34 protein-coding genes (1 of these 34 running past the window's edge) are annotated in these 57,671 nt (G+C 63.7%); 25 read left to right on the top strand and 9 right to left on the bottom strand.

Features of this window, described 5'->3' with window-relative positions; translation table 11 throughout:
• Nucleotides 1-377 precede the first annotated feature (377 nt).
• A complete protein-coding gene (locus F2P46_RS23790; RefSeq protein WP_166894862.1) occupies nucleotides 378-839 on the bottom strand; it encodes a cache domain-containing protein in 462 nt (153 codons plus the stop codon).
• A 353-nt stretch (nucleotides 840-1,192) separates the two neighbouring features.
• On the opposite strand from F2P46_RS23790, the gene F2P46_RS23795 reads away from it, so the two are divergent.
• Nucleotides 1,193-4,084 (top strand): TonB-dependent receptor, encoded by a 2,892-nt coding sequence (locus F2P46_RS23795; RefSeq protein ID WP_166894864.1) that lies wholly within the window; start codon nucleotides 1,193-1,195, stop codon nucleotides 4,082-4,084.
• A 331-nt stretch (nucleotides 4,085-4,415) separates the two neighbouring features.
• Here the strand turns inward: F2P46_RS23795 and F2P46_RS23800 are convergent, their stop codons facing one another.
• Nucleotides 4,416-4,592 (bottom strand): hypothetical protein, encoded by a 177-nt coding sequence (locus F2P46_RS23800; protein ID WP_208296750.1) that lies wholly within the window; start codon nucleotides 4,590-4,592, stop codon nucleotides 4,416-4,418.
• A 265-nt stretch (nucleotides 4,593-4,857) separates the two neighbouring features.
• On the opposite strand from F2P46_RS23800, the gene F2P46_RS23805 reads away from it, so the two are divergent.
• The 3 genes from F2P46_RS23805 (at nucleotide 4,858) to F2P46_RS23815 (ending at nucleotide 9,146) form a co-directional block, all read left to right on the top strand.
• A complete protein-coding gene (locus tag F2P46_RS23805; protein WP_166894866.1) occupies nucleotides 4,858-7,191 on the top strand; it encodes a TonB-dependent receptor in 2,334 nt (777 codons plus the stop codon).
• Between the two features lie 171 nt (nucleotides 7,192-7,362).
• Entirely contained in the window at nucleotides 7,363-8,346 is a 984-nt protein-coding gene (locus F2P46_RS23810; protein ID WP_166894868.1) for a fatty acid desaturase, read from the top strand.
• Nucleotides 8,347-8,366: 20 nt separating this feature from the next.
• On the top strand, nucleotides 8,367-9,146 hold the full coding sequence (locus tag F2P46_RS23815; protein ID WP_166894870.1) for a phosphate/phosphite/phosphonate ABC transporter substrate-binding protein: 780 nt from the start codon (nucleotides 8,367-8,369) through the stop codon (nucleotides 9,144-9,146).
• A gap of 7 nt (nucleotides 9,147-9,153) precedes the next feature.
• On the opposite strand, the gene glnE is transcribed toward F2P46_RS23815, so the two are convergent.
• Complete coding sequence (glnE, locus tag F2P46_RS23820) at nucleotides 9,154-11,904, bottom strand: bifunctional [glutamate--ammonia ligase]-adenylyl-L-tyrosine phosphorylase/[glutamate--ammonia-ligase] adenylyltransferase (protein WP_166894872.1); 2,751 nt, start codon at nucleotides 11,902-11,904, stop codon at nucleotides 9,154-9,156.
• Nucleotides 11,905-12,085: 181 nt separating this feature from the next.
• Between glnE and F2P46_RS23825 the strand changes: the two genes are divergently transcribed.
• From F2P46_RS23825 to tldD, 3 genes are all read left to right on the top strand, one after another.
• Complete coding sequence (locus F2P46_RS23825) at nucleotides 12,086-16,285, top strand: YhdP family protein (RefSeq protein WP_166894874.1); 4,200 nt, start codon at nucleotides 12,086-12,088, stop codon at nucleotides 16,283-16,285.
• Nucleotides 16,286-16,329: 44 nt separating this feature from the next.
• Nucleotides 16,330-17,127: a carbon-nitrogen hydrolase family protein gene (locus tag F2P46_RS23830; RefSeq protein WP_166894876.1), complete on the top strand. Its 798-nt coding sequence runs from the start codon at nucleotides 16,330-16,332 to the stop codon at nucleotides 17,125-17,127.
• 82 nt (nucleotides 17,128-17,209) lie between these two features.
• Nucleotides 17,210-18,670, top strand: a complete 1,461-nt coding sequence (gene tldD, locus F2P46_RS23835; protein WP_166894878.1) for a metalloprotease TldD — start codon at nucleotides 17,210-17,212, stop codon at nucleotides 18,668-18,670.
• Nucleotides 18,671-18,797: 127 nt separating this feature from the next.
• Here tldD and F2P46_RS23840 read toward each other — a convergent pair whose 3' ends face one another.
• Nucleotides 18,798-21,464 (bottom strand): TonB-dependent receptor, encoded by a 2,667-nt coding sequence (locus F2P46_RS23840; protein WP_166894880.1) that lies wholly within the window; start codon nucleotides 21,462-21,464, stop codon nucleotides 18,798-18,800.
• 39 nt (nucleotides 21,465-21,503) lie between these two features.
• A complete protein-coding gene (locus F2P46_RS23845) occupies nucleotides 21,504-24,353 on the bottom strand; it encodes a TonB-dependent receptor (RefSeq protein ID WP_166894882.1) in 2,850 nt (949 codons plus the stop codon).
• Between the two features lie 485 nt (nucleotides 24,354-24,838).
• Between F2P46_RS23845 and aroG the strand changes: the two genes are divergently transcribed.
• From aroG to F2P46_RS23875, 6 genes are all read left to right on the top strand, one after another.
• On the top strand, nucleotides 24,839-25,900 hold the full coding sequence (aroG, locus tag F2P46_RS23850) for a 3-deoxy-7-phosphoheptulonate synthase AroG (RefSeq protein WP_166894884.1): 1,062 nt from the start codon (nucleotides 24,839-24,841) through the stop codon (nucleotides 25,898-25,900).
• A gap of 624 nt (nucleotides 25,901-26,524) precedes the next feature.
• A complete protein-coding gene (locus tag F2P46_RS23855) occupies nucleotides 26,525-29,416 on the top strand; it encodes a TonB-dependent receptor (protein ID WP_166894886.1) in 2,892 nt (963 codons plus the stop codon).
• Between the two features lie 215 nt (nucleotides 29,417-29,631).
• On the top strand, nucleotides 29,632-30,585 hold the full coding sequence (gene ispH / locus F2P46_RS23860) for a 4-hydroxy-3-methylbut-2-enyl diphosphate reductase (RefSeq protein ID WP_166894888.1): 954 nt from the start codon (nucleotides 29,632-29,634) through the stop codon (nucleotides 30,583-30,585).
• 25 nt (nucleotides 30,586-30,610) lie between these two features.
• Nucleotides 30,611-30,979 (top strand): hypothetical protein, encoded by a 369-nt coding sequence (locus F2P46_RS23865; protein WP_166894890.1) that lies wholly within the window; start codon nucleotides 30,611-30,613, stop codon nucleotides 30,977-30,979.
• Between the two features lie 68 nt (nucleotides 30,980-31,047).
• Entirely contained in the window at nucleotides 31,048-31,737 is a 690-nt protein-coding gene (locus tag F2P46_RS23870; RefSeq protein ID WP_166894892.1) for a hypothetical protein, read from the top strand.
• Entirely contained in the window at nucleotides 31,730-32,773 is a 1,044-nt protein-coding gene (locus F2P46_RS23875) for a polyprenyl synthetase family protein (RefSeq protein ID WP_208296751.1), read from the top strand. The genes F2P46_RS23870 and F2P46_RS23875 overlap by 8 nt, the downstream gene beginning before the upstream one ends.
• Here the strand turns inward: F2P46_RS23875 and F2P46_RS23880 are convergent.
• Together F2P46_RS23880 and F2P46_RS23885 are read right to left on the bottom strand one after the other, a co-directional pair.
• Nucleotides 32,749-34,272 carry a geranylgeranyl reductase family protein gene (locus tag F2P46_RS23880; protein WP_166894896.1) on the bottom strand — a complete coding sequence of 508 codons (1,524 nt, stop codon included), beginning with the start codon at nucleotides 34,270-34,272 and terminating at the stop codon, nucleotides 32,749-32,751. The two genes, F2P46_RS23875 and F2P46_RS23880, sit on opposite strands and share 25 nt — an antisense overlap.
• A gap of 374 nt (nucleotides 34,273-34,646) precedes the next feature.
• Entirely contained in the window at nucleotides 34,647-34,970 is a 324-nt protein-coding gene (locus tag F2P46_RS23885; RefSeq protein ID WP_166894898.1) for an NTF2 fold immunity protein, read from the bottom strand.
• A 296-nt stretch (nucleotides 34,971-35,266) separates the two neighbouring features.
• Between F2P46_RS23885 and F2P46_RS23890 the strand changes: the two genes are divergently transcribed.
• Both F2P46_RS23890 and F2P46_RS23895 read left to right on the top strand, forming a co-directional pair.
• Entirely contained in the window at nucleotides 35,267-35,641 is a 375-nt protein-coding gene (locus F2P46_RS23890; protein ID WP_166894900.1) for a helix-turn-helix transcriptional regulator, read from the top strand.
• On the top strand, nucleotides 35,641-36,867 hold the full coding sequence (locus F2P46_RS23895) for a type II toxin-antitoxin system HipA family toxin (protein ID WP_166894902.1): 1,227 nt from the start codon (nucleotides 35,641-35,643) through the stop codon (nucleotides 36,865-36,867). Before F2P46_RS23890 ends, F2P46_RS23895 begins: the two co-directional genes overlap by 1 nt.
• Before the next feature lie 100 nt (nucleotides 36,868-36,967).
• On the opposite strand, the gene F2P46_RS23900 is transcribed toward F2P46_RS23895, so the two are convergent.
• Together F2P46_RS23900 and F2P46_RS23905 are read right to left on the bottom strand one after the other, a co-directional pair.
• Nucleotides 36,968-39,586: a TonB-dependent receptor gene (locus F2P46_RS23900; protein ID WP_166894904.1), complete on the bottom strand. Its 2,619-nt coding sequence runs from the start codon at nucleotides 39,584-39,586 to the stop codon at nucleotides 36,968-36,970.
• 283 nt (nucleotides 39,587-39,869) lie between these two features.
• Nucleotides 39,870-42,662 carry a TonB-dependent receptor gene (locus F2P46_RS23905; protein WP_208296752.1) on the bottom strand — a complete coding sequence of 931 codons (2,793 nt, stop codon included), beginning with the start codon at nucleotides 42,660-42,662 and terminating at the stop codon, nucleotides 39,870-39,872.
• A 411-nt stretch (nucleotides 42,663-43,073) separates the two neighbouring features.
• Here F2P46_RS23905 and F2P46_RS23910 point away from each other — a divergent pair, with 411 nt between their 5' ends.
• The 10 genes from F2P46_RS23910 to infB all read left to right on the top strand — a co-directional run.
• Nucleotides 43,074-44,012, top strand: a complete 939-nt coding sequence (locus F2P46_RS23910; RefSeq protein ID WP_166894905.1) for an ABC transporter permease — start codon at nucleotides 43,074-43,076, stop codon at nucleotides 44,010-44,012.
• Nucleotides 44,013-44,047: 35 nt separating this feature from the next.
• The gene (locus F2P46_RS23915; protein ID WP_368737952.1) at nucleotides 44,048-45,019 is read left to right on the top strand and encodes an ABC transporter permease; all 972 of its coding nucleotides are present in this window, start codon (nucleotides 44,048-44,050) and stop codon (nucleotides 45,017-45,019) included.
• A gap of 8 nt (nucleotides 45,020-45,027) precedes the next feature.
• Entirely contained in the window at nucleotides 45,028-46,704 is a 1,677-nt protein-coding gene (locus tag F2P46_RS23920; RefSeq protein WP_166894909.1) for an ABC transporter ATP-binding protein, read from the top strand.
• Nucleotides 46,705-46,819: 115 nt separating this feature from the next.
• Nucleotides 46,820-47,767, top strand: a complete 948-nt coding sequence (locus F2P46_RS23925; RefSeq protein WP_166894911.1) for a VTT domain-containing protein — start codon at nucleotides 46,820-46,822, stop codon at nucleotides 47,765-47,767.
• A 176-nt stretch (nucleotides 47,768-47,943) separates the two neighbouring features.
• The gene (locus tag F2P46_RS23930; RefSeq protein ID WP_166894913.1) at nucleotides 47,944-48,969 is read left to right on the top strand and encodes a glucokinase; all 1,026 of its coding nucleotides are present in this window, start codon (nucleotides 47,944-47,946) and stop codon (nucleotides 48,967-48,969) included.
• A gap of 759 nt (nucleotides 48,970-49,728) precedes the next feature.
• Nucleotides 49,729-50,532 (top strand): SMC-Scp complex subunit ScpB, encoded by an 804-nt coding sequence (scpB, locus tag F2P46_RS23935; RefSeq protein WP_166894915.1) that lies wholly within the window; start codon nucleotides 49,729-49,731, stop codon nucleotides 50,530-50,532.
• On the top strand, nucleotides 50,519-52,624 hold the full coding sequence (rluB, locus tag F2P46_RS23940; RefSeq protein ID WP_166894917.1) for a 23S rRNA pseudouridine(2605) synthase RluB: 2,106 nt from the start codon (nucleotides 50,519-50,521) through the stop codon (nucleotides 52,622-52,624). The genes scpB and rluB overlap by 14 nt, the downstream gene beginning before the upstream one ends.
• Nucleotides 52,625-52,965: 341 nt before the next feature.
• Complete coding sequence (gene rimP / locus F2P46_RS23945; RefSeq protein WP_166894919.1) at nucleotides 52,966-53,454, top strand: ribosome maturation factor RimP; 489 nt, start codon at nucleotides 52,966-52,968, stop codon at nucleotides 53,452-53,454.
• Entirely contained in the window at nucleotides 53,451-55,016 is a 1,566-nt protein-coding gene (nusA, locus tag F2P46_RS23950) for a transcription termination factor NusA (RefSeq protein WP_166894921.1), read from the top strand. Before rimP ends, nusA begins: the two co-directional genes overlap by 4 nt.
• A 47-nt stretch (nucleotides 55,017-55,063) precedes the next feature.
• Nucleotides 55,064-57,671 carry the 5' portion of a translation initiation factor IF-2 gene (gene infB, locus F2P46_RS23955; RefSeq protein ID WP_166894923.1) on the top strand. 230 nt of this gene lie beyond the right edge of the window, so only the first 2,608 of its 2,838 coding nucleotides appear in the window; it begins with the start codon at nucleotides 55,064-55,066; the stop codon falls past the right edge of the window.

A 57,671-nucleotide genomic window follows, 5' to 3' on the forward strand; every position in this document is an offset into this window, starting at 1 on the left:
TCTCTTCGCAGTTTGGTCGCTACGAAGTAAAGGGGTAACACAGCCATGCATGCACCGTTTTTGGGATTGAAAGTTAACACCATCCTAATTCGTTTACAAGCAAAATTTGAGGGGAAGGGTCAGGGTCTGACCTCTGATTCGTAATTTTTTCCTTGAATCGCGGGACGATGGTCGTGCCGGAGGCAGGCGCGCCCCTGCGTGCCGGCCACCGCCAGGCGAATCCACCGCTTTTCGATGCGGCTTAGTAAAAATTTCTAATCAGAGGTCAGACCCCGGTTGTGGGCTCCGGTAACAATTTCTGATTAAAGCTCTGACCCCGGTTGTAAGGGGGTGCCGCGGGGAGCGTTAGGACGATTCATTCGGCGTGCGGCGGCCGCTTATTTGTAGACGCCCGATCCCACCATCATGTCGTCCACCCGTTCGATATAGCCCGACTTGTTCTCGACCGCCTTGGTCACCGGATTGGGCCATTTGAAATCGACCCAGCCTTTGCCGGCGGGGGACTTGGCCAGGTCGGCCATCTCTTTGATCATCAACTTGCCGTTGCTGTCGGCTAGCGCCATCAGGTTTTTGCCGACAATCTTGGGATTGTTGCCGTGCGCGAGGCTGACGCCGTTCAGGTCGTATACGTAGACGTACAGATCGCGGTCGTGATACTCCTTGTTGGCCGTGTCGCTGATGGCCGCGAAGCCCTTGGCTTTGTCGGTCTTGATCAGCGCGATGGCTTTCTTGACCATCGCAACCGCTTCGTCGGCACTGCCTTTGTCGGCCGACCACGCCGCTCCCGGCAGGGCCAGCAGGACGACGCTGAGTAAGCTTGCGGAAAACAGTGTTCTCATCAATACACTCCCCATCTCGAAAATGGCGCGTTGTTGCGTGGAACCATTATGCCGAGGTTCTTTTGCTTGTCAGTCACTTCCCTGAAATTTCGCGTTCTGGCGAACGAATACATGCGCAAAAACCACAGTATTTTCTGAACTGAATTACCTACAGCCGATTTGGCAAAACGTCATCTTTTGCCTAGGTTGAATCGTCAGAAAACAACATTAAAGACGGCAAAATTGACTTGTATGGTTAAGTTGTTTGCTTCCCCGTAGGGTTCATGCGAAATTTGTCATCACTCATACATATAAATGGGTTTCAAAAACAAGAGTCAATTTTTCCATGGACGAATATCTCACCTGGAGTTATCTTGAAAAAACACTTTGTATTGAAACAGAGCGTCCTCGCCGTCGCGCTCACCTTGGGTTCCTCGCACATCGTTCTCGCGCAACAGGCTGCCGCGACGCCGACCGCCACCGTGTATATCACCGGTTCGAACCTGAAACGCATCGACAAGGAAGGCGCCCAGCCGATCCAGGTCATCACTGCCAAGGATATCCGCGACAGCGGCGCCGCCACCGTCACGGAACTGATGCGTAAAGTGCCGTCGATGGGCAGCGACGTCAACCTCGACACCAACGACGGCGGTTTCTCGCGCGGCGCGTCGACCGCCTCGCTGCGCGGCCTGGGCTCGACCTCGACCCTGATCCTGCTCAATGGCCGGCGCATGACGCCGGCGGCCTATGCCGATCCGAACAAGGGTAATTCGACACTGTACGATTTGAACTCGATTCCGCTGTCGGCCCTGGACAGGGTGGAAATCCTCAAGGATGGCGCCTCGGCCGTGTACGGCTCGGATGCAATCGGCGGCGTGATCAACTTCATTACCAAGACCAACTACCAGGGCACCGAGGTAGCGGCCCGCGCCAGCGCCAATGATGATGGCAAGTTCGCCCGCAAAGGCGCTAACATCTTCTGGGGCAAGGGCGATGTGGAAAGCGATGGCTACAATGTGTTCATTACCGCCGACGTGTCCAACCGTGATCGTGTGAAACGCGCGGACGTCAAGGACATCGAATTCGAGACCTACCAGCAGATCAATGGCCGCTTCGCCACGCCGTACGGCAGCACGGTTTCCGGCGTGACCTCGTTTTACCGTGAAAGCGCGCCGGGCAGCAAGAACTTCGCCGTCAACCGTACCAATATGGCCGATCGCCTGGTCACCCGCACCACCTGCGATCCGTCGCAGCAACTGGTCGGCGCCACCAATATGGGCATCGTTCCCACCAGCGTGTTCATCGGGCGCACCTTCTGCAACTACGACACCACCCAATTCCTCGAAGGTATCGGCGACGGCAAGGATGCCAGCGTCATGACGCGCGGCGTGTTGAAACTGGGCCAGAACGCCAAGGCCTTCGCCGAAGCGGCTTACTCGCGCACCGAGCGTGCCTACACCGGCGCCCCGATTACCATCGGCCAGTCCGCGACGACCAACTTTACCAGCGAGAGCGTGGGGCAACCCTACCAGACCATCCTGGAAATCGGCCACCCCGACAATCCGTTCCCGGATGCACGCGCTTCGGTCGGCCACCGCTTTGTGAATCTGCGCGGCGGTTCCAAAACCCTGAGCGACAATACGCGCGTGCTGGCGGGACTGCAGGGCACGCTTGGCAGCTGGGATTGGGAAACGGCCGTGCTGTACAACCAGACCACCAAGGAAAACACCGATTACGGCCGCCTGTACCTGCCGACCTTGCGCAAGATTAATGCTGGCGCGACCATTGCGTCCATCAGCGCAGATCCGAGCGTCGGGCATGACGTGGTCAGCGACGACAAGGCCTCGATCCTGCAATGGGATGGCAAGGTCAGCACGCAGTTCGGCCAACTTGGCGGCGGGGCGATGGGCCTGGCGGTGGGCGCCGAATTGCGGCGCGAAATGATCAAGCTGATGCCCGATCCGGTGCTGCAGCGCGGCGACATTTTCGGCCTGGCCAATACCAAGATCGACGGCGAACGCGACATCAAGTCGGCCTTCATCGAGCTGCGCACGCCCTTCCTGAAGAACGTCGAGATGGACTTCGCCGGCCGGGTCGACAAGTACCCGGGCATCAAGACCAATTTCGTGCCGAAAGTGGGCGCCAAGTGGACCGTGACCGACAGCCTGGCGCTGCGCGCTACCTATGGACGCGGTTTCCGTGCGCCGGCGCTGGTGCAGGTGACGCCGGGCGGCGCCCAGTTTTTTCTCACTAACATCGCCGATCCGCGCCGCTGCGAGCCCGATGAAGAAACCCCGCGCGATGGCGCGACCGAACTCGATTGCAATAAGTCGGCGGCCGCCACCGGCGGCGCCAACCCCGACCTGGTACCGGAAAAATCGAAGAGTATTTCCTTCGGCCTGTTGTTCTCGCCGACCTCCTATCTCGACATTGGCCTCGATTTCTACAAGATTCGCAAGGAAGGTGAAGTCGCGCTCGGCCTGGCCGCGGACGCGCTGAAGAACGAGGCCCGGGTCCCTGGCAACGTGTTGCGCGACCCGAACCCGGCCAACTGGGTGCGTGACGCCAACGGTAACGTGATCCAGAACAGCGGTCCGCTGCTGATGGTCAAGACGCCATGGATGAACCAGGGCGCGACCGAAGTACGCGGCGTCGATCTGGACGTGGCTTTCCGCAAGAACCTGGGCGAATGGGGAACGCTCAACTCCAAATTGACCTCGACCTTCCTGGATTACTATGCCCTGGCCGGTACTGCGGGCGATCCCGAACGCAACCTGGCCGGCACCAGCGTCGGCTATGCGGACTGGAACCTGAGCGGTAACGACCAGCCGCGCTGGAAGACGTCGCTGTCGTCGTCGTGGAGCCATGGCGCGCACGCCTTCAATGCCAGTATCGACTACACCGGCCGCGTATCGCTGCTGCGCCGCTATAACAGGGAAGTGACCTACGACCAGCCGTTCTGCCAATACGGCACGCGCAAGGATAGCGACGCCGAGGCCAATCGCGATACCTCCATGCCCCTGTACGAAGCGTATTTCCCCGAGTGCTCGATCAACAGCTGGACCCGTTTTGGCGTTGGCTACACCTATACCGGCATCAAGAACCTGACCTTGAACCTGAACATCCAGAACGTGCTCGATACCAAGGCGCCTTACGATCCGATCTATGGCGTCAACACCTCGGCCCAGCCGCTGGCCGGCTACAACGAGGGCTTGCACAATCCTTACGGCCGCTACTTCCAGCTGACGGCGCGCTACGCGTTCTGATCTGTTGCGGCGGTAGCTGAACAACCCGGCCGTGGCGCCGGGTTTTTTTCGCCTGTGCAGCGTGACATTTCGTGTGGAAAACAATGGAAATGTCGGCATATGGTCATTTTTGTGAATTCCTCTTGGCCCTCAATCCACCTTTGTGTGACGGTGCCAGGTCTGACATTTAGACACGGCCTCATCAGCATCTGTGACGGTGCCAGATCTGGCATTTAGACACGGCCTCATCAGCATCTATATCTTGAATGAAAAAAGCCGCGCCCAACCCCTGCTCGCTGAAGCCGGGTGTCGGGTGCGGCTCTTTTTAGCTGCCGGGATGGCAGCGAGAAAGCTACTTGATCCGAGAGGACCAGCGCTCGGCCTCGTACTTGATGATCATTCCTTCCAGCAGCTGCCGGATGACGGCCTGCTGCGGCTCCGGCATGCCGGCGATGGCCTGGAACTGCAGGGCCAGGTTGGCGTCCGGCGCCAGTTCGCTCTCCGCGAAAATCAGAAAGTCGGTAGGCATGTTGCCCAACAAGCGGAATCGGCAATATACCTCCATTTTCATATAACCAAAGATGATTATCTTCGTGTTCATGGGCTTTTGGCTTGTATATACTTGCCGTATGAAGTATCCCAACGGAAACTAGTTGCAAACACCAGACGGCAACACTGCAGGCTGTCGAGCACATCCTGCAGTCACGTTTTGTCGATCCTCCAGATCGATCGCCATACCGGCATCTGGTCAGGCGAGCGCCACCTACTATCAATAAACACACTAGGAAATACCGATGCGAAAGCAGTTAATTGGCCAAGGAGCACTGGCGATGTTGTCGCTCGGCGTGATCGCCACGACGCACGCGCAGCAGGCACCGGCAACCACGGCCAGCACCGACGCCGCCGCCCGCGCCGCAGCGCGCCAGGCCGCCGGGACCAGCACTTCCGAACAAATCGACAAGGTCGAGATCACCGCCACCCGCGCCATCAATGCGGTCGACGTGCAGCAAGTCCCGGCCGCCATTACCGTCCTGCAACCAGAAGGCCTGGCCAAATTTGGCCTGGGCAAGCTGTCCGACATCGCCAGCCTGGTGCCCGCCATGAGCGTGCAGGAGCAGGGCGCCGGGGTGAACAACATCACCATGCGCGGTCTGGTCGTGCGCGGCATCGTGCCGTCCGAAATCCAGGATTCCTCGCTGGTGGCCGTGTACGTCGACGAGATGCCGGTGACCCTCAAGTCCGGCAACCCGGACCTGAAAGTGCTGGACCTGGAACGCATCGAAGTGCTGCAAGGCCCGCAGGGCACCCTGTTCGGCGCCAGTGCCATGGCCGGCGCGGTGCGCCAGATCACGCAAAAGCCCGATACCACGGACCTGTTCGGCTCCGTGGAGGCAGTCGGCTCGCGCACGTCTGGCTTCGGCGGCAACAACGGCAAGCTGCGCGGCATGGTCAACATTCCGCTCAAGGCGGACGTGGCCGGCCTGCGCCTGACCGGCTATACCGGCAAGGATTCCGGCTATATCAAGAACGTCTTCAACGGCGCTATCACCAATGCCGTCTCGACCAACCAGGGCCGCGCCGCGCTGCGCATCCGCGCCTCGTCCGACTTGGTGATCGACGCCAGCGCCACCGCCTCGAACATCAAGGGCGGCATCAACGATGCCTATTCGAAGCTGGCGCCGTTCACCACCTTCGCGCTGCTGCCGCAACAGAGCAACGATTCGCTGCAACTGTATAACCTGGCCGTGAACTACGACCTGGGCGGTGCGCAACTGGTGTCGTCGAGCTCCTACCTGCACCGCGATACGCGTTATATGCAATCGGCCCAGTATCCGGCCACGGCGTTCATTTTCAGCGGCAAGAATCCGCTGATGGCGTCGGCGTATACGATCGGCAATGCGGTGACCGACTTTGCGCAAGAGTTCCGGCTCAATTCGAAAAGCAGCGGGCCGTTCAAGTGGACAGCCGGCGCGTTTTTTGAAACAGGCGAACGCAAGCTGCGCCAGGAGCAACCTACCGCAGGCTTCGACGCCCGTTTCGGTGAGACCCGCAACTTCCCCGGCTACAATTCGCAAAGCAACGACGGCGCCAGCACGCCGAACAACTATTTTTCGGGCCGGCAAGACACCAAGTCGCACCAGGTGGCGCTGTTTGCCGAAGGCACTTACACCGTGTTCGAGAAACTCGACCTGACCGCCGGCCTGCGCCTGTTCAAGGGCACCCAGGATTTCGACCTGCATTTTTCCGGCCTGTTCGGCAACCTGGTGGGCGCCACCCCGGCGGCGCCCGTCGGCAGCCCGGAGACGAGCAGCAGCAGCGCCACCGCGCAGGGCGCCAATCCGCGCCTGGCGGCGGCCTACCATCTGGACCAGGATCACCTGCTGTACGCCAACGCGGGCAAGGGTTTCCGCTACGGCGGCAACAACCAGCCGGTGCCGTTCAACTTTTGCGGGCTCAATGCGCCGTCCACCTTCGCGCCGGACAGCCTGTGGAGTTACGAAATCGGTTCCAAGAACACCCTGTTCGAGCGCCGCATGACCCTCAATGTGAACGCTTACCTCACCAATTGGGACGATGTGCAGGTGTTCAACAAACTGCCGTGCACGTATTACTTTACGCAGAACGCGGGCAAGATCCGCAGCGAAGGCGTGGAAGTGGAGGGCGCCTTCAAGCTGACGCGGCGCGCCAGCATCGGTTTCAATGCCGCTTACAACCATGCCTACGCGCGCAACGCGGTGGTGACCGGCATCGCGGCGCAGAACATTCCGGCCGGGGCGCGCACGCCGTATGCGCCGCGCGTGGCCGCCAGCGCCACCGTCAGCTACCGGATTCCGGTCGCCGGCACGGATGAAGTCGGTCTGGCCGCCAGCTATGCCTACAAGGGCAGCGCCTACACCAATTTTGCCGCCGCCCAGGGCAGCTATTCGGAAATTGCGTCGTCGAATACGCTCAACGCCACCTTGACCTACACCACGCGCGGTGTTGAAGTCGGCCTGTTCGGCACCAATCTGACCAACGGCAACAAAGTGAGCGATGTGACGACCAACAGCATCGCCATCCAGCCGGGCGATACCTTGTTCATGGCGCGTCCGCGCACAGTCGGCGTTCGTGTGAAATCGCGTTTTTGATGAGGATGTAGTTAACTTAAGCTCCGTCATTCCCGCCTGCGCGGGAAGTCATTTCTGCCAATGGCGGGAATGACGGAGCTGAGTTTCCGGGCAAAAATAACTTCGGTTGGAGTTGGTCTCAAAGCGCGCTTTCAACCCGTCTTGTAGTGCACTTACCGGGAGAACTTGCTTATGACAACAGCAGTGGCAAAGGAAGTGTGCACAAACTACATGGACGCCGCGCAACAGCAGCAAATGCGCGGCGAACGCCAGCGCTGGTTATGGCTGGCGGAGTGGCCCACCTGGCTGTTGATCGTCGTCATTCATGGCGGCTGGCTGGCCACCCTGGCGAACTGGCGCGCGCTCGGCACACCCGCCGCCACGGTGCTGATGATCTGGTGGTGCGCGTGGTACATGTCGCTTCAGCACGAACTGATTCACGGCCATCCGACCCGCTGGCCGACGCTGAACCGCCTGCTCGGCACGCTACCGCTGGCGGTGTGGTATCCGTATCAGTTGTATTGCGACAGCCATCTGCGCCATCACGTCGATTTCCACCTGACCATGCCGGCGCTCGATACCGAAAGCCATTACGTGTCGCCGGCGGCCTGGGCCGGCATGAGCAAGCCGCTGCAACAACTGCTGTGGTTTAACAAGACCTTCTGGGGCCGCATGCTGGTCGGCCCGGCGATCGCGATCACGTCTGCCTGGATCGAGGCCGTGCGCCAGCCCTTGCGCGGGGACTGGACCCAGGCCCACATGTGGCTGCGCCATGTGGCCATGCTGGTGGCGCTGCTGTGGGTGGTCGAGGCCGCGTTCGGCGTGTCGGCGCTGTATTACGTGCTGGCGATATCGTATCCGGCCCAGTCGCTGGTGATGATCCGCTCGTATTACGAACATCGCCCGGCGGAAAACCACAAGCAGCGCATCGTGCTCAACGAAGCGGGCTTCGTGTTCCGCCTGCTATATCTGAATAACAATTTCCATCTGGTACACCATGACTTTCCATCGCTGCCGTGGTATCTGCTGCCGCGCGTCTACCATGCGCGGCGCGAGGCGTATATTGCCCGCAGCGGTGGCTTTTACGTGCGCGGTTACGGCGAGCTGATGCGCCGCTTCGGCCTGACGGCGGTCGATGCGCCCGTGCATCCGCACATGGAGGAGTCAGGCCGATGAGGTGGAAAGTGGCTTTTCCGATGTATAAGGTGTCCGCCCGCGTTGCGGCAGGCTACGAAGCCCTGTCCGAGGCGCTGGTCGACGCGCTGCGCGCCGATGGCATGGTTGATGCCGTCGAATTCGAACGCGATCCCGTCTTGCCGGACTTCTGGAAGCGGCCCGACATGCTGCTCAGCCAGACGTGCGGCTATCCTTACCTGACGCAGTTGCGCGAACACGTTCATCTGCTCGCCACGCCGGCCTACGACCTTGAAGGCTGCGCGGGCAGCAACTACGCCAGCGCGCTCGTGGTGCGCGACGGCAGCGGCATCGCCACCCTGGCCGACGCGCCCGGGCGCAGGGCCGCCGCCAACGACATCGATTCCAACAGCGGCATGAACGCGCTGCGCCATGCGGTGGCGCCATTGGCGCGCGACGGGCGTTTTTTCAGCGGCGTGACATGGTCGGGCAGTCACCGCGCCAGCCTGGCGCTGGTGCAAAGCGGCGCGGCCGACCTGGCGGCCATCGACTGCGTCACGCTCGGCTATCTGCGCCGCGAGCAGCCGTCCAGCCTGGATGGCATCTCGATCCTGCGCTACTCGGCGCCATCGCCCGGCCTGCCGTTCGTGACGGGCGCCGCCGTGCCGGACGCGCTGCGACAGCGCTTGCGCGAGGCCTTGCTGGCGCCTGCGGCGGCGCTGGCCGAGCTGCTGCCGGCGCTGTCGATCGGCCACTTTGCGCCGTGCTCCACGCACGATTACGAACGCATCGGCGCGCTGCAGGCGGAGGCGTTCTCACGCGGCTATCCGCACCTCGCCTGATGGGCCATCAAGCGAACACCGCTTCCCACAACTGCCTGACCGGCGCGCTGTGCCTGGCCACCAGGGCCGCGTCCACGCGCGCATTGTCCTTGCCCTGCAGGCGCATCTGGTGCTGCAGCTTGCGCATGGCGCGATAGGCGTCGCCCACCGCCAGCGCCAGATCCGCGTCGATCAGCCCCAGGTCGGCGAACATGCGCAGCAGGCCGATGTTGCCGAGGTTGATGGTGAGCTGCGGATACTGCGCGCAATGGCGCAGCACCAGGTACTGCGACATGAATTCGACATCGATCATGCCGCCCACATCCTGCTTGAGGTCGAACAGGCCGGGGCGCGCCGGATAGGCGTCGTGCATCTTCTTGCGCATCTTCAGCACTTCTTGCTTGAGTTCGTCCGCGCGCGCGCTGCGGTCGGTGCGCAGCACGCGTTCGCGCACCGCTTCGAAGCGTTCGCCGATGGCCGCGTCGCCGGCGCAGAAACGCGCGCGCGTTAGCGCCTGGTGTTCCCAGATCCAGGCCGAATTTTCCTGGTAGCGCTCGAACGCGGCCACGCTCGAGACCAGCATGCCGCTGGCGCCGTCCGGGCGCAGCGCGGTGTCGATATCGAACAAGATGCCGGCCGAGGTGTGCGCCGTCATCCAGGTAATGAAACGCTGGGCCAGCTTGGCGTAGTTGCCGGGCGCTTCCTGGTCGTCGTCGTCGAACAGGAAAATCACGTCCAGGTCCGACACGTAGCCCAGTTCCTTGCCGCCCAGCTTGCCGTAGGCGATGACGGCGAAGCGCGGCACTTCGCGGTGGCGCGTGGAAATGGCTTGCCAGGCGGCGTCGATGGTGGCGGCGACGATGGTGTCGGCCAGCGCCGAGAGGTAATCGGCCAGCTTTTCCACGGTCAGTTCGCCCGCCAGGTCTTGCGCCAGCAGGCGGAACAGTTGCGCGTGGTGGGCTTCGCGCAAAATATCCATCTGGCGCTCGGTGTCGCCGGCGGCCGCGCCCAGTTGCTCCTTGAGTTCGGCGGCCAGGGCGGCGCAGTCGGGCACGGCGCTGCGCACGCGCTCATCTAACAGTTCGTCGAGCACGATCGGGTGTTGGGTCAGGAAGGTGGCGGCCCAGCCGCTGGCGTACATCATGCGGATCACGCGTTCCAGGGTGTGCGGATACTCGGTCAGCAAGGACAGGTAGGCCGAGCGGCGCGCGATGGCTTCGAAGAACGCCAGCAGGCGGGTGAGGGTCGAGCTGGCGCTGCCGGCGCCGGCTTCCAGCGCGGTCTTGCCGATCAGCGGCAGCGCGGCGTTGACCAGCGCCAGCAGGCGGGTGCGGCTCGCTTCGGGCAGGGCTTGCACCTTGCCGGACTGCCAGGTGCTCATCAGGCGCTGGGCGGCGCCGCCGGCGTCGTCGAAGCTGAGCGCGCGCAGGTGCGCTTCGATCGCTTCGCGGTTGTCGAGGTCGGCCCCGGCCCAGCTGCTGGCGCCCGGGTCGACCGTGTCGCCGGCCTGCTCGGACTTGTCGCTGAAGATGGCGTCGAACTGGGCGGCCACGAAATGGCGCTGTTCTTCCAGTTGCGCCAGCAGGGTGGCCACGTCGGGCAGGCGCATCATCTGCGCGATGACGGCGCGATCGGCGTCGCTGGCGGGCAGGGTATGGGTCTGGGCGTCGTCCAGGTATTGCAGGCGGTGTTCCAGGTTGCGCAGGAAGGCGTAGGAAGCGAGCAATTGCTCGACCGTATCAAGCGGCAGCAGTTCCTTGTCGGCCAGCACGCGCAGGGTGGCGCGGGTGGAACGGTCGCGCAGGGCGGCATCGCGCCCGCCTCGGATCAGCTGGAACACTTGCGCCAGAAATTCGATTTCGCGGATCCCGCCTCGCCCCAGCTTGACATTGTTGCTGCGGTCCGGATGCAGGCGTTCCTGGCGGTCGACTTCGGCGCGGATCTGGGCGTGCATGGTGCGAATCGCGTCGATCACGCCGAAGTCGAGGTAGCGCCGGTACACGAAGGGATGGACGATGGCTTCGAGCGCGGCGATGTCTTGCGGCGCGCCGGTGACGGCGCGCGCCTTGACCCAGGCGTAGCGCTCCCACTCGCGGCCCTGCACGATCAGGTATTCCTCGACCATGTTCAGGCTGGCGACCAGCGGGCCGGAGTTGCCGTTCGGGCGCAGCGCCATGTCCACGCGGAAGGTAAAGCCATCCTCGGTGATCTCGGACAGGGCGGCGATCAGCTTCTTGCCCAGGCGCGTGAAAAACTCGTGGTTCGACAGCTGGCGCTGGCCGGCCCCGGCGGCGGTGTCGCCATCTTCCGGGTAGACGAAGATCAGGTCGATGTCGGACGAGACATTCAGCTCGCCGCCGCCTTGCTTGCCCATCGCCAACACAATCATTTCCTGCGGCAAGCCCGATTCGTGGCCGACCGGCATGCCGTGGCTGGCCACCTGCTCGGCCATGAGGGCGGTGAGGTGGGTGCGGATGGCGAAGTCGGCAAACGCCGTCATGGTGGCCACCACTTCGGCCAGGTCGGCCTGGCCGTCCAGGTCGCGCTGTATCAGGCTTGAGACCAGCAGGTTGCGCAGGCGGCGCATGGCGCGCACGGCGGGAAGCGGCGGGGCGCCCGGTTTGGCGTCGTCCACGGCCACGCGGGCCAAGCCTTGCGCCAGATCAAGCTGGTCGAGCGGGCCGGCGCTGATGCTGGCCACAGCGCCGGCGCGGCTTGGATCGGCCGCCAGCCAGCGTTGATAAAAGCGCGACAGCGGTGTCAGGGAGGCTGGATTCATTGGTTGGCGTCAGGAAAGGGTAAGTGAAAGTCGGGTTCGGTGGCGCTTGTATAAGGTAAAATTACCATGGGCCGCGCTACGGTGAGGATCAGGACGATGGTAAGGGAGCCGGCGCGATTCGCGCAAGCCTTACCTTATTGCACTACATTTGGATACGGCGGGACCCTTTATCAGCTTATTGATGCATACACCGGAAGCACAGGCTCCCGCCGAGCACCTGCCCATCGCAGAGCGCTGGCGGCGGCTGCGTTCCGCCTATCGGGCCTGCAATCGCGCCACCCATCACGTGCTGGGCTTCACCATCAAGCTGGCGCTGCTGGTGTATTTTCTGTTCACCATCGTGTTCCTGGTGCTGCGCTACCTCATCCTGCCGAATATTGACTATTACAAGGGCAATATCGAGCGCATCGCCAGCCGCGCGCTGGGCAGCGACGTCACCATCACCCGCATCTATGCGTCCTGGCGCGGCTTGCGCCCGAACCTGTTCCTGGGCGACGTGATCCTGCGCGACCCTGCCGGCCGCCAGGTGCTGAGCCTGCCGAGCGTGTCGGCCACCCTGTCGTGGTGGAGCGTGCCGACCCTGGAACCGCGTTTTTACTCCCTCGAAATCATTCGCCCCGACCTCGACATCCGGCGCGACGCCAGCGGCCAGCTGTTCGTGGCCGGCATGCCGATCAAGCAGGGCGAGCGCGGCGACGCCGGCGGCGCCGACTGGGCCTTCAAGCAGCGCCAGATCCTGATCCGCGAAGGGCGCGTGCAGTGGACCGACCAGTTGCGCGGCGCGCCGGTGCTGGCGCTGGAGAACGTCGACGTGGTGCTCAAGAACCGCTGGCAGCACCACCGCTTCGGCCTGCGCGCCACGCCGCCGGCCAGCCTGGCCGGGCCGCTCGATGTGCGCGCCGACTTCGCCCATCCGCGCTTTACGGCGCGCATGGCCGACATGCGCCAGTGGAAAGGCGAGCTGTACGCCGACCTGCCCGATACCGACCTGGCCGCCTGGACCCCCTACCTCGATTACCCGGTCAAGGTGAGCCAGGGCCAGGGATCGGTGCGCGCCTGGCTGAGCCTGGACCGGGCCAAGCTGGCCGGGTTTACCGCCGACGTGGCGCTGGCCGGCGTCAGTGCGCGCCTGGGGCGCGACTTGCCGGCGCTGGCGCTGGCGCGCGTGCGGGGCCGCTTGTCCGCGCGCGAAACCTTTGCCGCCGGCAGTAATCAAGGCACCCCGGCCTTCGGGACGCACGGGCACGAAGTGACGCTCACCGATTTTTCCCTGCTCACCGCCGACGGCCTGAGCCTGGCGCCGACCACCTTGTCCGAGTCCTACACCCCGGCACGCGGCCAGGCGCCGGAGCAGGTGAAAGTGAGTGCCCGCCAACTCGACCTGGAAACCCTGTCGCGCCTGGCCGGCCAATTGCCGCTGACCGCTGTGCAGCGCCAGTTGCTGGTGGACGGCGGCCTGCGCGGCAAGGTCAGCGATTTTTCGGTGGAGTGGCAGGGCAAGTTCCCCGACCTCGCCAGCTACCGCGTGCGCGGCAAGCTCGACGGCCTGGGCATGCGCGCCCAAGCGGCCCGGCCGGCCGTGGCCAGGACCGGTTCGAGCCCGACGCGGGCGGCGTTTCCGCCGATTCCCGGCATCGAGAATTTGTCCGGCGTCCTGGACGCGAGCGAGAAGGGCGGCACGCTGACCCTCAGTTCGCAGCAACTGGTGCTGCAACTGCCGGCCTGGTTTGCCGACCCGGCCATGGCCTTCGATCAATTCGACGCGCGCGCGCGCTGGACCTTTGCGCCCGAGAACAAATTGCTGGTGCAACTGGAGCGCCTCGACTTTGCGCAAGGGACGCTGACCGGATCGCTGTCGGGCACGCACCAGATGACGTTGGGAAGCCAGGCCGGCAAGCCGGCCGACATTGTCGACGTCAGCGGCACCTTGTCGGGCTTTGCGATCAACACCATCGGGCGCTACCTGCCCCTGAAAACCCCGGAACACCTGCGCGGCTGGCTGACCGGCGCGCTGGAAGACGGCATGGCGCAGGACGCCACCTTCCGCCTGCGCGGCGACCTGGCGCACTTCCCGTTCCGCAGCAATACGCCGGGCGAGCGCAAGGGCGAATTCCGGGTCGGCGGACGCCTGGAAAACGCCAGGCTGAACTACGCGCCCGGCCATTTCGCGCCCGATGGGGTGGCGCCGGAGTGGCCGCAGGCCGAGCAGATCAACGGCAGCTTTTTGTTCGACCGCACGCGCATGGAAATCAAGGGCGACACGGCGAAAACCCGTGGCGTGGCGCTGAGCGCGGTCAAAGCCGTGATCGCCGACCTGGCCGACCCGGACAAGGTGCTGGAAATCGACGGCAATGCCGCCGGGCCGATGCAAGACTTCCTCGGCTACGTGGAAGCGAGCCCGGTGCTGAACTGGATCGGCCGCTTTACCGAACACACGCGCGCGACCGGCAACGCCAAGCTGGGATTGAAACTGCAACTGCCGCTGGCCCACCTGATCGAATCGAAAGTCCAGGGCACCTTGCAGCTGATGAACAACGACGTGGTGCTGTTCGATCCCTTGCCGCCGCTGCAGTCGGCCATCGGCAAGCTCGAATTTAACGAAAAAGGCATCAACCTGAACGGCGTCGGCGCCAGCTTCCTGGGCGGGCCGCTGGCGCTGACCGGCGGCACGCAGCGCGACAATGCGATCGTGATCAAGCTGGCCGGCACGGCCACCGCCGACGGCATCCGCAAGACCTATCCGTCGGCCGCCTTGCGGCACGTGCTGGGGCTGGTCTCGGGCGCCGCCCGCTACAACGGCGCGGTGGTGGTGCGCGATCACCAGGCCCAGGTAACGGTCGACTCGACCCTGGCCGGCATGGGCGTGGAATTGCCGGCGCCGCTCAACAAGACGGCCGCCGACAGCCTGCCGCTGCATTTCACCCTGACCGGCTTGGCGGGCGCCGACCCCGGCGTGGCGCATGACGAGATCCGGCTGGCGCTGGGCCCGAACATCAGCGCGCGCTACCAGCGCAGCAAGCTGGGCAAGGGAGCGTGGAAGGTCGACAGCGGCGGCATCGGCGTGAACGTGCCGGCCCCGATCCCGGACAGCGGCCTGATGATCAATGCCGATATGAAAACCATCAACGTCGACCAGTGGATCGCGATCGGCTCGTCGGTGGCGCACGCCGCGCCCGAGTTGGCCGGCGCACCGGCGGCCGCCGCTCCGGGCGAGGGCATCGACCTGGCCCAGTACGTGGTGGCCGATGTGCTGGCCGCGCGCGCGAACGAACTGATCATCAGCGAACGCAAGCTCGACAACGTGGTGGTGGGCGCCTCGCACGTGAAAGATACCTGGCAGGCCAACGTAGATGCGCGCCAGGTGGCCGGCCACGTCACCTGGGCCGAGGGGCCGAGCGGCCAGGGCCTGGGCAAGGTCACGGCGCGCCTGGCTTCGCTGATCATTCCCGAATCGGCCGCCGCCGGCGTGAAAGACTTGCTCGAAGGCGGCAAGAGCGCGGCCGCCACCATTCCCGCGCTCGACATCGTGGCCGAGCATTTCGAGCTGTTCAACAAGAAACTTGGGCGCCTGGAACTGGTCGCCAGCAACGCCCAGCTGGCCAGCGGGCGCGAGTGGCAGATTAACAGCTTGCTGCTGGCCAATCCCGACGGCGTGCTGCGCAGCACCGGCAAGTGGGTGACCGGGGAAGGGCACAGCAACACCAGCCTGAAGTTCGTGCTCGACATCGAGGATGCCGGCAAGTTGCTGGACCGCTTCGGCTTCCCCGAAACGCTGCGGCGCGGCAAGGGCAAGATGGCGGGCGAGATCGCCTGGAATGGCTTGCCGTATTCGCTGGACATCCCTAGTTTGTCGGGCAAGATCGAAATGGGCGTGGCGTCGGGCCAATTTCTCAAGCAAGACCCGGGCGCGGCCAAGCTGCTGGGCGTGCTGAGCCTGCAAATGCTGCCGCGCCTGCTCAAGCTCGATTTCCACGATGTGTTTTCGGAAGGGCTGGCCTTCGACGGCATCACCGCCAACGCCAGCATCACGCGCGGGGTGGTGCGCACCGACAATCTCAAAATGCATGGCGTGGCGGCCACCGTGCTCATGGCGGGCACCGCCGACATTGCCAACGAGTCGACCAACCTGCATGTGGTGGTGATCCCCGAATTCAACCTGGGCACCGGCCCGCTGGTGTACGCGCTGGCGGTCAATCCGGTGGTCGGGCTGGGCAGTTTTCTCGCGCAACTGTTCCTGCGCGCCCCCGTGATGAAGGCGCTGACCTACGAAATGCAGATCACCGGCCCGTGGAAGGCGCCGGTCATCACCAAGCTCGGTGCGCCCAAAGGCCCGCCGCCGCTGGTGCTGCCGGCGACCAACGTGAAACCCGAGACGAACTAAACAGAACGACCGACTGAACAGAACGACCGACCGGAGAGCGAGACATGACGAGCGTGGCCGCAGTACAGATGATCAGCACCCCCGATGTCGCCGAGAATATCGCCACGGCGCGCCGGCTGGTGGGCGAGGCGGCGGCGCGCGGCGCCACCCTGGTGACCTTGCCGGAATACTGGCCCATCATGGGCATGAGCGACACCGACAAGGTGGCCCACGCCGAGGCGCCGGGACAGGGGCCGATCCAGGCTTGCATGGCGCAACTGGCGCGCGAGCACGGCATCTGGCTGATCGGCGGAACCTTGCCGCTGGTATCGCCGGACGCCGGGCGCGTCATGAACACCACCCTGGTGTACGACCCGCAGGGCGCGCCGGTGCAGCGCTACGACAAGATCCATTTGTTCGGCTTTACCAAGGGGCTTGAAACCTACGACGAGGCGCGCACCATCGTGCCGGGCGAGGCGGTGGTGGCCTTCGAGGCGCCGTTCGGGCGGGTCGGCTTGTCGGTCTGCTACGACTTGCGCTTTCCCGAGCTGTACCGGGCCATGGGCGAGTGCGCGTTGATCGTGGTCACCGCCGCGTTCACCCACACCACCGGTCTTGCGCACTGGGAAGTGCTGCTGCGCGCGCGCGCCATCGAAAACCAGTGCTACGTGCTGGCCTCGGCCCAGGGCGGCACCCATGTGAACGGGCGCCGCACCTTCGGCCACAGCATGCTGATCGACCCCTGGGGCGAGGTCAAGGCGGTGCTCGACGAGGGCGAAGGCATCGTCAGCGGCGCGCTCGACGCCGCTTTCCTGGCGGGTGTGCGCGAAAGCTTGCCCGCACTTAAGCACAGAAAGCTGTGAACCACGCTGTGAGCTACCCTGTGAGCTACTGTAACAGGCCGACTATGGCACAATGGCTGATCCACATTGAAAGACCCGCAAAATGACACCGTTCGAACCGAATCTCTCCTCCCTGGCTGTCGCGCGCGATGTGCTGCTGACGCCCTTTGGCCTCGACGAAGGCAAGCTGCTCAGCACCCTGGGCACGATGTTCACCCACAAGGTCGATTACGCCGACCTGTATTTCCAGTTCACCAAGAGTGAAGGCTGGAGCCTGGAAGAAGGCATCGTCAAGACCGGCAGTTTCTCGATCGACCAGGGCGTCGGCGTGCGCGCCGTGTCCGGCGACAAGACCGCCTTTTCGTACTCCGATGAAATCTCGGAACGCGCCCTGCTCGACGCGGCTGCGGCCACGCGCACCATTGCGCGCGCCGGCGCCGGCAAGATCAAGGTGGCGTCCTCGATGACCCCGGTGGGCGGACGTTCGCTGTACCTGCCCAACGATCCGCTGGCCTCGCTCGACGCGACCGCCAAGGTCAAATTGCTCGAACGCGTGGAAAAAATGGCGCGCGCCAAAGATCCGCGCGTGGTGCAGGTCATGGCCGGCCTGGCCGGTGAATACGACGTGGTGCTGGTGGTGCGCAGCGATGGCGTGCTGGCGGCCGATATCCGTCCGCTGGTGCGGGTCTCGGTGACCGTCATCGTCGAGCAGAACGGCCGGCGCGAAATGGGCTCGTCGGGCGGCGGCGGACGCTTTAACTACGCTTACTTCGACGATGTGGTGCTCGAGCGCTACGCCGACGAAGCGGTCAAGGCGGCCGTGGTCAACCTCGACGCGCGTCCGGCGCCGGCCGGGCCGATGACCATCGTGCTCGGGCCGGGCTGGCCCGGCGTGCTGCTGCACGAAGCGATCGGCCATGGCCTGGAAGGCGACTTCAACCGCAAGGGGTCGTCGGCGTTTTCGGGACGCATCGGCGAGCGCGTGGCCGCCAAGGGCGTCACCGTGGTCGATGACGGCACCCTGGCCGACCGCCGCGGTTCGCTCAATATCGATGACGAAGGCAATCCGACCCAGTGCACCACCCTGATCGAAGATGGCATCCTGAAAGGCTACATCCAGGACACCATGAACGCGCGCTTGATGAAGATGCCGGTGACCGGCAACGCGCGCCGCGAATCGTTTGCGCACCTGCCGATGCCGCGCATGACCAACACCTATATGCTCGGCGGCGACAAGGACCCGGAAGAAATCCTGGCCTCGGTCAAGAACGGCTTGTACGCGGTCAATTTCGGCGGCGGCCAGGTCGATATCACGAACGGCAAGTTCGTGTTCTCGGCCAGCGAAGCCTACATGATCGAAAACGGCAAGGTCACCTATCCGGTCAAGGGCGCGACCCTGATCGGCAACGGTCCGGACGTGCTCAACCGCGTATCGATGATCGGCAACGACATGCGCCTTGATTCGGGCGTGGGCGTGTGCGGCAAGGAAGGCCAGAGCGTGCCGGTGGGCGTGGGCCAGCCGACCCTGCGCATCGAAGACGTGATCGTGGGCGGTACCGCGTAAAGCGCGCACGTCAGCGCACGCAGTCGGCGCCAGCGGTGCCGGCGCTGACCTTGCTCAAGATCGTTCCCGACGGGCGCACTGATGGTGCGCCCCTTGCGTTTGCGCTCGGCGTGCATGCCGGGCCTACTCAGAACTTGTAGGTCGCCCTCACGTAAAAGGTGCGCCCGATCGGGTCCGTATAGCGCGGATCGTAGCCTTGCTGGAACGTTGTGCTCTGCAAGGTGAAAGGCGGGTCGTCGTCCAGCAGGTTCTTCACCCCGGCCGTCACGCTGACCTTCTGGTTGGCCGTGTACGTGCCCGCCAGCGTCCAGGTCGAGTAATGTCCCACGCGTCCGGGCACCACGCCATCGGCGTCGGGCTGGTCGTCATAGCCGGACAGGTAGCGGTTGGACAAGGTCATGTTCACCGGACCCCGGGTCCAGCCCAGGGTGGCCGTGTGGCGCCACCGAAACACCGGGCTGGCGTCGGCAAAGCGGCCCGCGTTGACCGTGAACGGCCCGTTGCGCTCGTTCTGGTAGTCGTAGCGGTCGACATAGGTGCCTTCCACCCCAACGGTGAAATTGCCGAATTGACCGCGCTGCAAGCGCCACAGCAGGCCCAGGTCCACCCCGCGCGTCTTGACCTCGCCCAGGTTCTGGGTGATCGCCAGCACGTAATCGAGCCGGGTGCGGGCGGCATTGTAGAAATACAGGTTCTGGTATTTCTGGTAGTTGCTGAAGATCGATTCCTCGGCCAGTGCGCTGATCTGGTCCTTGAGCCGGATATCCCAGTAGTCGCCGGTCAAGGTCAGGTTGTTGGTCGGCTCGAGCACGATCCCGGCGCTGTAGGTGCGCGAGCGTTCCGGCTTGACGTCCGGATTGCCGCCGCCGCGGATGTTTTGTTGCTGGTCGCAGGAAATGTTGGGATTGGCCCCCGGCGCTGGCGTGCCGCCAGGGCACAGCACCGGATCGTTCCAGGAATTGCCGGTATTGGTGGTGGTCTGCGGCCCGTGCAGGTCGTACAGGGTGGGTGCGCGGAAGCCCTTGTTGAACGAGCCGCGCAGCAGCACCTGCTTGCTCGGCTGCCAGCGCAGCGCCACCTTGGGATTGAAGCTGTGGCCGAAATCGGTGTAGTCGTCGTAGCGCGCGGCCAGGTTCACTTCCAGGTCCTTGATGACCGGGATGTTGAGCTCGGTGAAAACAGCGCCGATATTGCGGCTGCCGCTCTGGTCCTGGGCGTCGGCGTAGCCGGAACTCGATGCCTGGCTGGCCAGCGCGCGGTTGACGCGGTAATCGGCTTCGTCGCGCCGGAATTCGCCGCCGAGCGCGAAGCCGAGCGCGCCTGCGGGCAGGGTCATCAGTTCGCGGCTGGCCTTGAAGTCGATGGCGCCGCTCTTGATCTTGGCGCGCAAATATTCGCCCTGAAGCAGCGACTGGCGCAGGAAGTCGTTGCCGGCAGGCGTTTGTTCGCCGAAGGGGTTGAGTAAGCCGTTGCCGACGCCCTCAATGATGCGCGCATCGACCACGTAGCCGTTGGTGAACGCGCTGCGCGCCCGCCCCACCGCATACGACAAGCCAAGGTTGTAGTCCCAGCCGCCGGCCGTGCCCTCCATGCCGGCCAGCAGGCGGTCGGTCAGGCTGACGTCGAGCCCTTCGCGCTTGCCCGTCACCAGCGGGCGCCAGCTGACGTCGAGCGGCTCGCCGGTCAGGCCGGCCACGGCGGGTGTAATGCCGGCGCCGGGATAGAAGGGGCTGGTATTGCTCATGGTCAGGCCGATGCCGGCCAGCGGCGGCGGCGCCACGCGCGCTTCGTTGGTGCTGCGGCTGTGCAGGTATTCGAGGGTGGCCGTGTGCTCGGTCCCGAGTTTCTTGCTGAAGCGGCCGAGGAAGGTTTCCTGCTTGGTCAGCGGAATCAGGTCGATGAACTGGGTCGAGTCGAAGCGGCAGTTTGGCGCGCCGCTCAGGTTGGGGATCGAGTAGGGCGGCCGGCAACCGCTGGCATAGCTGGGATTGCCGGCAATGCCTTCGTCGGAGTAGAAGTTGGCCGGGAAGGTGGTGCCGCTGGTCTGGTACAGGCCGCGTTCGGGGCGCACCCCGGTGCGCGCGAAGTCGCGGTCGGTGGCCATGAGAGGGGACTGGCGGTGAAAGTCGACCACGCCGAGCAGGTTGTAGCCGTCGGTGGCCAGGTTGCCCCAGCCGCCGGTGAAGTTGATGCGCTGCTCGTCGGCGCCGCCCGAGCCGGCCGGTTCATGCGCTTCCACGCTCACTTCCATGCCCTGGTAGGAGCGCTTGGTGACGAAGTTGATCACGCCGCCGATGGCGTCGCTGCCGTAGATGGCCGAGGCGCCGTCGCGCAGCACCTCGACCCGTTCGAGCGCGGCCACGGGAATGATGTTCAGGTCGACCGTGTCGGCAAAAAACGGGTGGTTGGCCAGGCGCCGGCCGTTGAGCAGCACCAGGGTCTTGTCGCTGCCGAGGCCGCGCAGGTTGGCCGTGGCGCGTCCGCCCGTGCCGGAACCGACCGACTGGCTCGAACCGGTCGAGGTCTGGTTCATGGGAATGGTGGCCAGCACTTCCTGCACGGTCGAGAGGCCCTGCTTGGCGAAGTCTTCGGCGCGGATGGTGCTGATCGGCAGCGCGGTCTGGCTGGCCAGGCGCTGGCGGATCGAGGTGCCGACGATTTCGACTTTTTGCATCGGCTGCGCGCCCTCGGCGGGGGACTGGGCCTGGGCCGGCAGGGCCAGCACGCCGGCGCCGAGGAGGGCGCCGCCGGCGCACAGGCGGCGAATGGCGGCGGATAAGGCTTTTTCAATCATGGACTGCTCCGGTGGGGTGGTTAAACGGAAGGGGTGTCGCTAAAAGGTGTAACGCACGCCGGCTGTGAAGAAACGCCCGACGGCGCCGGCGTAGTCGAGCGGGTTATAGGCGTTCGCGCCGTAGGTCAGCGGGTCGGGCGGGGCGATCTTGTCGAAAATGTTTTGCGCCGATCCGAACACTTCCATCCGCGTGGTCGGCTTCCAGCGGAACGTCAGGTCGACCGTGGTGAAGGACGGCAGTTCGCAGCCGGCCGGGGCCGGATCGCCGTTGGCGACATGGCTGGCGCAACCGGCCGGGTCGTTCTTGAACAGCGTGTTCTCGAGGTCGCCCCGGTAATTGACGTTGGCCGCCACGCGCCAGGCCGCGCGCTCCCACGACAGACCGAAGTTGACCCGGTCCTCGGGCGTGCCGACGCAGTTGGTGACGTCGCAGTTGCCGTGGGTGCCGGCGAAGTCGCGCGCGCTGCCATCCTGCTCGGTGCGCAGCCACTTGAACAGGTGGGTCCACTTGGTATTGATGGTCACATCGCCGGTGCCGGGTCCGAAGTCGACGCGCTGGGTCAGGTCGAGGTCGGCGCCGCGCACCTCGGTGCGCGCCGAATTGACATAGCTGGCCAGCACCGCCGTGATCGGACCGGGGTCGCCGGGACGGGTGGCGCCGCTGGGATCGCGCGCGATGCGCCCGGCCCGGATGGCGGCGTCGCTCTGCTCCTGGTTGATCTCGTTCTTGCGCTTGATTTCCCACAGGTCGAGCGCGATATTGGTGCGCTTGTACGGGTCCCACACCATGCCGACGTTGACGCTGCGCGATTTTTCGGGCGACAGGGCCGGATTGGGCGAGGTGATGATGGCCACCTGGGCCGGGTTGCAGCCAATGGCCACGCCCAGGTTGCAGCGCAGCGGGTCGACGGCGGTGGAATACGCAGCCAGGCCGCCGACCCCGTTTTCGGCGGTGCTGGGCGCGCGAAAGCCGCGCGCATAGGTGCCGCGCAAGGCGAAGGTGGGCGCCGGGGTCCATTTGACGCCGAACTTGGGATTGTAGGCATCGCCCGCATCGGTGTAGTGGTCGGCCCGCAGCGCGGCCGACAGTTCGACGCTCGGGTGCACCGGCGCCAGCACTTCGCCATACAGCGCGGCCACGTTGCGGGCGCCCTTGTAAGCGGAGTAGCCGAGGCCGATGATGTTGCCGCGTTCGGTGCCGGGAACGGGGGCGAGTTCGGCCGTTTCACGCCGGAATTCGCCGCCGAGCGCGATGCCGAGGGCGCCGCCGGGCAGGTCGGTCAACTGGCGCGAGGCGCGCACGTCAAGCTGGGCAATGCGGCTCTTGGCGTCGTTGTTCAGTGAGGGCGCCAGCGCGGCGTACAGGACCGGCGAGTTCAGGCCGGCGTTCTCGGCGATGCGCCACACGGTGCCGGGCGGCAGCGCGGCGTAGGCCGGGTTGGCGCGTGCCGCCGCCACATTGGCCGAGGTCGGATTGAGCAGCGCGAACAGGACGTCGCGCTGCGGGTAGCTGCTGCGTTCGCTGTCGATCTGGTTTTGCGAGAACAGCAGGGCGGTGTCGAGCTCCCACGGTCCCACGCTGCCCCTGGCGCCGGCCAGCAAGCGCACGAAGTCGGAGTCGATCCTGGTCGCGCGCGGGCCGACGTCGGCCGCCATGTAGCGCAGCCGCGCCGCCGTGCCGAAGTAGGGATTGTCGGGATGGGTCGCGCCCAGCATGACGTTGGCGCTGTTGACCGGGCCGCCCGGATAGCCGACCGCGCCGCTGACCGCCGGCGGCGTCGAGGAAGAGGCCGATTCGCTGCGGTAGAGGTTCAGTTCGGCGTAGGTTTGCACCTCGGGCGTGGCCTGGAAGGTGGAGCGCCCGAAGAAATTGACCCGCTCCTGGCGCGGCTGGACCTGGTTGTACAGTTGCTGGGAATCGACCAGGCAGCCGCCGCCCGGGTCGCCCTGCGGGTGGCGGGTAAAGTTGGCGCAGGCCGCGCCCGGGAAGGTGCGGGTAAAGCCGGCCCCGGCCAGGTTGCCGCGGTTGACGTAGTCGAGCGTATCGGGGTTGCGCACATTGCCGTTGATGGCGTTGCCGGCCATATTGTTGGCGGTGATTGTGCCGGTGCCGCCCAGCGTTTCCTGGGCGCTGAAACCCCAGGGGCGCAGGTCGCCGCGCCCGATGTGCGCGCGCTCGGCGCGGTCGCGGTTCCAGATCTCGGCGCGCCGTCCGTACTCGAGGCTGGCCAGCAGGTTGTAGCGGTCGGCCTGCAGGTCGCCCTTGCCCCAGGTAAGCGAGGCGACGCCGTCGTTGCCGTCGTGCTCGCGCGACTGGCCGAAGCTGGCGCGCACGGTCGTGCCGCGAAAGTCGCGCCGCAGGATCACGTTGACCACGCCGGCGATCGCGTCCGAGCCGTAGATGGCCGAGGCGCCGTCCTTGAGCACTTCGACCCGCTCGACGGCGTCGGTGGGGATGATGTTCAGGTCGGAAAAGACTTTCTGGCCATCGTCGGCCAGGCCGTAGGGGGCCACCCGGCGCCCGTTGAGCAGCACCAGGGTGGAGGCCGCGCCCAGGCCGCGCAGCGAGATGCCGGAGGCGCCGCTGGCGAAGCCGCCGCCGAAGCTCGAGGGCACCGAGCCCTGGTTGTCGACCGCCAGCGTTTGCAGCAGCTCGGCCACGGTGGTCTTGCCGGAACGCTCGATATCGTTGCGGTTGAGGGTGATGACGGCGGCCGCCGTTTCGCGCGTCGCGCGCGGGATCAGGGTGCCGGTGATTTCGACGCGCGGGATGGGGGCCGGCGGCGCCGGTGCCTGCGCGCGCGCGGGGCACGCGAGCAGGGCCAGGCCGGCGGCGCCACCGCCGGCGAACAGACCCCGCAGCGAACGGGACAAGATAGTGTGTTTCATGACAGGCTCCACAAAGCATATGACTGCCCCGTCCGCTTTGAAAAGCCATGATCCAAGTCAATCTATCTGACTGGAAAAGTCGACCACGTTTGATCTGGCGCAAAGTCCGGCAGAGGCTCGGTGACTGAGTTTTGCACCGGGCGCGTTTGCGCAACTGATCTGGATCAAATGTGACAAGCATCGGCGCCGCTGTTGTGGGAACGGCGCAACCGCTTGTGCCGTGCGGTCTTGACGGACGCCGAACAAACAGCTTGCCAAATTGCAGGAATTGTTGTTATAGTCCTTGCACCACTTTCGGATCTTGCCATGCACAACGTCGTTTTCTTTACCTGCTACTTTTACTTTAGCAATTCCAACCCAAAGGCGGTGGAGTAGCGGCAGGTTCACGTAGCAACAACGAGATCTTGCAATATCCAGATAAACCGCCAGCCATGGCGGTTTTTTTTTAGCCCGACCATTTGAATGACCCAGCCACGGAGAACACCATGCCACGCACCGACGATCTACGCATCCGCGAAATGAAGGAACTGACGCCGCCCTCCCATCTGATCCGCGAGTTTGCCTGCGGCGAGCGGGCCGAGCAGACCGCGGCCGGCTCGCGCGTGGCGCTGCACCGCATCCTGCACGGCCAGGACGACCGCTTGATGGTGGTGATCGGGCCGTGCTCGATCCACGATACCCGCGCGGCGATGGAATACGCGCGCCGCCTGGCCGGCGAGCGCGAACGCTTCAAGGGCGAGCTGGAAATCGTCATGCGCGTGTACTTCGAAAAGCCGCGCACCACGGTCGGCTGGAAGGGCTTGATCAACGATCCGTACATGGATAACAGTTTCCGCATCAACGACGGGCTGCGCATGGCGCGCGAGCTGCTGCGCGACATCAACGAACTCGGCTTGCCGGCCGGCACCGAATACCTCGACGTGATCAGTCCGCAGTACATCGCCGACCTGATCAGCTGGGGCGCGATCGGCGCCCGCACCACCGAGTCGCAGGTGCACCGCGAACTGGCGTCCGGGTTGTCGTGTCCGGTGGGTTTCAAGAACGGGACCGACGGCAATATCAAGATCGCGGTGGAAGCGATCAAGGCCGCTTCGCAGCCGCACCACTTCTTGTCGGTGACCAAGGGCGGCCATTCGGCCATCGTGTCGACCAACGGCAACGAGGATTGCCACATCATCCTGCGCGGCGGCAAGACCCCGAACTACGACGCCGCCAGCGTGGAACTGGCTTGCCAGCAGATCGCCGCGCAAGGCCTGGCCGCGCGCCTGATGATCGACGCCTCGCACGCCAACAGTTCCAAGAAGCCGGAAAACCAGGTGCCGGTGTGCGCCGATATCGCGGCCCAGGTGGCCGGGGGCGATGGCCGCATCGTCGGCGTGATGGTGGAGTCGCACCTGGTGGCCGGGCGCCAGGACCTGGTGCCGGGCAAGGAACTGGTGTACGGCCAGTCGATCACCGATGGCTGCATCGACTGGGACAGCAGCGTGGCCGTGCTCGAAGGCCTGGCCGAGGCGGTGCGCCAGCGCCGCCAGGGTGCGCAGGGCTGACGCCAGCGCGACCGGGTATGCACGACTGAATATGCACGACTGACTCAGTCCGCTGCACTGAACCGCGCGCTTGCTGTTGCATCCGCGCGGCGTCCTGATACGGCCTCACGGCGGCGCTGCCGCCCGTTCAACATTCCCACGCCGCGACCGGCGCCCATTTTGCACGCCGCCATGCACAGCATGGCGCGCTTCGACGCGCCACTTTTCCAGCGGGCGCGGCTGTGCATTGCCAACACCTGCAATTCATTACCTTTATTCAATCACATATTCGTGTTCCGTATGCAAGAAACTACAATGCAATCGTATGCACGCGACCACGGCTGTTGTTTATATACATATTGTGTGTTTACCGTTGACATCAATTATTCCCATATGTTTCTATCTTGGGCTTGATTGGCAAAAAAGCACAGAAGTGCAACGCCAGTTGGAGAAAGTCGCTTTAAGCGAAGTGAAGAAGTTTCAGCCGACGGAGACAGCATGACCAAGAACTCGGCTGTTGTACCTTGCACCGGCACGTATCCGCGATCCGGAACGTGGCACCGCGAGGTTCGCTACTTAAATTGATGCACCCTCCAAAAGAGATGGTGTTAATACTAATATTATATAAAATCAAGGGATTCACACATGATGACAGAAACCGTTTTATCGCGTTCACTGCGCCTGGTCTTCTCGGGCGGTATCGCAGTCGGCCTCGGCCTTGCGGCATTGCCAGCCGTCGCCCAGACCGCTTCCCAGGACAATTCGATGCAGCGCGTCGAGATCACCGGCTCGTCGATCAAACGCGTCGCCGCTGAAACCGCGCTGCCTGTCACCATCCTTAAACGCGAAGACATCGAGCGCACCGGCGCCACCTCCGCACAAGACCTCGTCAACCTGATTCCGGGGAACTTCGGCGGCGGCGTCACCGCCAACAACGTCGGCGCTTCCGGCGTGCCGTCGACCGCCAACCTGCGCGCCTTGGGCGCCCGCTACACGCTGGTGCTGCTGAACGGCCGCCGCGTGGCCAACTATGCGGTCGGCAACAACCCGGTCGACCTGAACTCGATCCCGCTGTCGGCCATCGAACGCATCGAAGTGCTGCGCGATGGCGCCTCGGCCGTGTACGGCGCCGATGCGGTGGCCGGCGTGATCAACTTCATCCTGCGCAAGGATTACAAGGGCGTGGAAATGTCCGCCTACAAGACCCACGTCGACCAGGGCGGCGGCAACACCAAGAGTTTTAACATCACGGCCGGCTTCGGCGATATCGCGACCGACCGCTTCAACGTGCTGGTCAGCGCCAACCACGAAGAGAACGACAAGCTGACCGCCAGCCAGCGCAGTTTCTCGACCACCTCCGTGCGTCCCGACCTGGGCATCAACAAGGCGTCGCCGCGTAACGGCGTGCCCAACCTGAATTTTAACGATACCCTCGGCAACAAGTACGTCGGCGTCAACCCGTTCCGTTACAAAAATTGCGACAATCCCGAATTCAGCCTGGTGGTCATCAGTGAAAAAGGTTGCGGCACCGACTACGTCAAGTACATCGACCTGATTCCGGAAGCGAAGCACTCGAACCTGGTCTCGCGCGCGGTCTTCAAGATCAACGAGAACCACGAACTGTTCGCCGAAGCTGCCTACACCCGCGACAAGATGATCTCGGCCTCGTCGCCGGCGCCGTATACCATCCCGATGGAGTATCCGGTCAACGGCCGTTTCTATCCGAAGGCGGTTACGCTGCCTAAGGGACTGATCTTGCCGGCTGGGTACAAAATGCCAAATGGCACTGTCACGACGGCGGAAACCGTGCTGGCAGCCGATATGGACGTCACCCCGACCGGTTTGATCAAAGGTACCTGGCGTACCGTCGCCGGCGGTGGCCGCAACGACCTGACCACGACCGAGAACACCCGTATTGTGGTCGGCGCCAAGGGCAATCTGGTGGGCTGGGATTACGAGACCGCGCTGACCTATGGCAAGAACGAAGTCGAAATTTCCTTCGGTCCTGGCCGCTTCAGCTACAAAAAGCTCACACCGCTGGTCGATTCCGGTGAAATCAACGTATTCGGCTCGCAAGACGCGACCAGCCTGGCCGGCCTGCTCGGTTCGCAGCTGAGCGGCTTCCAGAACGGCGGTACCTCGATCTCGAAAGAGTTCGATTACCGCATGTCCAAGGAACTGTTCACCCTGCCATACGGCGCGCTTGGTTTCTCGGTCGGCACCTCGTTCCGCAAGGAAGAGCTGAAACAGGTGTCCTCGCCAGTGCTGGCCGCAGGCGACGAAGTCGGCGGTTCCGGCGAAATTCCGAGCGTGGCGGGCGACCGCGAAGTGTTCGGCTTGTTTACCGAAGCGATCATCCCGGTCTACAAAGACCTGGAGCTGACCGCCGCCGCACGCTACGACAAATACAAGAACGGCTTCGGCACCGAGTTCGACAACATCAGCCCGAAACTCGGCTTCACCTACCGTCCCAGCACCGCTTTCATGATGCGCGGTTCGGTGGCACGCGGCTTCCGCGCGCCTACCTTGGTCGACAACCTCAATCCGAAGGCGCTCAACAACACCTCGGCCAACTTCAGCGATCCGATCCGTTGCCCGAATGGCGTGCGAATCAATGAATCAGTTGGCGAACGGCAGGACGAGTGCGACGTTCAGCTCGATACCCAAAACAGCGGCAATCCCGATCTCAAGCCCGAAAAATCGAAGCAGTTCACGCTTGGCCTGGTATTCCAGCCGAGCGCCAATTTCAGCGGCTCGATCGATTACTGGAACGTAAAGATCAACAAGTCGATCAATGCCATGTCCGAAACCACGGTGTTCAATGATCCGGTCGGTAACCTCGGCCAGTTCTATCGTTACGACCCGGTGGAGGAGGATGCCTACCAGAAGAGGAAAAAAGAAGCCGAACTGGCGAAATTGCCGCCACCGCCACCGACGCCCGGAACCAAGCTCTTGCCGTACAACGGCAGCACCAACAAGGATTTCCCGCTCGCCTACGTGGCCCTGCCACGCGTGAACACGGGTAAATTCTTCGCCGCCGGTATCGACCTGAACTTGAACTATCGCCAGAAACTGGGTGACATGGGCAACATCGGCGCCAACTACGACGTGACCTACTACACCGACCATGGTTACCAGTACGAAGGTTCGCCGGAAGTGAGCGACCTGGGCGACTACAAGGATTTCGGTCCGACCCCGCGCTACCGCCACACCCTCGGTGCGACCTACGCCATCGGCCAGTGGAATGCATCGCTGACGCATAACTACACCAAGGGCTACAAGGATTACACCGATGTGGCTTCCGTCGCCGACGACTACCCGCTGGTACGCAAGGTCGATGCCTATTCGACCTTCGATGCCGCGCTTGGCTGGAAACCGATGAAAAACGTGAGTGTCACCCTGGGCGTGAAAAACCTGACCGACGAAGACCCGCCATCGTCGCGTAACGCAGCCAACTTCCAGGTCGGTTACGATGCGACCTTCACCAACCCGCTCGGTCGCACGTTCTACGCACGTCTGAACTACAAGTTCCTGTAATTGCCGTCGTGCGCGGCGGTTGACAGACAGCCATCGCGTACGGTTGTAAGAAACTTGTAGGACGTTAAAAACCCCGCCGGACTTCTTGTCCGGCGGGGTTTTTTCTTGGGCGTTTGTGTTTGCGAAATATCACCAGCTTGATCTGGCGCAAGCTCGCCCGACCTCACGCACGTAAGCTCTAAAGCGGACTGATCCAGTTCCGTTCCGGAGGACGTATGCAAATCGTGTTGGCCAATCCGCGTGGCTTTTGCGCCGGGGTCGAGCGGGCCATCGAGATTGTCGAACGCGCCCTCGACGTGTTCGGCGCGCCGGTCTACGTGCGCCACGAAATCGTGCATAACCGCCATGTGGTCGCCGCGTTGCGCGAGCGCGGCGCGGTATTCGTCGAGGAACTGGCGCAAGTGCCCGCGCACAGCATCGTGGTGTTCAGCGCGCACGGCATCGCGCCCGAGGTCGCGGCCGAGGCGCGCCAGCGCGGCCTGCACGTGTTCGACGCCACCTGTCCGCTGGTCGGCAAGGTGCACATGGAAGTGGCCCGCCACGCGCGCGCCGGCCGCGAAGTGGTCCTGATCGGCCACGAAGGGCATCCCGAAATCATCGGCACGCTCGGCCACTACAGCGGCGCGGGCGCACGCGCCATCTACGTCGTCGGCAGCGCCGAAGAAGCCGCGCGGCTGCAAGTGCAGGACGGCACGCGCCTGGCGTACGCCACCCAGACCACGTTTTCGATCGACGACATCAAGCCGATCCTGCAAACGCTGCAAGCACGCTTTCCGGCGCTGCTCGGGCCGCGCAAGGAAGACATCTGCTACGCCACCCAGAACCGCCAGTCGGCCGTCAAGGAACTGGCCGCCATCTGCGACCTGATCCTGGTGATCGGTTCGCCCGCCAGCGCCAATTCGCAGCGCCTGCGCGAGATCGCCGCCCAGCAGCAAGTAGACGCCCATCTGATCGATCACGCCGACCAGTTGCAGCGCGCGTGGTTCGAAGGCCGGCGCTGCGTCGGCATCACCTCCGGCGCATCGACCCCCGAAGTCCTGCTCGGGCAGGTGGTGGCGCGCCTGGAAGAGTGGGGCGCCGGCCCGGTGCGCAATCGGCCGGGCGTGCGCGAACACGTGGTGTTCGCCCTGCCGCGCGAACTGGCCGGCGCCGCGCGCTCCGCAACCTGAACTTTATCCTGTGAGGAGAACCATCATGCCCGAACAAACCCTCTCGATCGCGGCCTGGCCGAAACAATCGGCCCAGCTCGAACACACCTTCAAACTCGACAAGCCGTGCCCGGTCTCGATCTCGTTCGAGCCGGCGCCGGCCAACGTGACGCTATCGAGCGACCCGCAGCGTCCGCTCCAGGTCAGCATGAACATGCAGCTGGTCGCGCGCGAGCCGGTACCGGTGTGCATCACCGTGTGCGAACCGATCTGCGCGCGCAGCGATTACACCATCGGCATCGAGGTGTTTGGCAACCCGTTTGCCAGCATCTCGGTGCGCGGCACCACGCGCCTGTTCGCCTGCCGCGACGATACCCCGACGCCCCCGCCGACGCCGGTGCCGGTACCGGGCTGAGGCCGCTGGCGAGGCCCGATCATCCCCGCTTTTACAACCGTTATCACCTTCATCAGGAGCTGTGAGCAATGCCAAGCAATGAAAGCGACAACATCAGCATGAGCCGGGCCGAACTCGATTACCTGATGCGCATGGCCGGTACCACCTCGCGCATCGTGCAGCAGGCCGCCTCGACCCTGGAAGAGGAAATCGCCATCGGCGTGGCCGCCGCCAAACGTGTCGAAATGCGTTTCGTGGACGTGGAAAAACTGCGCGCCGGCGACCCCGCCGACGTGATGCAGCGCTTCCGCCGCGATGCGCACGAGGTGGTCGACATCCTGCTCGACATGGTGGTGTTGGCCAGCAATTCGCTCGGTGCGCTGTCGGAGCGGGTGGTCACGGTGCGCCCCGGCGGCGCGGCGGCGCCGAAACAAGGCGGCGACGGCACCGCATCGCTCACCATGCCGCAGCCGATCGCGCCGGGCGGCTCGCTGAGCGTGCCGATGACCCTGGAAAACGCGGCCGATGTGCCGACCGCGATTTTGCGCTTCCACTGCTCCGACCTGCTCAGCGCAAGCGGCGCCCGTCTTGCGGCGGTCCAGATCGGCTTCGCGCCGGAGGAGTTGTCCATCCCCGCGCGCGCCTCGGCCACGGTGCACATCACCGTCAGCGTGCCGCCCGATGCGGCGCCGGGCACCTATTCCGGGCTGCTGCTGGCCAGCCAGCTGGACCAGGTGCGCGCCGTGCTCACCGTGCGGGTCGAGTCGCCCGGTGAGTGAGGCGGCCGGGCGTTCCCGTTTTGTCGAGGCCAGCCTGGCGCGCTACAAGGAGCTGACCATGGCGCGCCTGCTGGAATACCTGCCCAGCAAGGAGCCGCGGCGCTATCTGTACGACCTGCTGCCGGTGTATCCGCTGCGCTCCGGCAAAGGCTTGCGCCCGGCGCTGTGCATCGCCGCCTGCTGCGCGTTTGGCGGCGAGGTGCGGCGGGTGCTCGAGTCGGCCGTCGCCATCGAGCTGTACCACAATGCCTTCCTGATCCACGACGACATCGAAGACGGCAGCGAAAGCCGGCGCGGCCTGCCCACCCTGCAGACCGACCAGGGCCTGGCGGTCGCGCTCAACGTGGGCGACGCCATGCAGGTGCTGTGCATCCGCCTGCTGCTCAACAACCTGGGCATCGTCGGCCCGCAGCTGACCTGGCGCATCGTCAACGAGATCGAACACATGGTGTGCCAGACGGTGGAAGGCCAGGCGCTGGAACTGGGCTGGGTGCGCGACAACGTGGCCGAGCTGAGCGAAGAAGACTACCTGCGCATGGTGCTCAAGAAAACCTGCTGGTACACCTGCATGCACCCGCTGCGCATCGGCGCCCTGGTCGCCGGCGGCGGGGCCATCGTGCCCGAACGCTTCGACCGCTTCGGCTATTACATGGGGGCGGCGTTCCAGATCCAGGACGATATCCTCAACCTCGACGCCGATGAGGGCAAGTACGGCAAGGAAATCAACGGCGATCTCTGGGAAGGCAAGCGCACCCTGATGCTGATCCACACCGTCGGGCACGCCAGCGATGGCGAGAAACAACGCATCCGGGATTTTTTGTCGGTGCCGCGCGCCGCGCGCCGGCAAGCCGAGGTCGATTGGCTGCGCGCCACGATGGACAAGTACGACAGCATCGCCCATGCGCGCAGCAGCGCGCGCCAGCTGGCCGGCGCGGCCCTGCACGAATTCGACCAGCACTTCGGCGCGCTGCCCGACTCCGAGCACAAGCGCTTCTTGCGCGAGGTGGTGCTTTACATGATCGAGCGCGATTTGTAATCGGCTTCGATCGGCGTGATCGCCTGGGCGGCGGGGCGCAGCAGCGCGCCGGCCATGCCGCCGCCCAGTTCCAGCGCGCTGCCGGCCACCCCCATGCCCCAGGCCAGCGCGGCGCGCGGATCGGCTGCCATCGACACGGCCACGCCAGCCGCCGCCGTACCGGTTTGCAGGCCGATGCGCACGCAGTGGGCGCGCCCGCGCAGCAGGTGCTTCGCGCCCATCCCGGCCAGCGACAACAGCGCCTGCAAGGCGCTCTTGCGCACGATGTCGGCGCCCAGCACGCGGCGCGCCGGCACCAGCCCGGCCAGCACCCCGCCGGTGATCTCGGCATAAGCAGGGTCGACGCGGGCGCGGGCCACGATGATGTGCAAGGCCTCGAGCCACACCGGGGTCAGGTGGCGGTTGCGGATCAGCTGCACGAGCAGGCGCGCCAGCGCCATGTCGAAACGCAGCTCGTGTTCGATGCGCTGCGCGTAGGGCAGCAGGCTGGGCTGCGAAAAGTCGTTGCGCGCGCGCGCCGCGAGCAGGGTCTCGGCGGCCCAGCGCCCGCTCAGCATGGCGTACTGGATGCCTTCGCCATTGAGCGGGTTGATCAGGCCGGCGGCGTCGCCCGCCAGCAGCACGCGTTCACCCACGCAGGGCAGGGCGGCGTCGTAGGTGGTCAGCGGCCAGCCAACCAGCGGAGCGCGCAGTTGCGCGCCGCCGAGGCGTGCGCGCAGGGCCGGGTCGCTGGAGATCAGGCCGAGCATCAGCTGGCGCAGGTGTTCCTCGTTGCGCGGCAGGGTTTCGCGCACCATGCCGATGCCGACATTGGCCGAGTGCGGGCCGGTGGGGAACAGCCAGTAATAGCCGGGAAAGGTTTCGTTGGAAAAGTACAGGTCGCAGCGGTTGCCCGTGTCCGGCAAGCCGTCCAGGTAGCCGCGCATGGCGATGATGCGATTGCGATCCGGCACGGCGTGGCCGCGCAGCAGGCGCGCCACCACCGAACTGCTGCCGTCGGCGCCGATCAGGGCTTGCGCGCGCAGGGTGGCCGGCCCGGCCGGGCCTTTGAGGCTCACGCGCACGCCGTCGGGCTCGATCGCGAAGCCTTGCACGCGGGTGTTTTCGATCACCCGGGCGCCGGCGGCACGGGCCCGTTCAAGGATCCACTGGTCGAGCGCCTTGCGTTCGATGACCCGGCCGTGCGTGGGCATGCCGGGCATGCGCGGGATGGGATGGGTGATCAGGTGGCGCCCGTTCAGGTACAGCGCGGCCTCGTCGATGATATTGGTTTGCCGGAACGCGGGCAGCCCGGCGATGCCCAGGCTGTGCAGTTCGAGCAGGGCGGCCGGGCCGACGAAGTCGCCGCAGACTTTATCGCGCGGGAATTGCTGGTGGTCGATCAGGATGACGGAAAAGCCGGCGTCGGCCAGATGGGCGGCAGCGGATGCGCCCGCGGGGCCGGCGCCCGCGATGATCACGTCGCCATCGCGGGCGGCGCCAATTTTCAGAGTCAGCATGGTCACGGTCCGGGGATGGGAATCTTTCAGTATCGGATGAAGAGGAGCTCGCTTCATGATTTTGCTCAAAGTTGCTTGCGGTATCGATCTGTATTTGATGTATCGCGGTGCGTCGCTATCCGTACTTGCTATGAAAACGAAGATTCTTATCCTGACGCCTCGACCCGGCTCTTGATCGAGCTGGCCATTGGGCAACCGGAGATTCTCAAGACCCTGGCCGGGCGCGCTGGCGTCACACTGCCTTTGTGGAAAGAGCGCTGCGACGATGAGCAGCGAATGAAAGGCGGCCGGCGTCTGGCCAGCGTCTCAAGGCGCGCCACCATCGCACACGGGTAAGCGATTACCCGGGCGGCCCCTGTCGCCTTGCCTGAAACTCATTTGCCGTGACTTACCCGCAGTATCGTGCCGTTAGTCCTGGAGATATCGATCACCGCGACGCCCCCAAACATGTTCGGCGGCAAGGTGCCGCTGACGGTCCACACCCCATCCTTCAATGTCGCGATGAACGGCGCTTCGCCCTTGATTTTGCTTGCACCATAAATTGGCGACAGTACCGCGATGGCAATGGTCACCGCTGTCGCCGCATCGGGAACATAGCCCTGCGCAGGCATGTAGGAATGGCGCGCCGGTTCATCGGCCCCGGCCAGGGCGCTGCCACACATGGCGAGCACGATGAGGCTGGCGAGGATGCACTTCATGGGTAACGGCTCCTGTGACAAGGGAAGTGGGATGTTCAGTACTTACAATTGCTCATGCTTCCATTCGGCACGCAGGCCCGGGCAACGTTACCATTTCATGGTACTTGGGTAATTTTAACTGACCTTAATTTTAACTGACCCGGACCGACACGATCAAACTGATAACATTTCCCGTGATAGTAAGCTGTTCCTGCTTTTTTGGAACAACGCGGGAAGGTGTGTGTTCACTCTATAAAATATCAAAATCGATATATTATATAAAGAATCCTGTCATTTTTTATCAAAAATGATATTTTATGAGATTGCTTGGCGTGTTCGGCCGCCAGGTTGGCGATTGGGAGGGGGCAATGTTGGAATTTTCGCTGGCAACCGAAAAAGAGATTCGTGAAGAACTGACCGCGCGCCTCAGGCAGCGACGGCTTATCAAAGGGATTACCCTGGAAACGTTAGCCGAGCGCGCCGGGATGGGCAAGGCCACGCTGCAACGGCTGGAGACGCGTGGCGATTGCACGTTCGAAAATTTTATTCGTGCTGTGCTGGCGCTTGGCATGGCAAGCGAGCTGCAGGACAGCTTCGCTTTGAAAAGCCTGTCGATTGCGCAAATGGAGCGTGACGCTGAACACGAAAAGCGCATGCGCGCACCGCGCAAGCCGAGGCCGAAGGGACTCTGATGCAAAAGCTACAGGTGCAATTTTGCGGATGGGGTCAGTCATGGCCGCTGGGCTATATCGCAAGCGACGGCCGCCAGGTGGTGTTCGAGTACTCGTCCGAGGCACGCGCCAAGGGCGTTGAGTTGTCACCGATCCGCATGCCTTTGTCGGTGGACAGCTACAGAGATTTTCCGAGGGAGCAACTGCAGCTACCTGGCTTGCTCGCCGATGCACTACCGGACGGATGGGGCTTGCTTCTCATGGACCGGTTTTTCAAGAAACACTTCCAAAAGCCCGCGCATGAGATCTCGGCGCTGGACAGATTAGCCTTCATTGGAAGCCGCGCGCTGGGCGCCCTCAGCTTTTCGCCGGCGACGGACATTGCACTCACACCGCAGGACTCGAAACTGGTCGACCTTGCCAAGGAAATCCAGCTTGTTGTTGCCGATAAGGATACTGCGGCGTTGAAACAGCTGATCCTGCTCGGCGGCTCGCCGCACGGCGCCCGGCCAAAAGTGCTGGTGCAGTACGATGCGACGTCAGGAATCATCAGCACATTGGAAGATGGGCCGGGTACGCCGTGGCTGGTGAAGTTTCCTGGGCAAGATGAGCACAAGGAAGTCTGCGCAATTGAACATGCCTATTCCGAAACCGCCCGCGACTGCGGCCTGGATGTGCCGGCGACCAGGCATTTTGTGCTGGGGCCCAAAACGGCCGCATTTGGCATCGAACGGTTTGACCGCGCTGACGCAATGAAGGTGCCCGTTCACACGCTGGCGGGGGCCTTGAATCTGAATTTCCGCCTTCCGAATACCGGTTATGAAACGTTGCTGCGGACAACGCGCGCCTTGACACTGAGTGAGCCCGAAGTGCTCAAGGCGTACGAGCGGTGCGTCTTCAATGTCGTATTCAACAATCGTGACGACCACACCAAGAATTTCTCCTTCAGGATGGATGAGTCGCTGACATGGGCGCTTGCCCCGTGTTACGACCTGACGTATTGCCACGGTCCTGCCGGACATCACCAGATGGATGTCGACGGCGAAAGCCTTCATCCGGCAAAAATGCATTTGCTAAAGCTTGCTGAGCGCAATGGCATCGCACTGGAGCGTGCCCGCAGTGCCATTGAGCGCATTGTATCGATTGCGCTGACGTTCGACCATGTTCTCGCAGACTATCCAATGCGCAAAGCGACGCGCGCCGCGATCGCAAGCACGGTCGCTGCAAATTGCGCGCGCATGGTGTGAGCGGCGCAAGCCCGGTTCGCCGCGCCGGCGCGCGCACGAAAAAAAACCGCCGGCTGCACACGCCGGCGGTTTTTTGGTCAAGCTACAAGGCTAAGAACGCTTAAAACGCGTAGCTGGCGCGCAGGTACACTGCGCGTCCGATCGGATCGCTGAAGCGCGGATCGTAGCCCTTCTGGAACAGGGTGCCCTGGTTCGAGAACGGCGGCTGTTCGTCGAGCAGGTTTTTCAGGCCGGCGGTCAGGGTCAGGCCCTTGATGCCGCTATAGCTGCCCGACAGGTTCAGCAGGCTGTAGGCCTCGACCTTGTGCTTGAACTCCGGCTCGACCTGGTCCTGATCCTGGTACGCGGACTTGAACGATTGCGACAGGGTCGCGCCCCACGGGCCGCTGTTCCAGTTCAGCGCGGCGGTGTGCTGCCAGCGGAACACCGGCGCCATGTCGGCGTAGCGGCCCACGTTGTGGATGAACTCGCCATTGCGCTCGTTCTGGTAGTCGTACTTGTGCACGTAGGTGCCGTCCACCGTTACGGTGAAGTTGCCGACGCTGGTGCGCGGCAGGCGCAGGGTGGCGCTCAGGTCGACGCCGTCGGTCTTGACTTCGCCCAGGTTGTTGAGGAAGTCTTCGATCGCGTTCGGCGAGCCATCCGGATTACGCAGGAACAAGGCCTTGTACTTTTCGTAGTTGCCGTAGATGGTTTGTTCCGGCAGGGCGGCGATCTTGTCCTTCAACTGGATATTCCAGTAGTCGGCGGCGATCGTCACGCTCGGGATCGGCTCGATCACGGCGCCGAAGGAGAACGACTTCGATTTTTCCGGCTTCAGGTTGATATTCCCGCCTTGCAGCTTGAACTGTTGCAGATTGCAATCGCGCAGAGGATTCGAGCCGGGCTGTGGCTTGCCGCCAGGGCACAGGATCGGATCGCTGTAGCTGTCGTTGGTATCGTTGCGCGACGGCGGACCGTTCTTTTCGAACAGGGTCGGCGCGCGGAAGCCCGTGCTGGCCGAACCGCGCACCAGCAACTGCGGGGTCGGCTGGTAACGCAGGCCGATCTTCGGGTTGGTGGTGTTGCCGACGTCGCTGTAACGGTCGTACCTGGCCGCCAGCTGCACTTCCAGTTCCTTGGTGAACGGAAGGTTCAGCTCGGTGAACACGGCCTGGATATTGCGCGAACCGGTTTTCGACAGCGAACCCGACAAGCCCGAGCTCGACGCCTGCGACGCGATCGCGCGGTTGACGTTGAAGGCGGCCGTCTCGCGCCGGATCTCGGTGCCCACCGCCACGGCCATCTGGCCGCCGCCCATGGCCATCAGGTCGCGGCTGGCCTTGAAGTCGAAGCTGGTGTTCTTCACTTCGGCGCTCTGGACGCGTCCGCGCAGGGCGGTGCTGTCCAGGTAAGCCTTGCCGGCCGCATCTTGCAGCGCGAACGGGTTGAGGATGCCATTGGCCACGCCGGCCGCGAACGAGGCGTCGGCCACGTAGCCGTTGACAAAATCTTCGCTCGACTTGGAAATCGAGTGCGCCAGGCCGCCCTTGTAATCCCAGCCCGCCAGCAAGCCTTCCATGCCGAGCACCACGCGGTCGGCCTTGCCGGTCGAATCGATGGTGCGCTGGCCCGCTTCGGTCGGACGCCAGTTGACCGACAGCGGCTGGCCGGACACGCCGGTCTTCGGATAGTACTTGCTGGTGTTCGGCAGGATCAGGCCGGTCTGCGGCGGCGGCGCGGTGCGCGAGGTCACGTCGTTTTGCGAATGCAAAAATTCCAGGGTGGCCAGGTGGTCGGCGCCGAGCTTCATGCTGCCGCGCGCGAACAGGGCCAGTTGCTCCTGGTCGGGCATGCTGTCGATCTGGCGCGTGTAATCCTGGCGGCAGATGCCGTCCGCGTTCGGTACCGAGAAGGGCGGATTGCAACCGGTGGCCCAGCCCGGATTGCCGGACTTGTCGGCGCCCGCATCGTAGTAGTTGCCGGGGAAGGTAGTGCCGGAAGTGAGGTTCAGGCCGCGGCTGGCGACGATGCCGGTTTTAGAAAATTCGCGCTGCTGCGAATTGATCGATGTCTGCTCGTGCCAGTCGACAACGCCGAAGACGTTGAAGCCGTCCTTGTCGAGGTTGCCGAAGCCGCTGGACAGGTTGACGCGCTTTTCATCGCCCCCTTCCTTGCGCGGACGCACGATTTCGCCGGTGATGGTGGTGGTCGTGACCGAGCGCTTGGTGATGAAGTTGATCACGCCGCCGATGGCGTCGGTGCCGTAGATGGCCGAGGCGCCGTCGCGCAGCACTTCGACCCGGTCGAGGGCGGACAGGGGAATCATGTTCAGGTCGACGCTGGAGCTGTCGTACGGGTGGTTGGCGAGGCGCCGGCCGTTGAGCAGAACCAGGGTCTTGTCGCCGCCCAGGCCGCGCAAGTCGGCGCTGGCCTGGCCGCCGGTCGGCAGGCCGCTGCTGTTGCCGCCAACGACGTTGCCGCTGCCCATGGTGCTCTGGTTCGAGGGAATGCGCGAGAGCGCTTCCTGGGCCGTGGTCAATCCCTGCTTGATGAACTCGTCGGCCTTGATGATGGAGAGCGGGTTGGCGGTTTCGCTTTGAATGCGCTTGATCGACGATCCGGTGATCTCGACGCGTTGCATTGGCTGGCCGTCCTGTGCGAACGCCGTGCCTGCAAAACCGCCGCCGGCTGCAAACATCGCGCCCAACGACAGGGATAATACGGTTGGCTTCATCATGCTGTTCAACTCCATCCAAAAGTGAGAGGGGACTATAGAATCATCAGTAACTGCGGGTGTCAATCGAACAAGATTGGGTTTGATCGAAATACAACGAAAATAGATAAATTGTTTAGCTTGATTGTAAAGTAAGCTTCCAGTCAGCAAGCATGTTCCTGCGGGAATTGTCTGCTGCGCTGCAACACAAACGCCCGCTGCGCATATACATATGAACAAGACGCGCATGAAAAAGGGCAGTGCCTGAGCACCGCCCCTGTGGTTTGTGATGGCTTACCGGTTCAGGCTAGAACTGGTAGCGCGCGCCAGCCTTGAAGTAGCGGCCGATGGCGCCGCTGGCGTCCATCGGGTTGTAGCTCATGCCGCCGTAGGTGTAGGCATCGAGCGGTGCGACCTTGTCGAACAGATTGTTGATCGAACCGAACAGCTGGAAGTTCTTCGACACGTTGTAGCGCACCGACAGGTCGGTCGAGGTGAACGAGGCCAGTGTGCATTCCGGGTTCGGCGCCGAGCTGCCGTTGGCAAACTTCGATGCGCACAGGTCGCCTTCGAAGCCCACGTTCTTCATCTTCGAACGGTAGTTGGTGGTGGCGGTGACGTTCAGGTCGTTCCAGTCCCAGCCTGCCACGAAGCTGATCTTCTGCTTGGGCGTGCCGGCGCAGTTGGAGGTGTCGCAGTTGCCGTGGGTGCCGGCGTACTCGTACTTGACGGCGGCCGACTCGGCCCGGATCCACGAATCGATGTAGGTCCAGGTCAGGCCCAGGTTGGCGCGGCCGAAGTCGCCGAGGCGGAACTTTTGCTTGATGTCGACGTCGACGCCCTTGATTTCGGTGTAGCTCGAATTGCGGTATGGCGCGTTCGAAATCAGGATGGTGCCGGTGTTCGGAATGGCCACGCCGCCGACCACCAGGTTGTTATCGGCGCGCACCGCGGTCGGCAGGGCCGCCGCTTCGTTGTACGGCAGCGGGTTGATCTCGTCGCTGCGCTTGATCTTCCACAGGTCGACCGACAGGCTGGTATCGTTCAGCGGATCCCAGACCATGCCGAGCGTCATGCCTTTCGAGGTTTCCGGTTTCAGGGCCGGATTGCCGACCTTGACCGCCGCCAGCGAAATCGAGCAATCGGTGGCGCTGCCGCCGCCGGCCGCCGGGGTGCCGCCCGGGCAACGGACCGGATCGCGCGTGGTGGCGGTGCCGGTCGAACGCGACGAGGCGCTCGCTTCAGCCGCGCCCGGCGCACGGAAGCCTTCCGAATAGGTGCCGCGCACGGCGAAGCTCTTGACCGGGGTCCACTTGGCGCCCAGTTTCGGCGTGGTCGAGGAGAAGTTGGTGTACTTGTCGTAACGCAGGGCGCCCGACAGTTCCACCGATTTCAAGACCGGCGCCGCGATTTCGAGGAACACGGCCGAAATTTTCTCTTCGCCCTTGGCCGCCACGTAGGATGAGTTGATGGAGCCGTCTTCGGTGCCCGACAGGGAAGGATTGTCGAGTTTTTCGCGGCGGTGTTCGGCGCCCACGGCCAGGCCCAAGGCGCCGCCCGGCAGCTGGAACAGTTCGCGCGAAGCCTTGAAGTCGACGATGTCGAGCTTGGTGGTCGAATGCGAGGTGGCGGTGCGCACCATGGCCTGGTACAGCGAGGCCGGGTTCTTGCCGGCCTGCTCGCCGAGGTAGTACGGGAAGTACGGGCTGGCCGCATTGCCCAGCGCCGCCTGCACCACGCGCAGGTTCAGCATGTTGCTGTACAAGAGATCGAGCTTGGACTCGGAATGCACGTAGGACGTGTCGAAATCCCAGCCCATGGCCGCGCCCTTGAGGCCCACCACGATGCGGTTGAATTCATTGTTGACCGAACGCTCGCTCGGGCCGACGTCGAAGGCCGAATAGCGCACCCGGACCGGCACGCCGTACGGGTTTTGCGGGTGGTTGGCGGCCAGTTGCATGGTGGTGCCGGCGCCCGAACCCCAGTTGGTCACGCCGGTCGGGTTGGCGGCCGTCGGCGGACCGGCATAGGTGCGCGTGATTTCGCCCGGAACCAGGGTGAACGAGGTGTCGCGTTTCGAGTAGCCCACTTCGCCGTACACAAGCAGGTCGTCGCCGAGTTTTTTGCTGGCGCGCGTGTACAGGTTCAGGCCGTCGACCTGGGGCTGCATCGAGCGGAACTGGTCGTGGTGCCACAGGCAGCCGCCCTGCGGATCGCTGTTCCTGGTTTGCGACAGGGCCGTGCAGCCTGGCAGCGACACATAGGTGTTGGTGACCGGATTGCGGATCGAGCCGGTCGGGCTGGCGCCGGTGTTGTTGCTGCCGGCCAGGTAGCCGGAGGCGAACTGGGTATCCATGTTGTAGCCGTACGGACGCAGGTCGCCGTGGCCGATCCAGGCGCGGTCGGCGCGGTCTTTGTTTTTGAGTTCGTTGTTGGTGTAGTACTCGGCGTTGACCAGCACGTTGTAACCGTCGGCTTCCAGCTTGCCCTTGCCCCAGGTCAGCGAGCCCTTGGCCATTTCGCCGTCTTTGTATTTGGACTGGCCGAGCGTGCCCTTGGCGATCAAGCCCGTGAAATCCTTGCGCAGGATGATGTTCACCACGCCCGCGATCGCGTCCGCGCCATAGGTCGAGGAGGCGCCGTCTTTCAGCACTTCAATGCGCTCGACCGCTTCCATCGGGATGGTCGACAGGTCGGTGAAGCTCTTCTGGCCATCGTCGGCGCGTGCGAACGGCGCCATGCGGCGGCCGTTGAGCAGCACCAGGGTCGAGGTGGCGCCGAGGCCGCGCAGCGAGATCGCGGTCGAACCGGCGGCAAAACCGTTGCCGAAGCCGGTCGGCAGCGAGCCGGCGCCATCGGCGGTCAGGGTCTGGAGGTATTCGGCGACCGTGCCCTTGCCGGACTTGGCCATGTCTTGCGCGGTGATGACCTGGACCGGGGAAGCGGTTTCGGCGCTTGCACGCTTGATGCTCGAACCGGTCACTTCAACGCGTTGAATCGGGCCTGACGGGTCTTGCGCCATGGCCGGTGCGGCCAGGGTGAATGCTGCCGAAGCGAGCGCCACAGAGACGGCGTGCGCCATTACGGTTTTTCTAAACATGTGTCACTCCAGAGGGTATCAATGTTAAAAACTTCTATATCTGCATGCATATTTCGCTTTGTGTCCGATTCCCAGCACAGGCTTGCTGAGATCGGCGAAAAATACATGATGTCTCTCGTTTTCTTGTGAAATAGTTGGTGAGAACATTTTCCAAGCGCACACATCTCAACATCTCAATGTCTGACTGTCAATGTACACACGGGCTAGTTTGGCAGCGAAACAACAGTTTCCCGACGCTACAAATTTGTACTTGAATTGTTCTCCGTTGTCTGCCGTCAACGAAGATTATTTTCTGCGCGGCAACCACGGCATTGTTCGCCCGGTATCACCACGCGCGCCCGAAATGCGCTATCGTCATGAGCTGCGAAACAAGCCGCCACGCCCACCAGGAAAGGACCGCGCCGCACCAATATGCTTGCCTATATCCTGCGCCGCCTGTGGCAGATGCTGCCCACCATGGGCGGCGTCGTGCTGCTGGTGTTTATACTGTTTAACTGGATCGGCGGCGATCCGGCGTATCTGCTCGCCGGCAAGATGTCCGACGCCGCCGAGATCGAGAACATCCGGCGCCAGCTCGGCACCGACCAGCCGCTGCAGGTGCAGCTGTGGATCTTCATCAAGCAGATCGTGACGTTTGACTTCGGCAATGCCTGGAGCACCGGCGAGCCGGTGTCGCACATCATCGCCAGCCGGCTGGGGCCGTCGCTGACGGTGCTGATCCCGCTGACCGTGCTCGAAACCGTGACCGGCATCGCGCTGGCGCTGGCCGTGGCCTTCGTGCGCGGCTCGCTGACCGACCGCGCGGTGATGCTGGCCTGCACGGTCGGCATGTCGGTCAGTATCCTGGTGTACATCATCGCCTTCCAGTACGGGCTCGCTTACAAGCTGGGGCTGTTTCCGGTGCAGGGCTGGGGTAGCGCTCTGGGCGAAAACCTGCTGCGCTACGCGGCGCTGCCGGTGCTGATCGGGCTGGCGGTGTCGGTCGCGCCGACCCTGCGCCTGTACCGCAGCTTCGTGCTCGACGAAGTGCAACAGGATTATGTGCGCACGGCGCGCGCCAAGGGCTTGTCCGAGCGCCGCATCAAGTGGGTGCATGTTCTGCGCAACGCCGCCATTCCCATCATCACGCACGTCATGGCGAACCTGCCGGCGCTGCTGATCGGCGCGTTCCTGCTGGAGCGCTTTTTCGGCATTCCCGGCATCGGGCGCGAAGTCATCCTGGCGGTCGAGCGCAGCGATTTTCCGGTGATCAAAGCCATTACCGTGTATGTGGCCGCCGCCACCATGGTATTCAACCTGCTGGCCGACCTGCTGTACAAGGCGGTCGATCCGCGCGTCGAGCTCGCATGAGGCCGGGCCACCCGGCGGGCCTGTGGACCCTGGCCATGCGGCGCCTGCGCGCCGACCGCGTGGCCATGGCGTCGCTGGCGGTGGTGGCGCTGTTCCTGGCGCTGCTGGCCCTGTCCAGCACGGGCCTGGTCGCGGCCGGCTGGGAAGACGAGGTGGGCATCACCTACGCGCCCCCATCGTTCATCGGTGCGGACAGGGCCATGGGGGAGGGCGCCGGCGCGGCGCGCAGCGGGCCGCCGCCGAACGCGTTCGACCCGTTGGCGGACGAGATCGCCGCCATCGTCGCCGCGCAGGGCGCCGCCATCACCGCCCCACCGCCGCCGCGCCTGGCCAGCTTGCCGTTCGGGGCCGACAAATGGGGCCACGACGTGTTGCTCAAAACCATCAAGGGCGGCGAAACCTCGATCGTGGTGGGGCTGGCGGCGGCGCTGCTGGCGGTCGCGCTGGGCGCCGTGGGCGGCGCCTTGTCCGGCTACTTCGGCGGCGTGGTCGACGACCTGTTCAACTGGTTCTACAACGTGTTTACCGCGATTCCCCCGATCCTGATGATCCTCGCGGTGGCGGCCGTGCTGCAGCACAAGGGCGTGAGCACCATCGTGCTCATCCTGGGGCTGACCGGCTGGACCGGGCCGTACCGCCTGATCCGCGCCGAATACATGAAGCACAAAGGGCGCGAGTATGTGCTGGCGGCCGACGCCATCGGCGCCTCGCACTGGCGCAAGATGTTCTCGCATATTTTCCCCAACGTCAGCCACGTGGCCCTGGTGCAGCTCTCGATCCTGGCGGTCGGCTTCATCAAGGCCGAAGTGATCCTGAGTTTTCTCGGCTTCGGCGTGCCGGTCGGCGTGGTGTCGTGGGGTAGCATGCTGAACGAAGCGCAGAACGAACTGATCCTCGGAAAATGGTGGCAGCTCACCGCCGCCGCGAGCGCCATGGCGTTGCTGGTGACGGCGTTTTCGCTGCTGACCGACGCCCTGCGCGATGCGCTCGATCCGAAACTCAAGTAAAGGCCGGCATGCTGCTAGAAGTAAACAAGCTGCGCATCGCCTTCCGCATCGACAAGCGCAATACGGTCGAGGCGGTGCGCGGCGTATCGTTTTCGGTGCCGCGCAACGCCACGGTGGCGCTGGTGGGCGAGTCCGGCAGCGGCAAGTCGGTCAGCTCGCTGGCGGTGATGGGCTTGCTGGCGCCGGAGACCACCATCATCGACCCGGCCTCGCGCATCGTGTTCGACGGGGTCGACCTGCTGGCGCTGCCGCGCGCCGAGCGGCGCCGCCTGTGCGGCAAGGACATCGCCATGATCTTCCAGGAGCCGATGTCGTCGCTCAACCCGGTGCTGACGGTCGGCTACCAGATCGGCGAAGTGCTGCGCCAGCACCTGGGCATGAGCGCGAAAGCGGCCAGGGTGCGCACCCTGGCCTTGCTCGACGAAGTCGGCATGCCCGACCCGGCGCGGAGAATCGACGCTTACCCCGGCCAGTTGTCCGGCGGCCAGCAGCAGCGCGTGATGATCGCCATGGCGATCGCCTGCGAGCCGGCCCTGCTGATCGCCGACGAGCCGACCACCGCGCTCGACGTCACCATCCAGAAGCAGATCATGGCGCTGATTGCCCGCTTGCAGAAGGAGCGCGCCATGTCGGTGCTGTTCATCACGCACGACCTGGCGCTGGTGAGCGAGATCGCCGACCATGTGATCGTGATGCGCAACGGCGAAGTGCGCGAACAGGGCCCGGCGCGCCAGGTGCTGGACCATCCGGCCGATGCTTATACCCGTGCCCTGCTGCACTGCCGGCCACGCCTGGACCAGCGCCCGCTGCGCCTGCCGGTGCTGGACGATTACCTGGTCCACACTTCAGAAGCGCGGGAAGCGGCGGGCGGCGCGCAACGCACGCGCGGCTACGCGTTTGATGACGAGGAGGTGCTGGTCGTGCGCAAGCTGAGCAAGAGTTTTTACACGCGCGAGGGGCTGTTCGGCAAGCGCGAGCTGCGCGCCGTGAGCGACGTCTCGTTCACCCTGGCGCGCGGCAAGACGCTCGGTGTGGTGGGCGAATCGGGCTCGGGCAAGAGCACGGTCGGACTGACCTTGCTGCGGCTGCACCAAGCCAGCGGCGGCACGGCGATGTTCGAGGGCAAGGACCTGATCGGCATGCCGGCACGCGATTTTCTGCCCTACAAACGGCGCATCCAGATCGTGTTTCAAAACCCGTACGCCTCGCTCAATCCGCGCTTTACGGTCGGGCAAATACTGCTCGAACCCATGCGCATCCACCGCATCGGCGCGGGCGATGGCGAGCGCGTCGGCATGGCCCTGCAACTGCTCGACAAGGTGGGCCTGCCGGCGCAGGCCATGCAGCGCTATCCGCACGAGTTTTCGGGCGGGCAGCGCCAGCGCATCGCGATCGCGCGCTGCCTGACCATGCGCCCCGAGATCTTGGTGTGCGACGAATCGGTGTCGGCGCTGGACGTATCGGTGCAGGCGCAGGTGCTCAACCTGCTGCAGGACTTGCAGGATGAATACCGCATGAGTTACATCTTTATCTCGCACGACCTGGCGGTGGTGAAATACATGGCCGACCGGGTGATGGTCATGCGCGCCGGCAGCGTGGTCGAAATGGCCGACTCGGACGAGCTGTACCGCAATCCGCAGCATCCGTACACCCGGGCCTTGCTGGCGGCGATCCCGGGCGCATGACATCCGCATGCCGCCGCTGTGCATGCGGCGCCGCCGCCACAGGCGTTTGCCGCCGCCGGGCTGCAATACCACTTTCGGGGGAGAAGCGCGGCGCATTTTGGGATAAGATGGCGGCATGCCCAATCTTATCGAATTGCTTCAGCTCTACGGTGTGCTCATCGTGTTTGCCATCGTGCTGGTCGAACAAATCGGTATGCCGATTCCCGCCTTCCCGATCCTGATCGTGGCCGGCGCCCTGTCCGTGGGCGGCGAGATGAGCTGGGGCGTGTGCCTGGCCGTCAGCATCGGCGCTTGCCTGATCAGCGACGTGATCTGGTTCAACGCCGGCCGCTTCTACGGCAAGCGCATCCTGCGACTGCTGTGCAAGATTTCACTTTCGCCCGACTACTGCGTCAGCCAGACCGAAGACCGCTTCAAGCGCTTCGGGCCAAAATCGCTGATGGTCGCCAAGTTCATTCCGGGTTTCAACATCATCGCCTCGCCCATGTCCGGCGCGCTGGGCGTGAGCACGGCGCGCTTTCTGGCCTTCAGCATGACCGGCAGCCTGCTCTGGAGCGGTACCGGGATCGGCATCGGCGCCCTGTTCCACAAGAGCGTCGATAAAGTGCTGGTCATGCTCGAAAACATGGGCAGCACCGCCCTGATGGTCCTGCTGACCTTGCTGGGACTGTTCGTCCTGTACAAGTACATCGAACGGCGCCGCTTCCGCCAGGGCATGCAGATCGAGCGCATCAGCATGAGCGAACTGGCCCAGCTCATTCGCGGCGGGCAGCAGCCGATCATCATCGACGCGCGCAGCATCACCGCCCAGCAGCTCGAACAAGCCGTGCCGGGCGCGCTGATCTATAACGCCAGCGCGCCGGACAGCTTCGTGGCCCTGCTCGACAAGGAGCGTCACATCGTCGTTTACTGCAGTTGCCCGAACGACGTCACAGCCGCGCAAGTTGCCAAGGAACTGATCGCGCGCGGCTACCGCCTGGCCCGCCCCCTCCATGGCGGACTGGACGCGTGGAATGCCCATCACGCGGTTGACCCCGAACAACGCACGGTCCAGGCCGGCTGATATCACTCGCCAAATCCCTTGCGCAAGCGCGGCGCGTACCTATACTACGCCCGGACCGGTGGAAACTCCGCTTAAGGCAGGAATTTTCGGCCTTCCTGTACTATAACTACAAAGAAAGCTTGCACCGTGGGCAGGTGATCCATTAAGCTTGGCGAGTCTATAGAACAATCGCCACCATGACCGACCACGCCACCGCGCCGCACCCTGTTGTCCCGCCTTCCGCTTATGTCGACGGCCCGCGCCTGCTGGCCGACATTGGCGGCACCAACGCCCGCTTCGCGCTCGAAACGGCTCCCGGGCAAGTCGGACTGATCGACGTGCTGCCGTGTGACAACTACCCGACCCTGGCCGATGCCTTGCGCGCCTATCTGGGCACGCCCGCCGTGGTGGCGGCCGGGGTGGACGGCTTGCGTCACGCGGCGCTGGCGATTGCCAATCCGATCACGGGCGACCTGGTGCGCATGACCAATCATCACTGGGAGTTTTCGATTGCCGCCTTGCGGGTCGAGTGCGGCTTCGAGACCCTGGAAGTGGTCAACGACTTCACCGCGCTGGCGCGCGCCTTGCCGCACCTGGCCGCCAGCCAGAAGCGGCAAGTCGGCGGCGGCGTGGCGCGCGCGCACACGCCGCTGGGGTTGGTTGGCGCCGGGACCGGGCTGGGCGTATCGGGACTGATTCCCGCGGGCGAGAGCTGGACGGCCTTGCTCAGCGAAGGCGGGCACGTGACGTTTTCGCCGGCCAACGAGGTCGAAGTGGCGATTTTGCAGTTTGCGTGGCGCCAGTACGAGCATGTATCGGCGGAACGGCTGCTCTCCGGCGACGGCATCGAACTGATCTACCGGGCGCTGGCGCACCATACGGGGCAAGCGGCGCAGGCGCTGGACGCCCCCGAGATATCGCGGCGTGCGCTGGCGGGGGAGTGCGCCCTGTGCGACCAAGCGATCGAAGCGTTCTGCGGCATGCTGGGCACGGTCGCGGGCAATCTTGCGGTGACGTTGGGCGCGCAGGGTGGTATCTATATAGGTGGGGGGATCGTGCCGAGGCTGGGCGAGCGCTTCGCGCGCTCGAGCTTCCGCAGCCGCTTTGAGCAGAAAGGGCGCTTCGTCAACTATCTGGCGCAAGTGCCGACGTTCGTGATTACGGCCGACTACCCGGCCTTCCTCGGCGTCTCCGCCATCCTTTCCGAAAAGCTCGGCAGCTAAGATATTTCTTACAATATCCGCCAAAGCTCTCACCGATTCCTACAACCGGGGTCAGAGCCTTAATTGGCAATTAGTTACTTTGATGGCAATCCCCCCGCACCGGGGTCTGACCTCTGATTAGCAATTAATTGTGCAATCCGGCGTGGCGAACGAGATTTCGACACGCTTGCCGGTCAAAAATATGGCGTGATCGTCGTGCCTTCATAGGGCGCATGCGAAAACGCGGCCGCATAGTGCCACTGGTATCATTCTTCGGGAAACTAATTTCGAATCAGAGGTCAGACCCCGGTTGAGGGGTGTTTTGAATCTGGGTGGCAACTAGTTGCAAGTTAAAGCTCTGACCCCGGTGTGGGGGCGGCTGGGGTCTGTTCGGGGCATTTACAGGCGATTCTGACGCGGGGGATTGTCCTTTTCGCGCTTTTATCAGGTACAATGGCCGCTGTTGGAGCAAACGATGTCGATCGTTCGTGTAGTGCGCGCCCGGAGCTTGGCCTCCCTGCCGCTGCGACGAACCAGCGTTTCTCTTGAAAATCAACGGTTTAGCCTCGCCAGGTATGCAGGCAACCGTGTGGCAGGGTTCGCATCTCGCCACCTGTAACATTCCCGCCCAGCGCGCTTCGTCGCAGGCGACGGATTCCAGTTTCAACGTGTTTTCATGCTGTCGGCGTCATTTCGGTGATGCATGCCGCCATGCGTTGAATGGTATTTGGTTGTTTTTTCTCTGCAGATCTAATTGCAACATCCGCATACGACATCGTTATGAATACTGATGAGGCCAAACGGGTCCTCGAAACCGCTTTGCTCTGTGCGCGCGAGCCCATGTCGATCCACGGCATGAAGAAGCTGTTCGTCGATGTCGATGACCATGGCCGCCCACTCGGCGCCGGGGTCGGCGCCGATACCATCAAGATCATGCTCGAAGAGTTGCGCCGCGATTGGAGCGAACGCGGGATCGAGATCGTCAGCCTGGCCAGCGGCTGGCGCTTCCAGAGTCGCCCGGAAATGAAGCAGTACCTCGATCGCCTGAGCCCGGAAAAGCCGCAGAAATATTCGCGCGCCACCCTGGAAACCCTGGCGATCATCGCTTACCGCCAGCCGGTCACCCGCGGCGATATCGAAGAAATACGTGGCGTTGCCGTCAATTCGCAGACGATCAAGATGCTGGAAGACCGCGGCTGGATCGATGCCATCGGCTACCGCGATGTGATCGGGCGCCCGGCCTTGCTGGGTACGACCAAGCAGTTCCTTGACGATTTGGGTTTGAATTCGCTGTCCCAGCTGCCCCCGTTGCAGCAAATCAGCGACATGCGGGGCGGTCACGACATGGAAACACTCGAGGCTGCCCTGCAGGAAAATTTTGATAAAGCGGCGGCCTCGGAGGCCGCAAACGACGATGGTGCAGGTAGCGGCGACGCGCAGGAGGCATTTCCTCCCGCCGTCGCGGATGCGGCCGGCTCCGATACTTCATCTCCTGAAGTCCTCATTCACGACCCTGCGCCAGAAATAACGGTTGACGCTGCGCCAGGTCAGCACAACCAAGAAACGAATAATGAATCCAACTAAACCGACAGAGACAAGTAACGCCGACGTAGCAGCCATGGACGAGGCAGTAGCGAAGCCAAAACGCCGCACCAAGGCACAGATAGAGGCGGGCGCCGCCGCCGGCGCCGACGCGCCGAAACCGAAACGCGCCGCCGCCAAAAAGGCCGTCGCCGAAGTCGAGGCCGCCGCGCCCGCCGCGCTTGATGCCCCAGCCAAGGCCCCGGCCAAGCCGCGCGCAAAGAAAGCAGTTGCCGTGGCAGCGGATGAGTCCGCTCCGGCAGCCGCCAGCGCGCCTGTCGCCGCAGCCCCGGCCGCCGCCAGCGCGCCCGTGGCCGTCGCAGCCGCCACCACCGACAAGCCCGCTCCGGCCGCCCGCAAGCCGCGCGCCCCGAAAGACAGCGCCGCGCCGGCAGTGCAAACGGTAGCCGCCGATGCCGCCCCGGCCGCCGACGGCGCCGCGCCTGCCAATGGCGAGCACACTCCACGTGCGCCACGCGGTCCGCGCCAGATGCGCGAACTGCGCGGCCAGCGCGAAGCCCGTATCCAGATGGAGCGTGTCGAGTCCGGCGAGCCGGAAGTGGCTGCCGAAGCGCCCGCCGAGCCGGTCGCCCGCCCCGAACGCGGTCCGCGCCCCGAGCGCAGCCTGGACACCAAGCCGCGCGTCAAAAAGAATAAAAAAGGCAATCCGGGCCTGCAGCACCACGGCAAGAACAAGATGAACGATGCCGATGCGGCGTTTTCGTACGTCACCTCGGACGCGTTCGACGCCACCGACGGCGGCCGCGCGCAGCCAGTCAAGCTGGTGCGCCGCGACCTCACGTCCGACGACGACGCGCCGAAGCTGCACAAGGTGCTGGCCGAGGCCGGTCTCGGTTCGCGCCGCGACATGGAAGACCTGATCGTGGCCGGCCGCGTGTCGGTCAACGGCGAGCCGGCCCACATCGGCCAGCGCATCCTGCCGTCGGATGCGGTGCGCATCAACGGCAAGCTGATCCACCGCAAGGTGAGCAGCAAGCCGCCGCGCGTGCTGGTGTACCACAAGCCGGCCGGCGAGATCGTCAGTCACGACGATCCGGAAGGCCGTCCATCGGTCTTCGATCGCCTGCCGACCATGAAGGCCGGCAAATGGCTGGCCGTCGGCCGCCTCGACTTTAATACCGAAGGTTTGCTGCTGTTTACGACTTCCGGTGACCTGGCCAACCGCCTGATGCACCCGCGCTACAACATCGACCGCGAATACGCGGTGCGTACCCTGGGCGAGCTGGAAGAGGGCATGCGCCAGAAACTGCTGGCCGGCGTCGAGCTCGACGATGGCGTGGCGTCGTTCACCAAGATCGCCGATGGCGGCGGCGAGGGCATCAACAAATGGTATCGCGTGGTCATCGGCGAAGGCCGCAACCGCGAGGTGCGCCGCATGTTCGAGGCGGTCGGCCTGACCGTCTCGCGCCTGATCCGTACCCGCTACGGCATCATGACCCTGCCAAGCAACCTCAAGCGCGGTCGTTGGGATGAGATGGAAGAAAACACCGTGCGCGACCTGCTCGTTGCGTTCGGCGTCGAGAAGAAGGGCGCCGGCGCCGACGCGCGCGGTCCGAAAGGCCGCAGCGACGCCAAGCCGCGCAGCGATGAGGACAAGCGTTCCGATGGCAATCGCATCGACCGCGTCGACGCCAACCGCAATGCGGATCCGTTCGGTCCGCCGAACGGGCGTGGCGGTGCGGGGCGCGGCGCCGGTGGCCGTCCGCAAGGGCGTCCGGGTGGTGCGGGCGGCATGGGCGGCATGGGCGGGCAGGCGCGCAGCGCCGGCGGTTTCGATGGGCAGAGTCGTGGCCAAGGCCAGGGCCAAGGCCAAGGCCAGGGCCGTCCGCAGGGTGACGGCCAGCCGCGTTCGGCGCGTCCGCAGGGCGATGGGCAGCCACGCACCGGTCGTCCGGGTGGTGGCGGTGGCAATGGCGGCAATGGTGGTGGCGGGGCCAAAGGGCCGCGCCAGCCGGATCCATTGCAGACGACCTTCGGTTTCGGGAATGCGGGTGGCGGGAATCGTCGTCCGCAGGGTCCGCAAGGTCCACGCAGCGCCGATCACGGCATGCCGCGTCGCGGTCGCCGGGGTTAAGCAAGCCGTCGTTCCCGCCAAGGGGTTGGTCGAGGCCGGGAACGACGGTGGCGGTGTTGTTTTGTGACCGAAGCGGCGCGCACGGCGCTGCCCACAGCACCGTGAACGCGGCTTTTGTTTTAAACTTGATAAGTGTTGTATGCCTGTTCATTTGCCAGTCATCGGATTGCGAACGGCCCGATAACAGGTTATAATCTGCAGCCTAATAAAAGTTCTTCCCACCACAGACTGGTGCAAGTGCTTTCATCTGGTTGGGAGTATAGGAAGATGGGCACATGCCCATTTTTTTTTTGGTAAATCGTTTTTAGTGGTCCTGCGGGGCCGTGATCTGGAGAACTTGTTTGCAGCAGTTTGAATTAATCGCCAAGACAGTCAGTGGCCTGGGCTACGAACTCGTTGATGTCGAACGGGGCGAGCGCGGCATCCTGCGCGTGTATATCGATTTCACTGCAGCCGAGGCGGCCGAAAAAGGCCCGATTACGGTCGAGGACTGCGCCACCGTGAGTCACCAGCTGTCGCACGTATTGACTGTGGAAAACGTCAACTACGAGCGCCTGGAAATCTCTTCGCCGGGGCTCGACCGCCCGGTGCGTACCCTGGCCGATTTCGCGCGTTTCGCCGGTTGCGAATGCACCGTGAAGCTGCGCGTGGCCATGCCCGGCACGGCCGACCGCAAGACCTACACCGGTATCTTGCAGGCCCCGGAAGGCGAGAATATCGCATTGGAATTTGAAAGCAAGGATGGTCCGGCGCTGTTGGAGTTTACGCTCGCCGACTTGGATAAGGCCCGTTTGGTGCCGCAAGTGGATTTTAAGGGACGCAAAGCATGAGCCGCGAAGTTTTGTTATTGGTTGACGCGCTGGCGCGCGAAAAAAATGTCGATAAAGATGTGGTCTTCGGGGCGCTCGAATTCGCATTGGCGCAAGCCACGAAGAAGCGTTACGAGGGCGAAGTCGACATTCGCGTGTCCATCGACCGTGATTCGGGCGAGTTCGAGTCCTTCCGCCGCTGGCACGTCGTGCCCGACGAGGCTGGCCTGCAACTGCCGGACCAGGAAATCCTGCACTTCGAAGCCAAGGAAAACATCCCCGACATCGAAGTCGACGAATACATCGAAGAACCGATCGAGTCCGTCGAGTTCGGCCGCCGCTTCGCGCAAGACACCAAACAGGTGGTCCTGCAGCGTGTCCGCGACGCCGAGCGCGAACAGATCCTGGTCGACTTCCTGGAGCGTGGCGACTCGCTCGTGACCGGCACCATCAAGCGCATGGAACGCGGCGACGCGATCGTCGAATCGGGCAAGATCGAAGCACGCCTGCCACGCGACCAGATGATCCCGAAAGAGAATCTGCGCATCGGCGACCGCGTTCGTGCCTACATCCTGCGCATCGACCGCAATATGCGCGGCCCGCAGGTGATCCTGTCGCGTACCGCGCCGGAATTCATCATGAAGCTGTTCGAACTGGAAGTGCCGGAAATCGAACAAGGCTTGCTCGAAATTAAATCGGCAGCGCGCGACGCCGGCGTTCGCGCCAAGATCGCCGTGTATACGGCCGACAAGCGCATCGACCCGATCGGCACCTGCGTCGGCATGCGCGGTTCGCGCGTGCAGGCAGTGACCGGTGAACTGGGCGGCGAGCGCGTCGACATCGTGCTGTGGTCGGAAGATCCGGCCCAATTCGTCATCGGCGCCTTAGCGCCGGCGAATGTCTCGTCGATCATGGTCGACGAAGAAAAGCATGCGATGGACGTCGTGGTCGACGAGGAAAACCTGGCAATCGCGATCGGCCGCTCCGGCCAGAACGTGCGCCTGGCTGCCGAGCTGACCGGCTGGAAGATCAATATCATGACAGCGGAAGAGTCCGAGAATAAATCGGCTCAGGAAACCGCGGCAGTGCGCGCACTGTTCATGGAAAAACTCGACGTCGACCAGGAAGTGGCCGACATCCTGGTGGAAGAAGGATTCGCTAGCCTGGAAGAAATCGCGTATGTGCCGATTTCCGAGATGCTCGATATCGAATCCTTCGACGAAGATACCGTCAACGAACTGCGGACCCGTGCCCGTGATGCGCTGGTGACTGAAGCAATTGCTTCAGAAGAAGGCCTGGAAGGGATGGACGAGCAGCTGGTTAACCTGGAAGGCATGGACCGCAACACTGCGGGCAAGCTGGGCCTGGCCGGTATCAAGAACGTTGAGGCGTTCGCGGCGCTCGCGTACGACGAATTTGGCGCTATTTTGGCGCTGGCGTCGGACCGTGCACGTGATCTGATCAAGAATGAATTTAATGATGTGACCGACGACGAGATGAAGCTGGTCGACTCAAAGTATGACGACCGCGCCAAGGCGCTGCAGGCGAAAGCCTGGAGCCTGGCAGAAGTGGTCAAGGCTTAATTTGAGTAACCTTATCATCTGTCTCGACACAAAGAAAAGAGGACTGAATGGCGAGTAACAACGTAGCCCAATTTGCCACCGAACTGAAGATGCCTGCAGATTTGCTGCTGACGCAGCTGCGTTCTGCCGGCGTCGATAAAAGTTCGACGTCAGATCCATTGTCGAAAGATGATAAGGATAAGTTGTTGGATCACCTGCGCCGTACCCACGGCACGGCGACCGACACCGAGAAGAAGAAAATCACGCTGACGCGCAAAGAAACCACCGAGATCAAGCAGGCTGACGCCACTGGCAAGTCGCGCACGATCCAGGTCGAAGTACGCAAGAAGCGCACCTTCGTGCAGCGCGACGATCCGGCACCGGCGCCCGCGCCGGCACCGGTCGCGCCCGTTGCACCGGTGATCGACGCGGCCGAAGTGGCCCGTCGCGAGGAAGAAGCACGCCGTCAGCAAGAGCTGATTGCGCGCCAGGAAGCCGACCTGCGTGAAAAGCAGGAGCGCCTCGCCAAGCTCGACGCTGAAAAAGAAGCCCAGGCCAAGCAGGCCGAGACCGACGCTAAAAAAGAAGCAGATGCCGAAGCGAAGCGCGTAGCCGCTGCCGCCGCGGCGGCCGCTGCCGGCGCCGACCAGGCTGCCGCCGACGAAGCGAAGAAAGCTGCCGCCGACGAAGCCAAGAAAAAGGCTGCTGTCGCTGCACAAGAAGCTGCGGCCCGCGCCGAAGCGAACGACCGCGCCCGCAAGGCCGTGGCCGATGAAGTCGCGCAGATCAAGGCCATGATGAATGCGCCGCGTCGCGCGATCAAGGCGCCGGAACCCGTTCCGCCGCCGGTCGCCGCGATCAAGCCGAAGCCGCCTGAAGGCACCCTGCACAAGCCAGCCGACAAGAAGCCGGGCGACAAGCCAGGCGACAAGAAGCCGGTTACGGCGGACAAGAAGTCGATCAAGTCGGCCAATGTCTCCTCGACCTGGTCGGACGACGCGAAAAAACGCGGCGCGCCGGGCTCGATCAAGCCACGTGGCAACACCGGTTCGCCGGGTGGCCGCGACAGCTGGCGCGGTGGCGCCAAGGGCCGTCGTCCATCGCACAGCGATGACCGCGAAACCAATTTCCAGGCGCCGACCGAAGCGGTCATCAAGGACGTTCACGTTCCTGAGACCATCACGGTCGCCGAACTGGCGCACAAGATGTCGGTCAAGGCATCCGAAGTCATTAAACAGCTGATGAAGCTGGGCCAGATGTGCACCATTAACCAGGTGCTGGACCAGGAAACGGCGATGATTCTGGTCGAAGAGATGGGCCACAAGGCATTTGCGGCTGAACTCGACGATCCGGAAGCACTGCTGGCCGACCAGGGCGAACACGCCCACTTCGAAGCCGTCTCGCGCGCACCGGTGGTCACCGTCATGGGTCACGTCGACCATGGTAAGACCTCGTTGCTCGATTACATCCGTCGCGCCAAAGTGGCGTCGGGCGAAGCGGGCGGGATCACGCAGCACATCGGCGCTTACCACGTCGAAACGCCGCGCGGCATCATCACCTTCCTCGACACCCCGGGTCACGAAGCGTTTACGGCGATGCGTGCAAGGGGAGCGAAAGCGACTGACATCGTGATCCTGGTGGTTGCCGCCGACGATGGCGTGATGCCGCAGACGAAGGAAGCGATTGCTCACGCAAAAGCTGCCGGCGTACCGCTGGTGGTCGCGATCAACAAGATCGACAAGCCGGGCGCCAACCTGGACCGCGTCAAGCAGGAACTGGTTGCGGAACAAGTGGTGCCGGAAGAATACGGTGGCGAATCGCCATTCGTGCCGGTGTCGGCCAAGACCGGCGAAGGCATTGATGCCTTGCTGGAACAGGTTCTGCTGCAAGCCGAAGTACTGGAACTCAAAGCCCCGATCGACGCGCCAGCGCGTGGCCTGGTGGTCGAGGGACGTCTGGACAAGGGCCGTGGCCCTGTCGCGACGATCCTGGTGCAGTCCGGTACCTTGCGTCGCGGCGACGTGATCCTGGCTGGCTCCTCGTATGGCCGCGTGCGCGCCATGCTGGACGAAAACGGCAAGGCGATCAGCGAAGCTGGTCCGTCGATCCCGGTCGAAATCCAGGGCTTGACCGAAGTGCCGGTTGCCGGTGAAGAAGTCATGGTCATGGCCGACGAGCGTAAAGCGCGTGAAATTGGTCTGTTCCGTCAAGGTAAGTTCCGCGACGTCAAACTGGCCAAGCAGCAAGCTGCCAAGCTCGAGAACATGTTCGACAACATGGGCGAAGGCGAAGTCAAGAATCTGCCGGTCATCGTCAAGACCGACGTACAGGGTTCGCAGGAAGCGCTGGTCGGCTCGCTGCAAAAACTGTCGACTTCCGAAGTGCGCGTTCAGGTTGTTCACGCGGCGGTGGGTGGTATTACGGAGTCCGACGTCAATCTGGCGGTCGCATCGAAAGCGGTCATCATCGGCTTTAACACCCGTGCTGACGCCCAGGCGCGCAAGCTGGCCGAGTCGAACGGCGTGGACATTCGCTACTACAACATCATTTACGATGCGATCGACGAGATCAAAGCGGCCTTGTCGGGCATGCTGGCACCGGAGAAGCGCGAGCACATCACCGGCCAGGTCGAGATTCGCCAGGTTATCCTGGTCTCGAAAGTCGGCGCGATTGCCG

It is taken from the genome of Massilia sp. CCM 8734, from assembly GCF_011682155.1.
In the GTDB taxonomy this organism is placed as follows: Bacteria; Pseudomonadota; Gammaproteobacteria; order Burkholderiales; family Burkholderiaceae_D; genus Telluria_A; species Telluria_A rubra.

What these genes read in the sequence shown, in the direction of transcription:
- F2P46_RS23790 (WP_166894862.1), bottom strand. Translation starts at nt 839, where the DNA reads ATGAGAACACTGTTTTCCGCAAGCTTACTCAGCGTCGTCCTGCTGGCC.
- F2P46_RS23800 (WP_208296750.1), bottom strand. Translation starts at nt 4,592, where the DNA reads ATGCCTACCGACTTTCTGATTTTCGCGGAGAGCGAACTGGCGCCGGAC.
- F2P46_RS23805 (WP_166894866.1), top strand. Translation starts at nt 4,858, where the DNA reads ATGCGAAAGCAGTTAATTGGCCAAGGAGCACTGGCGATGTTGTCGCTC.
- F2P46_RS23810 (WP_166894868.1), top strand. Translation starts at nt 7,363, where the DNA reads ATGACAACAGCAGTGGCAAAGGAAGTGTGCACAAACTACATGGACGCC.
- F2P46_RS23815 (WP_166894870.1), top strand. Translation starts at nt 8,367, where the DNA reads ATGTATAAGGTGTCCGCCCGCGTTGCGGCAGGCTACGAAGCCCTGTCC.
- glnE (WP_166894872.1), bottom strand. Translation starts at nt 11,904, where the DNA reads ATGAATCCAGCCTCCCTGACACCGCTGTCGCGCTTTTATCAACGCTGG.
- F2P46_RS23825 (WP_166894874.1), top strand. Translation starts at nt 12,086, where the DNA reads ATGCATACACCGGAAGCACAGGCTCCCGCCGAGCACCTGCCCATCGCA.
- F2P46_RS23830 (WP_166894876.1), top strand. Translation starts at nt 16,330, where the DNA reads ATGACGAGCGTGGCCGCAGTACAGATGATCAGCACCCCCGATGTCGCC.
- tldD (WP_166894878.1), top strand. Translation starts at nt 17,210, where the DNA reads ATGACACCGTTCGAACCGAATCTCTCCTCCCTGGCTGTCGCGCGCGAT.
- F2P46_RS23840 (WP_166894880.1), bottom strand. Translation starts at nt 21,464, where the DNA reads ATGATTGAAAAAGCCTTATCCGCCGCCATTCGCCGCCTGTGCGCCGGC.
- F2P46_RS23845 (WP_166894882.1), bottom strand. Translation starts at nt 24,353, where the DNA reads ATGAAACACACTATCTTGTCCCGTTCGCTGCGGGGTCTGTTCGCCGGC.
- aroG (WP_166894884.1), top strand. Translation starts at nt 24,839, where the DNA reads ATGCCACGCACCGACGATCTACGCATCCGCGAAATGAAGGAACTGACG.
- F2P46_RS23855 (WP_166894886.1), top strand. Translation starts at nt 26,525, where the DNA reads ATGATGACAGAAACCGTTTTATCGCGTTCACTGCGCCTGGTCTTCTCG.
- ispH (WP_166894888.1), top strand. Translation starts at nt 29,632, where the DNA reads ATGCAAATCGTGTTGGCCAATCCGCGTGGCTTTTGCGCCGGGGTCGAG.
- F2P46_RS23865 (WP_166894890.1), top strand. Translation starts at nt 30,611, where the DNA reads ATGCCCGAACAAACCCTCTCGATCGCGGCCTGGCCGAAACAATCGGCC.
- F2P46_RS23870 (WP_166894892.1), top strand. Translation starts at nt 31,048, where the DNA reads ATGCCAAGCAATGAAAGCGACAACATCAGCATGAGCCGGGCCGAACTC.
- F2P46_RS23880 (WP_166894896.1), bottom strand. Translation starts at nt 34,272, where the DNA reads ATGCTGACTCTGAAAATTGGCGCCGCCCGCGATGGCGACGTGATCATC.
- F2P46_RS23885 (WP_166894898.1), bottom strand. Translation starts at nt 34,970, where the DNA reads ATGAAGTGCATCCTCGCCAGCCTCATCGTGCTCGCCATGTGTGGCAGC.
- F2P46_RS23890 (WP_166894900.1), top strand. Translation starts at nt 35,267, where the DNA reads ATGAGATTGCTTGGCGTGTTCGGCCGCCAGGTTGGCGATTGGGAGGGG.
- F2P46_RS23895 (WP_166894902.1), top strand. Translation starts at nt 35,641, where the DNA reads ATGCAAAAGCTACAGGTGCAATTTTGCGGATGGGGTCAGTCATGGCCG.
- F2P46_RS23900 (WP_166894904.1), bottom strand. Translation starts at nt 39,586, where the DNA reads ATGATGAAGCCAACCGTATTATCCCTGTCGTTGGGCGCGATGTTTGCA.
- F2P46_RS23905 (WP_208296752.1), bottom strand. Translation starts at nt 42,662, where the DNA reads ATGTTTAGAAAAACCGTAATGGCGCACGCCGTCTCTGTGGCGCTCGCT.
- F2P46_RS23910 (WP_166894905.1), top strand. Translation starts at nt 43,074, where the DNA reads ATGCTTGCCTATATCCTGCGCCGCCTGTGGCAGATGCTGCCCACCATG.
- F2P46_RS23915 (WP_368737952.1), top strand. Translation starts at nt 44,048, where the DNA reads ATGCGGCGCCTGCGCGCCGACCGCGTGGCCATGGCGTCGCTGGCGGTG.
- F2P46_RS23920 (WP_166894909.1), top strand. Translation starts at nt 45,028, where the DNA reads ATGCTGCTAGAAGTAAACAAGCTGCGCATCGCCTTCCGCATCGACAAG.
- F2P46_RS23925 (WP_166894911.1), top strand. Translation starts at nt 46,820, where the DNA reads ATGCCCAATCTTATCGAATTGCTTCAGCTCTACGGTGTGCTCATCGTG.
- F2P46_RS23930 (WP_166894913.1), top strand. Translation starts at nt 47,944, where the DNA reads ATGACCGACCACGCCACCGCGCCGCACCCTGTTGTCCCGCCTTCCGCT.
- scpB (WP_166894915.1), top strand. Translation starts at nt 49,729, where the DNA reads ATGAATACTGATGAGGCCAAACGGGTCCTCGAAACCGCTTTGCTCTGT.
- rluB (WP_166894917.1), top strand. Translation starts at nt 50,519, where the DNA reads ATGAATCCAACTAAACCGACAGAGACAAGTAACGCCGACGTAGCAGCC.
- nusA (WP_166894921.1), top strand. Translation starts at nt 53,451, where the DNA reads ATGAGCCGCGAAGTTTTGTTATTGGTTGACGCGCTGGCGCGCGAAAAA.